Annotated in this window: 46 protein-coding genes (2 of these 46 only partly in view); 39 read left to right on the forward strand and 7 right to left on the reverse strand. The window is 67.8% G+C overall.

Annotated elements, in window-relative coordinates:
* The 8 genes from HW466_RS00795 to HW466_RS00830 form a co-directional block, all read left to right on the forward strand.
* On the forward strand, positions 1 to 81 hold the final stretch of the coding sequence (locus tag HW466_RS00795; protein WP_059451659.1) for an alpha-ketoglutarate-dependent dioxygenase AlkB family protein. Its footprint begins 525 nt before the window's first position; 81 of the gene's 606 nt are visible here — the last part of the coding sequence; the start codon falls outside the window, past its left edge; the stop codon is at positions 79 to 81.
* 318 nt (positions 82 to 399) lie between these two features.
* Positions 400 to 606 carry a hypothetical protein gene (locus HW466_RS00800; protein WP_040140242.1) on the forward strand — a complete coding sequence of 69 codons (207 nt, stop codon included), beginning with the start codon at positions 400 to 402 and terminating at the stop codon, positions 604 to 606.
* Between the two features lie 293 nt (positions 607 to 899).
* Positions 900 to 1310: a type II secretion system minor pseudopilin GspI gene (gspI, locus tag HW466_RS00805; protein WP_059451658.1), complete on the forward strand. Its 411-nt coding sequence runs from the start codon at positions 900 to 902 to the stop codon at positions 1308 to 1310.
* On the forward strand, positions 1294 to 1956 hold the full coding sequence (locus tag HW466_RS00810) for a PulJ/GspJ family protein (RefSeq protein WP_060347238.1): 663 nt from the start codon (positions 1294 to 1296) through the stop codon (positions 1954 to 1956). Before gspI ends, HW466_RS00810 begins: the two co-directional genes overlap by 17 nt.
* A gap of 129 nt (positions 1957 to 2085) precedes the next feature.
* On the forward strand, positions 2086 to 4374 hold the full coding sequence (locus HW466_RS00815; protein ID WP_151005123.1) for a tetratricopeptide repeat protein: 2289 nt from the start codon (positions 2086 to 2088) through the stop codon (positions 4372 to 4374).
* A 42-nt stretch (positions 4375 to 4416) separates the two neighbouring features.
* Complete coding sequence (locus tag HW466_RS00820) at positions 4417 to 6669, forward strand: tetratricopeptide repeat protein (RefSeq protein ID WP_174905468.1); 2253 nt, start codon at positions 4417 to 4419, stop codon at positions 6667 to 6669.
* Positions 6666 to 8885, forward strand: coding sequence for a tetratricopeptide repeat protein (locus tag HW466_RS00825; protein WP_174905469.1), 2220 nt, complete (start codon positions 6666 to 6668; stop codon positions 8883 to 8885). Before HW466_RS00820 ends, HW466_RS00825 begins: the two co-directional genes overlap by 4 nt.
* A 311-nt stretch (positions 8886 to 9196) precedes the next feature.
* Entirely contained in the window at positions 9197 to 22006 is a 12810-nt protein-coding gene (locus HW466_RS00830; protein ID WP_239005864.1) for a filamentous haemagglutinin family protein, read from the forward strand.
* Positions 22007 to 22647: 641 nt separating this feature from the next.
* On the opposite strand, the gene HW466_RS00835 is transcribed toward HW466_RS00830, so the two are convergent.
* The gene (locus HW466_RS00835; protein ID WP_060347240.1) at positions 22648 to 23976 is read right to left on the reverse strand and encodes a substrate-binding domain-containing protein; all 1329 of its coding nucleotides are present in this window, start codon (positions 23974 to 23976) and stop codon (positions 22648 to 22650) included.
* A 647-nt stretch (positions 23977 to 24623) separates the two neighbouring features.
* On the opposite strand from HW466_RS00835, the gene gspF reads away from it, so the two are divergent.
* The gene (gene gspF, locus HW466_RS00840; RefSeq protein ID WP_059451050.1) at positions 24624 to 25841 is read left to right on the forward strand and encodes a type II secretion system inner membrane protein GspF; all 1218 of its coding nucleotides are present in this window, start codon (positions 24624 to 24626) and stop codon (positions 25839 to 25841) included.
* Between the two features lie 8 nt (positions 25842 to 25849).
* Here the strand turns inward: gspF and HW466_RS00845 are convergent, their stop codons facing one another.
* Positions 25850 to 26293: a type II secretion system protein N gene (locus HW466_RS00845; protein ID WP_174905470.1), complete on the reverse strand. Its 444-nt coding sequence runs from the start codon at positions 26291 to 26293 to the stop codon at positions 25850 to 25852.
* A 61-nt stretch (positions 26294 to 26354) separates the two neighbouring features.
* On the opposite strand from HW466_RS00845, the gene gspH reads away from it, so the two are divergent.
* The 5 genes from gspH (at position 26355) to HW466_RS00870 (ending at position 29852) form a co-directional block, all read left to right on the forward strand.
* A complete protein-coding gene (gene gspH, locus HW466_RS00850; protein ID WP_151007173.1) occupies positions 26355 to 26882 on the forward strand; it encodes a type II secretion system minor pseudopilin GspH in 528 nt (175 codons plus the stop codon).
* Positions 26883 to 27042: 160 nt separating this feature from the next.
* Complete coding sequence (locus HW466_RS00855; protein ID WP_059507673.1) at positions 27043 to 27783, forward strand: TonB C-terminal domain-containing protein; 741 nt, start codon at positions 27043 to 27045, stop codon at positions 27781 to 27783.
* A 6-nt stretch (positions 27784 to 27789) separates the two neighbouring features.
* Complete coding sequence (locus tag HW466_RS00860) at positions 27790 to 28338, forward strand: RNA polymerase sigma factor (RefSeq protein ID WP_059451052.1); 549 nt, start codon at positions 27790 to 27792, stop codon at positions 28336 to 28338.
* 11 nt (positions 28339 to 28349) lie between these two features.
* Positions 28350 to 29345 carry a FecR family protein gene (locus HW466_RS00865; RefSeq protein ID WP_059805725.1) on the forward strand — a complete coding sequence of 332 codons (996 nt, stop codon included), beginning with the start codon at positions 28350 to 28352 and terminating at the stop codon, positions 29343 to 29345.
* A gap of 255 nt (positions 29346 to 29600) precedes the next feature.
* A complete protein-coding gene (locus HW466_RS00870) occupies positions 29601 to 29852 on the forward strand; it encodes a FecR/PupR family sigma factor regulator (protein ID WP_059507670.1) in 252 nt (83 codons plus the stop codon).
* A 196-nt stretch (positions 29853 to 30048) separates the two neighbouring features.
* Here the strand turns inward: HW466_RS00870 and HW466_RS00875 are convergent, their stop codons facing one another.
* The gene (locus tag HW466_RS00875) at positions 30049 to 30873 is read right to left on the reverse strand and encodes a hypothetical protein (RefSeq protein WP_059545696.1); all 825 of its coding nucleotides are present in this window, start codon (positions 30871 to 30873) and stop codon (positions 30049 to 30051) included.
* 140 nt (positions 30874 to 31013) lie between these two features.
* Here HW466_RS00875 and HW466_RS00880 point away from each other — a divergent pair, with 140 nt between their 5' ends.
* Positions 31014 to 32693: a type II toxin-antitoxin system Phd/YefM family antitoxin gene (locus tag HW466_RS00880; protein ID WP_239005845.1), complete on the forward strand. Its 1680-nt coding sequence runs from the start codon at positions 31014 to 31016 to the stop codon at positions 32691 to 32693.
* Between the two features lie 58 nt (positions 32694 to 32751).
* Here the strand turns inward: HW466_RS00880 and gspK are convergent, their stop codons facing one another.
* The 3 genes from gspK to HW466_RS31770 form a co-directional block, all read right to left on the reverse strand.
* On the reverse strand, positions 32752 to 33747 hold the full coding sequence (gene gspK / locus HW466_RS00885) for a type II secretion system minor pseudopilin GspK (RefSeq protein WP_060262053.1): 996 nt from the start codon (positions 33745 to 33747) through the stop codon (positions 32752 to 32754).
* 33 nt (positions 33748 to 33780) lie between these two features.
* The gene (locus tag HW466_RS00890; RefSeq protein ID WP_059451058.1) at positions 33781 to 34350 is read right to left on the reverse strand and encodes a hypothetical protein; all 570 of its coding nucleotides are present in this window, start codon (positions 34348 to 34350) and stop codon (positions 33781 to 33783) included.
* Between the two features lie 603 nt (positions 34351 to 34953).
* Positions 34954 to 35394, reverse strand: a complete 441-nt coding sequence (locus tag HW466_RS31770) for a hypothetical protein (RefSeq protein ID WP_239005846.1) — start codon at positions 35392 to 35394, stop codon at positions 34954 to 34956.
* Between HW466_RS31770 and HW466_RS00895 the strand changes: the two genes are divergently transcribed.
* From HW466_RS00895 to HW466_RS00965, 15 genes are all read left to right on the forward strand, one after another.
* Positions 35366 to 36850, forward strand: coding sequence for a ShlB/FhaC/HecB family hemolysin secretion/activation protein (locus HW466_RS00895; RefSeq protein ID WP_244138211.1), 1485 nt, complete (start codon positions 35366 to 35368; stop codon positions 36848 to 36850). The genes HW466_RS31770 and HW466_RS00895 overlap by 29 nt on opposite strands.
* A 67-nt stretch (positions 36851 to 36917) precedes the next feature.
* Positions 36918 to 38723, forward strand: a complete 1806-nt coding sequence (locus HW466_RS00900; RefSeq protein WP_174905471.1) for a DUF2341 domain-containing protein — start codon at positions 36918 to 36920, stop codon at positions 38721 to 38723.
* Positions 38724 to 38742: 19 nt separating this feature from the next.
* Positions 38743 to 39153: an ExbD/TolR family protein gene (locus HW466_RS00905; RefSeq protein ID WP_059451059.1), complete on the forward strand. Its 411-nt coding sequence runs from the start codon at positions 38743 to 38745 to the stop codon at positions 39151 to 39153.
* 4 nt (positions 39154 to 39157) lie between these two features.
* Positions 39158 to 39856 (forward strand): energy transducer TonB family protein, encoded by a 699-nt coding sequence (locus tag HW466_RS00910; protein ID WP_059507665.1) that lies wholly within the window; start codon positions 39158 to 39160, stop codon positions 39854 to 39856.
* Between the two features lie 92 nt (positions 39857 to 39948).
* A complete protein-coding gene (locus tag HW466_RS00915; protein WP_174905472.1) occupies positions 39949 to 41763 on the forward strand; it encodes a putative porin in 1815 nt (604 codons plus the stop codon).
* Between the two features lie 12 nt (positions 41764 to 41775).
* The gene (locus HW466_RS00920; RefSeq protein WP_151006656.1) at positions 41776 to 42456 is read left to right on the forward strand and encodes a hypothetical protein; all 681 of its coding nucleotides are present in this window, start codon (positions 41776 to 41778) and stop codon (positions 42454 to 42456) included.
* A 56-nt stretch (positions 42457 to 42512) separates the two neighbouring features.
* Positions 42513 to 43091: a YbjN domain-containing protein gene (locus HW466_RS00925; protein WP_151006657.1), complete on the forward strand. Its 579-nt coding sequence runs from the start codon at positions 42513 to 42515 to the stop codon at positions 43089 to 43091.
* A complete protein-coding gene (locus HW466_RS00930; RefSeq protein ID WP_174905473.1) occupies positions 43088 to 43528 on the forward strand; it encodes a hypothetical protein in 441 nt (146 codons plus the stop codon). Before HW466_RS00925 ends, HW466_RS00930 begins: the two co-directional genes overlap by 4 nt.
* Before the next feature lie 86 nt (positions 43529 to 43614).
* Entirely contained in the window at positions 43615 to 44505 is an 891-nt protein-coding gene (locus tag HW466_RS00935; RefSeq protein ID WP_151007186.1) for a peptidylprolyl isomerase, read from the forward strand.
* 6 nt (positions 44506 to 44511) lie between these two features.
* On the forward strand, positions 44512 to 45357 hold the full coding sequence (locus HW466_RS00940) for a hypothetical protein (RefSeq protein ID WP_174905474.1): 846 nt from the start codon (positions 44512 to 44514) through the stop codon (positions 45355 to 45357).
* 49 nt (positions 45358 to 45406) lie between these two features.
* Entirely contained in the window at positions 45407 to 45775 is a 369-nt protein-coding gene (locus HW466_RS00945; RefSeq protein ID WP_174905475.1) for a hypothetical protein, read from the forward strand.
* 85 nt (positions 45776 to 45860) lie between these two features.
* Complete coding sequence (locus tag HW466_RS00950) at positions 45861 to 47255, forward strand: Do family serine endopeptidase (protein WP_239005847.1); 1395 nt, start codon at positions 45861 to 45863, stop codon at positions 47253 to 47255.
* Between the two features lie 148 nt (positions 47256 to 47403).
* On the forward strand, positions 47404 to 47799 hold the full coding sequence (locus tag HW466_RS00955) for a YbaB/EbfC family DNA-binding protein (protein ID WP_414133038.1): 396 nt from the start codon (positions 47404 to 47406) through the stop codon (positions 47797 to 47799).
* A 22-nt stretch (positions 47800 to 47821) separates the two neighbouring features.
* Positions 47822 to 47998, forward strand: coding sequence for a hypothetical protein (locus HW466_RS00960; RefSeq protein WP_170296721.1), 177 nt, complete (start codon positions 47822 to 47824; stop codon positions 47996 to 47998).
* Positions 47999 to 48267: 269 nt separating this feature from the next.
* A complete protein-coding gene (locus HW466_RS00965; protein ID WP_059507656.1) occupies positions 48268 to 49209 on the forward strand; it encodes an IclR family transcriptional regulator in 942 nt (313 codons plus the stop codon).
* A gap of 116 nt (positions 49210 to 49325) precedes the next feature.
* Here HW466_RS00965 and HW466_RS00970 read toward each other — a convergent pair whose 3' ends face one another.
* Positions 49326 to 50405, reverse strand: coding sequence for a porin (locus HW466_RS00970; RefSeq protein ID WP_059451069.1), 1080 nt, complete (start codon positions 50403 to 50405; stop codon positions 49326 to 49328).
* A 451-nt stretch (positions 50406 to 50856) separates the two neighbouring features.
* Here HW466_RS00970 and HW466_RS00975 point away from each other — a divergent pair, with 451 nt between their 5' ends.
* The 9 genes from HW466_RS00975 to HW466_RS01015 form a co-directional block, all read left to right on the forward strand.
* The gene (locus HW466_RS00975; RefSeq protein WP_006758060.1) at positions 50857 to 51174 is read left to right on the forward strand and encodes a non-heme iron oxygenase ferredoxin subunit; all 318 of its coding nucleotides are present in this window, start codon (positions 50857 to 50859) and stop codon (positions 51172 to 51174) included.
* A 1-nt stretch (position 51175) separates the two neighbouring features.
* Positions 51176 to 51487, forward strand: a complete 312-nt coding sequence (locus HW466_RS00980) for a recombinase-like helix-turn-helix domain-containing protein (RefSeq protein ID WP_059509035.1) — start codon at positions 51176 to 51178, stop codon at positions 51485 to 51487.
* Positions 51488 to 51541: 54 nt separating this feature from the next.
* On the forward strand, positions 51542 to 52612 hold the full coding sequence (locus HW466_RS00985) for an aromatic ring-hydroxylating dioxygenase subunit alpha (RefSeq protein WP_059451070.1): 1071 nt from the start codon (positions 51542 to 51544) through the stop codon (positions 52610 to 52612).
* A complete protein-coding gene (locus HW466_RS00990; protein ID WP_174905476.1) occupies positions 52605 to 53375 on the forward strand; it encodes an SDR family oxidoreductase in 771 nt (256 codons plus the stop codon). The genes HW466_RS00985 and HW466_RS00990 overlap by 8 nt, the downstream gene beginning before the upstream one ends.
* Before the next feature lie 34 nt (positions 53376 to 53409).
* Positions 53410 to 53937, forward strand: a complete 528-nt coding sequence (locus tag HW466_RS00995; protein ID WP_009692519.1) for a cupin domain-containing protein — start codon at positions 53410 to 53412, stop codon at positions 53935 to 53937.
* Positions 53938 to 53955: 18 nt separating this feature from the next.
* Positions 53956 to 54852, forward strand: coding sequence for an alpha/beta fold hydrolase (locus tag HW466_RS01000; protein WP_174905477.1), 897 nt, complete (start codon positions 53956 to 53958; stop codon positions 54850 to 54852).
* Positions 54849 to 55709: an IclR family transcriptional regulator gene (locus HW466_RS01005; protein WP_151004344.1), complete on the forward strand. Its 861-nt coding sequence runs from the start codon at positions 54849 to 54851 to the stop codon at positions 55707 to 55709. Before HW466_RS01000 ends, HW466_RS01005 begins: the two co-directional genes overlap by 4 nt.
* Positions 55710 to 55788: 79 nt before the next feature.
* Positions 55789 to 56586, forward strand: a complete 798-nt coding sequence (locus tag HW466_RS01010) for an SDR family oxidoreductase (RefSeq protein ID WP_059507652.1) — start codon at positions 55789 to 55791, stop codon at positions 56584 to 56586.
* Positions 56579 to 57671: the 5' portion of a thiamine pyrophosphate-binding protein gene (locus tag HW466_RS01015; protein WP_151004342.1), read on the forward strand. It continues 578 nt past the right edge of the window; 1093 of the gene's 1671 nt are visible here — the first part of the coding sequence; its start codon is at positions 56579 to 56581; its stop codon lies off the right edge, out of view. The genes HW466_RS01010 and HW466_RS01015 overlap by 8 nt, the downstream gene beginning before the upstream one ends.

The raw sequence follows: 57671 nt of genomic DNA on the forward strand, positions 1-57671 counted from the left end.
GTGCCCAAGGCGCCGGCGGTGCAGGGCGAGCGGATCAACCTGACTTTTCGGCGAGTAATGACGGGGGAGGCGGCACGCTAGCCGCGCCTGCCGGAGGGCTTGCATCGCCCAGGGTCGCGACCCGTTTTTCAACCGATCCACTGAAGCGCTCGTCCATGCGGCACGTTGACGCACAGGTGCTGCGCGCGCCGGGGGAATCGGCGGCGAGGCCCGCGCCACAAGGGTTTCAGTTGGATTTCATCGACCACCCGGTTCTGATAGGCAGGTGTAAGCCCTGATGGTGCGTCGCAACAATCATTGACTAAACTGTCGAATGGCTGAAACGCGCCGCGAACCGGCGCATCTTTTCGACATGCACGACGCGTTGCCGATGCGACGCGTAGCGCAGGAGCATAATTCTTGACCGTACTGGACTCATCCCTCGAACCCTCGCTGCACGTCTTCGAACAAGACGGCGCATGGCAATGGGCGCTGACGGTGAAGCGGGTGTCCGGCGTCGGTGTGAAAGTCGTCGCATTCAGCACGGACGGCTTCCCCGCCGAAGCCGACGCGCATGCCGCCGGCCAGCTTGCCCGTGCCGAGTATGACGACGCCGTGACGGCCTGACGTCGCGCCGCGCCGACCCGTGCGCGGATCGGCGTGATCGTCCGTTCCCGGCCGTTTTTCTTTTCCGTTCCGTTTTCCTCGCTTTCCCTCCGTTTTCCTCGCCTCGCCGTCGCGCATCGCGTGACGCACGGGCGTGGCCGCGCCATGCGTCGATCGCGACAAATGGTCCGTAGCTTTCGACACGCACCTGCCATACGCGCCACTTAACGTGCATGCGCGGCATCCGCCGTGCCGGCGATGCGCGACGCGTCGCACGGCCGGCGCGCGACGACTCATCGACAACAACGCAGGTCATGTGCGACGACAGAACCGACTTTCACCGCGCCGCACGGGCGCCGCTACGGGGATTCACGCTGATCGAGGTGCTGATCGCGCTGGCGATCGTCGCGGTGGCGCTCGGCGCCGTGATGCGCGCGATCGGCGCGCTCGCGTCGGACACCGATACGGCGCGCATGCGGTTGCTCGCGCTCTGGAGCGCCGACAACGCGCTCGGCGAGATCCGCATCGCGTCGAGCTGGCCGGACGCGGGCACGCAGACGTTCGCGTGCCCGCAGGGTCGTTACCGGTTCGTGTGCCGGCAGTCCGTGGCCGCGCTGCCGAGCCCGCTCGTGCGGCGCGTGACGGTCAGCGTCTATCCGTCCGCATCGAGCCGCAACGTGCTCGCCGAAGTCGTGACGGTGATCCAGAATGAAGCGCGGCGCTGACCGGCGCGCGCCGGCGCGCGCGCGGGGCTTCACGCTGATCGAGATGCTGGTCGCGATCGCGCTGCTGGCCGTGATCGCGCTGCTGTCGTGGCGCGGCCTCGATGCGACGATCCGCGGCCGCGACGATATCGCGTCGAATCTGGCGCAAACGCGTCTGCTCGGCCGCTATTTTTCCCAGCTGCAGTTCGACCTGATGAACCTGGTGACGGCCGACGAAGTGTTCGGGCCGCCGCTGCGGATCCGGCCGAACGATCTCGTGATGGTGCGGCATCTGGGCGTCGGCGCCGGCCCGGCGCACGTGCAGGTCGTGCGGTACCGGCTCAAGGGGCGCGAGCTCGAGCGCAGCGCGTCGCAGCCGCTCGCGTCGCTCGCCGAGGTCGAGGCGGCGCTGCAGCAGATGGACGCGTTTCCGCGCGTGGTCGTCAGCAACGATGCGCGCTCGATGCAGCTGGCCGTATGGATTGCGCCGGGCGGCTGGACGACCAGCCAGACGGCGATCGAGCAGGCCTATGCGCAGTTTCTCGCGCAGCACGGGATCAGCAATTCGACGTCGCTCGGGATGCCGCTGCCGCGCGGGGTGCGGTTCGCGGTGACGCTTGGCGCGCCGCCGGTCGAATACGTGCGGACGATCCCGATCGGCCAGTGACGGCGGCCGGGCGGGCATCGGGGCGCGAGGTCGGTCTCGCCGAGACAGGCGTTTCGCCGCCCGGCACAAAATGGTCCGTAACTTTCGTCATACGTCTGTTATTGGGCGTCCGTTAGTCTCGTGCCGAGCATGATTGCCGCGACGGGCCGCTCCGGCCCGTTCAGCGGCGCATCGGCAAACGGGAAGGGGGCGAACGTGACGGTCGAGCACCGGCATGATGCACACGCGGGCGCATCGGGGAACGGCGCGCCCGCGCAATGGCAATCGGCGGCGATCCTCGGCCGCGCGCAGCAATCGCACGGCGCCGGGCGCTTCGACGACGCGGCGCGCGACTATCTCGCCGTGCTCGCGAACGAGCCCGATCATCCGCAGGCGTTGCATCTGTACGGCGTGCTGCAGTTCCAGCGCGGCGCGGCCGGCGAGGCGGAGGCGCTGCTGCGCCGCTCGATCTCGATCGACGCGAGCGCGCGGGCATTGTCGGATCTCGGTGCGATCGTCGGCGAGAGCGGGCGTGTCGACGAGGCGCTGGACCATTTCGCGGCGGCGCTGCGTGCGGCGCCCGACGACGTGCAGACGCTCGTGCGTCGCGGTAACACGCTGATCGCGCTGCATCGCTACGACGACGCGCTCGCGGCGTTCGACCGCGCGCTCGCGGTGTCGCCGCTCGTGCTCGATGCGCTGTGCAATCGCGGCGCTGCGCTGCGGGCGCTCGGCCGCCTCGACGACGCGCTCGACACCTACGATCGCGCGCTGATGGTCGATCCGCGCTCGTGCGAGTCGTGGTTCAACCGCGGTCTCGTGCTGCGCGCGCTTCAGCGGCCGGCCGATGCGCTGCACTGCTTCGACCGCGCGAATGCCCTTCGGCCCGGCGTGGCCACGATCCAGGCCGAACGCGGCCGCGCGCTCGTCGATCTCGACCGCGTGAACGAAGCGCTCGCGGCCTTCAACGACGCGATCGCGGCCGATCCCGCACGGCTCGACGTGCTTCACGACAGCGCGGTCGCGCTCGAACGGCTCGGTCGCGCGGACGAAGCGCTGCTTCGCTGCGAGCGCGTGCTGGCGCTCGACGCGAACCACGTGCCCGCGCTGGCGAGCCGCGGCAACGCATTGCTGCAAATGCGCCGCTACGACGACGCGCTCGACAGCTATGCGCGTGCGCTCGCCATCGAGCCTCGGTCCGCCGATCTCCTGTGCAATCGCGGCACCGCGCTGCGCCACCTGAAGCGCTTCGACGAAGCGCTGTCCTGCTACGACGCGGCGCTCGCGATCGACCCGCATTTCGCCGAAGCGTGGACCAACCGCGCCAGCGTGCTGCAGGACCTGCACCGCCGCGACGAAGCGGCCGCCTCGCTCGATCGCGCGCTCGCGCTGCGTCCGGAGCATGCGACGAACTGGCTCAACCGCGGCAACCTGCATGCCGACCACGCGCAGGCGGACGACGCGCTTGCCGCTTACGAACGTGCGCTTGCGTTGCGTCCCGACTATGTCGACGCTCATGTCGCCCGCGCATCGCTGCATCTGATGGAGGGCGATTTCGAACGCGGTTGGCCAGCGTACGAATGGCGGCTGCGCGACGCGCAGCTCGCGCGGCAGGTGCGTCCGTTCACGCAGCCGGCCTGGCGCGGCGACGAACCGCTCGACGGCAGGACGATCCTGATTCACGCGGAGCAGGGCTACGGCGACACGCTGCAGTTCTGCCGCTACGTGCCGCTCGTCGCCGCGCGCGGCGCCCGCGTCGTGCTGGAGGTTCAGCCGCCGTTGCGCGCGTTGATGGCATCGCTCGACGGCACCGCCGCGGTGGTCTCGCGCGGCGAGCCGCTACCCGCGTTCGACTGCCACGTGCCGCTGCCGAGCCTGCCGTATGCGTTTCGCACCGACGTGCGGACGATTCCATCGGCTGCCGCCTATCTGCATGCGGCCCCGCACCGCGTGCGCGAATGGGAAGCGCTGCTCGGCGCACGACGCCGGCCGCGCATCGGGCTCGCGTGGGCCGGCAATCCGGAACACCGCAACGACCACCATCGGTCGATCGATCTGGCGCGGTTCGCGCCGCTGTTCGATCTCGACGTCGACTGGGTCAGCCTGCAGAAGCCGGTTCGTGAGCGCGACCTCGGCGAGCTTGCGGATTCGCCGCTGCGCCGCGTGGACGACGCGCTCGGCGATTTCGCGGATACGGCCGCGTTGATCGGCGCACTGGATGTCGTGATCGCGGTCGATTCCGCCGTTGCGCATCTGGCGGGCGCGCTCGGCCGCCCGGTGTGGATATTGCTGCCCGACCCGCCGGAATGGCGCTGGATGCGGGCACGCGGCGACAGCCCCTGGTATCCGTCCGCGCGGCTGTTTCGCCAGTCGTCGCCGGGACTCTGGCGCGCCGTGATCGACGCGGTACGCGATGCGATCGCGGCGATGACGCGTTAGACGCGACGAAACGAACCAGAACGATCAACCAGGGGCCACACGATGACATTGAACGGGGAAGGGACGACACTCGCGAGTGCGCCGGCCGCGTCACGATCGCCGGATCGCCATTCGCCCGATGCCGCGCAGCTCGAGCGGCTGCTCGCACGCGCGCGCATCGCGCACCGCGACGGCGCGCTGCAACAGGCGGAGCACGCGTACGCGGAATTGCTCGCACTCGATCCCGACCATCCGGAAGCGCTGCATCTGCTCGGCGCATTGCGATTCCAGCAGGGCCGTCTCGACGATGCCGAGCCGCTGATGCGGCGCTCGATCGAGCGCCAGCCGGTGCCGCTCGCGCTGGCGAACTACTCGGCGGTGCTCGCCGGACTCGGCCGCACGCACGACGCGCTCGCTCGCCTCGACGATGCGCTCGCGATCAATCCCGCGCATCAGCGCGCGCTGTTCCAGCGTGCCGGCCTGCTCGCGCAACTCGGGCGTCACGACGAAGCGTGCGCATCCTACGACCGGCTGCTCGAACTGACGCCCGGTTTCGCCGACGGCTACGTGAAGCGCAGCGACACGCAGCGCGCGCTCGGCCGCCACGACGCGGCACTTGCCGACTGCGACCGGGCGGTCGCGCTCGCGGGCCGCTCGTTCGATGCGATGCGCGCACGCGGTCTCGCGCTGCGTGAGCTCGGCCGCTTCCGCGATGCGGCGCTCAGCTACGACCATGCGCTCGCGCTCGCACCCGGCAGTGCCGAAGTGCTGTTCCTGCGCGGCGTCGCGTATCTGGATCTGCACGAGCCCGAGCGCGCGCTCGCGGATTTCAATGCGGCGATCGCCGCAAGCCCGACGTTCGTCGATGCGATCGTCAACAGTTCGATTGCGCTCGAGCAGCTCGGGCGGCACGAAGAAGCGCTGGTGCGCTGCGATCACGCGATCGCGCTCGATCCGCGTCATGCGCGCGCGCTCGCGAATCGCGGCAACGCGGCGAGCCACGTCGGGCGCTACGCGGAGGCGGTGGACAGCTATGCGCGCGCGCTCGACGTCGAGCCGGACAACACCGCCGTGCTGTGCAACTTCGCAAGCGCGCTGATGCACGTCGGTCGCCACGACGACGCGCACGCGATGTGCGACCGCGCGCTTGCGGTCGATGCGCACTGCACCGCGGCGTCGTTCACGCGCGCCGTTGTCAGGCTCGAAACGCATCGTTACGACGACGCGCTCGCCGATCTCGCGCGCGTGATCGACACAACGCCCCACGACAAGCTCGCGCACTTTCATCGGGGAAACGCGTTGCGTGCGCTGCGCCGCCACGACGACGCGCTGGATGCCTATGCACGCGTGCTCGACATCGATCCGGACGACGCGCCCGCGCACTGCATGCGCGCCTTCCTGTGCCTGTCGACCGGCGATTTCGAAGCCGGCTGGGCCGAGTACGAATGGCGCTGGCGCGACCGCCAGCTCGACGGCAGCCGGCGCGATTTCGCGCAGCCGCGCTGGACGCACGGCACGCCGCTCGACGGCCGCACGATCCTGCTGTACCCGGAACAGGGGCTTGGCGACACGCTGCAGTTCTGCCGCTATGTGCCGCTGGTCAAGGCGCTCGGCGCACGCGTCGTGCTGGAGGCGCCCGTCGAATTGAAGTCGCTGTTCGCGACGCTCGACGGCGTGGATGTGCTCGTCGCGCGCGGCGATCCTCTGCCGCCGTTCGATCTGCATTGCCCGCTGCTGAGCCTGCCGCTGGAGTTCCGCACGGACCTGTCGTCGATTCCGGCGGACACGCCGTACCTGCGTGCTGATCCCGAGCGGGTCGAACGCTGGCGCGCGCGTCTCGGCGCGACGGGCCGGCCGCGCATCGGCCTCGTCTGGACGGGCAATCCGCTGCACCTGAACGACCGCAACCGCTCGATGACGCTGACCGACCTGTTGCCGCTGCTCGACGATCGCTACGAGTGGATCAGCGTGCAGAAGGTGATCCGCGACGACGATCGTGCGGCGCTGCAGGCGAGCCCGATCCGCTTCGTCGGCGACGACCTGACCGATTTCGCGGAGACGGCCGCGTTGATCGGCGCACTGGACGCGGTGATCAGCGTCGATACGTCGGTCGCGCACCTGGCCGGTGCGCTCGGTTGTCCGCTCGCGGTGCTGCTGCCGCACACGCCGGATTTCCGCTGGTTGCTCGATCGCGACGACAGCCCGTGGTATCCGGGTGCGACGCTGTTCCGCCAGCCGCAGGGCGGCCAGTGGGCGCCGGTGGTCGAGCGCGTGCGCGGCGCGCTGCCGGCGCTCGTGGCGAGCGCGACGCGATGAGCACGGTGCATGCGCTGCCGCTGCGGGCGGCCGTCGACGATGCGCTGCGCCAGGCGCGCGCGAAGCTCGAGCAGCGCGATTTTGCCGGCGCGGCGCGGCTCTACGAAGGCGTGCTGGCGATGATGCCCGATCACGTCGAAGCACTGCACCTGCTCGGCGTCGTGCATCTGGCGCGCGGCGACGCGTCGCGCGCGGAGCCGCTGATCGCGCGCTCGATGCGGTTCGGACTCGACCAGCCGTGGAATTTCGCCAACCATGCGGCGGCGCTGACCGGCACGGGCCGCCATCGCGAGGCGCTCGACGCGGCGGCGCAGGCGCTCGCACGCGATTCCGGGCATGCGCCCGCGCATGCGGCACGCGGCGACGCGCTACGTGCGCTCGGCCGGCACGGCGAAGCGGTCGGCGCGTACGATCTCGCGCTCGCGCGCGAGCCCGGGCGCGCCGCGACTTGGGTGCGTCGCGGCGAGGCGCTGCGCGCGATGGGCCGGCCAGCCGACGCGTTGATCAGCATCGAGCGCGCGCTGCGGATCGATTCGAACGATGCGCTCGCGCTCGCGGAACGCGGCCATGCGCTGCGTGCGCTCGGGCGCGGCGACGAGGCCGTGCATTGTTTCCGGCTCGCGATGGTGGTGCGCGGCAAGACTCCCGAGCTCGTCTACGCGTGCGGCTATGCGTTGATCGAACTGGGCCGCCCGGCCGAAGCGCTCGCGTGCGTCGACGAAGCGCTGGCGCGCACGCCGGACGATGCGCAACTGTTGTTCGTCAGTTGCGTCGCGCTCGACCTGCTGCATCTGCGCGACGAATTGCTGAAGCGCGCCGACCGCCTGCTCGCGCTAGACCGCGACAACGTCGGCGCATGGATCGGTCGCGGCAACGCGCTGCTGGGACTGAGGCGTCACGAGGAAGCCGTGCGCGCCTACGGTGAAGCGCTCGCGCGCGCGCCTGCCGATTTCGATGCGCTGCGCAATCGCGCCGGAGCGTTGCGGGCGCTCGGCGCCTGCGACGACGCCGTTGCGGATTACGACCGGGCACTTGCCGCGCGCGGCCCGCATGCGGAAGTGCTGTGCAATCGCGCGATCGCGCAGCAACTGCTCGGCCGCTACGACGACGCGCTCGCGAGCTACGCGGCCGCCACCGCCGCGCCCTGCGGTACCGCGCAGGAGTTCTACGCGCGTGCGGTCGCGCGCCAGCAGGTCGGCGATTACGCGGGCGCGCTCGCCGATTTCGCGCTGGCCTGCCGGCACGATGCGAATCACGGCATCGCGCGCCGCTCCGAGGCGTTCTGCCGCCTGTTGACGGGCGACTTCGACACGGGCTGGCGGCAGCACGAAGCGCGCTGGGATGCCGCCGACGTGATGCTGCACCGCCGTCACGCGGACCGCCCGCAATGGACCGGCGACGAACCGCTGGTTGGACGCACGCTGCTGCTGCATGCGGAGCAGGGTTTCGGCGACACGCTGCAGTTCTGCCGCTACGCGAGCCTCGCGCACGATCGCGGCGCGATCGTGACGATCGATGCGCCTGCTGCGCTGGCCGACCTGCTCGGCACGTTGCGCGGTGTGAGCCGCGTCGTCGCCGACGGCCAGGCGTTGCCGGCGTTCGATCTGCATTGCCCGATGATGAGCCTGCCGTTCGCGTTTCGCACGACGCTCGATACGGTGCCGGCCGACGTGCCGTACCTGCATGCCGACCCGCGGCGACGCGCGGCATGGCTCGAGCGGCTCGATGCGGCTGCGCCGCCGGGGCGCCTGCGTGTGGGCGTCGTGTGGTCCGGCAACCCGCATCACGCCAACGACGAGAACCGGTCGATGACGTTTGCCGCGCTCGCGCCGCTCGTCGCGCTCGACGCGACGTTCGTCAGCCTGCAAGTCGGCGTGCGCGCGCGCGACGCCGACGCGTTCGCGGCCAGCGGCGTGCTGTCGTTCGAGGCGGCGTTGACGGATTTCGCGGAGACGGCCGCGCTCGTCGACACGCTGGATCTGGTGATCGCCGTCGATACGTCGGTCGTGCACCTGGCCGGCGCGCTCGGCCGGCCGGTGTGGGTGCTGCTGCCGCGCGTGCCGGACTGGCGCTGGCTGGTCGAGCGCGACGACAGCCCGTGGTATCCGACCGCGACGCTGTTCCGGCAAGGGCGGCCGGGCGACTGGCCGGCATTGGTCGAACGCGTCGCGCAGGCGCTCGCGGCTTGCATCCGCGCGCACCGCGAGACGGCGTGAGCCGCCGACTGTGACAAAAGCTACGGACCATTCGCGCGCGCCCGGAATGGTCCGTAACACCCGCCACGCGGCTGCCATCGGGCATTCGTATGTTCTCGAGATTCCGGTGGCCGGGTGTCGGCCCACGCGCAACGATCAGGCGCGGCAACGGATCGGCGTCGCTTGCGGCGCGGTCGTCGCCGAGCGCCATTTCATAGGATTCGGGGTGAAGAATGGCAGCACGCGCACGCATCGCACGACAACCTGACGCGACGGGGTCGCGCTCCGTCCTCAAATCGGAACTGCGGCCGCTGGTGCGTGCCGTCGCACTGATGTTGCTCGCGGCAGCGTCCGCTCATGCGCATGCGGCCGGCATCATGAACCTCGGCGCGGCCACCGCGCGCGCGTCCGGCGGTGGCGCGGGCGGTGCCGGTGTGCCGGGCATGCCGAATCTCGGCGTGTCGCCGCAGCAGGCGGCACAGGCGAGCCAGCCGTCGATTCGCAACCTCGGCTACGCCGCCCATGCGATTGCCGCGCAGATCGCCGCGCAGCAGAACGCGGCCGCGGCGGCGGCGAAGCTGCCTTCGACCGTGCCGAACGGGCTCGCGCCGGGCGGGCTGGAGGTGGCGCCGGGCATCACGTTCGCGAAGGACGGCAACGGTAATCTCGTCAGCCAGAATACCGACACGGGCAATCCGCTGCTGTGGGTCAACGCGAATGCGCCGCAGCAGACGGTCGACAACAGCGGCCGCGTGAACGTCGACGTCAAGCAGACCGGCCAGAACGCGGTGCTCACGTGGCAGACGATGAACGTCGGCCGGCAGACGACGCTGAACTTCGATCAGTCGGCCGGCACGCAGACGAACGGCGCGAACAACTGGGCCGTGCTGAACCGGATCAACGATCCGAGCGGGCGGCCGAGCCAGATACTCGGCAACGTCACCGCGCAGGGCGCGGTGTACGTGATCAACCGCAACGGCGTGCTGTTCGGCGCGGGGTCGCAGGTCAACGTGCATTCGCTGGTCGCGTCGTCGCTGAACCTGCTCGACATGAAGAACCAGCTCGTGCCGACGGCCGCGGGTATCGTCGCGAGCAACCAGCAGTTCCTGAGCCTGCCGGCGGGGACGACAGGCGGGCTGGCTTATCCGGAGTCGGGGAGTTCGGGCGGCGTGGCGGGCGCGGTCGGTCGCCCGAACGAGGTGCTCGGGCTAGGGAGCCCGGCGCTGCTGACCGGTTCGTACCAGGCGCCGGGCGACGTCACGATAGAGCAGGGTGCCTCGATCACGACGCACACGAACGGCACGGCGAGCGACGGCGGATTCGTGCTGGTCGCGGCGCCGAACGTGACGAACGCGGGCAGCATTTCGGCCACGGCGGGGCAGGTAGTGCTTGCGGCGGGCGTGGGCGTGAGCCTGCGACCCAACGGAAACGGGGCGACGGGCAATCCGCAGGTGCTGTTGCCCGAGTTGAGCGGGCAGATCGTGACCACGGATCTGCAGACCGGCAAAACGATCGACGTCACGCCGGCCGGCACCTTGACCAATACCGGCATCGTGCAGGCTGCGCGCGGCAACGTGAACCTGCTCGGCAGCCGCGTCGCGCAGAACGGCGTGGTGGGTGTCACGACGAGCGTGAACACGCCGGGCACGATCACGATTTCGACGGCCGACGAGTATGCGTCGAACAATCCGCTGGGCAATCCGTATACCGGCTCGACGCCGGTCACGGGCAACGGCGGCGGAGGCGACAACGTCAATCGTGCCGGCCTGCTGAGCTTCGGCCCGGGATCGGTCACGACGGTGCTGCCCGACAACAACGGCCAGACCGCGACGTCCACGCCCGGTACGACCTTCACGCCGGGCGGCATCACGATGACGGCCGGCTCCGTCTGGTTCCAGGGCGGCTCGCTGATCGAGGCGCCGGGCTCGAACGTGTCGGTGACGGCCTACGTGCCGTCGGTGGTGACGAACCAGGCAGCCGGCCAGACAGCGGTGCCGGGCCGGATCTACGTGGATGACGGCGCGACGATCGACGTGTCGGGGCTCGCGGATGTCCAGGCGCCGATCTCGCAGACGCTCGTGACGATCGACCGGATCGGCCAGAACGAACTGGCCGATTCGCCGCTGCTGCGCAACAGTTTCCTGTTCGGGCTGAAGGGCGTCGTCGTCGACAGCACGCTGACGGGCACGCGCAGCGACGGCGTGCAGTGGGTCGGCAGCCCGATCCTGAACCTGTCGGGCTACGTGAACCTGATCCCGCGCACCGTCGACCAGTTGCTGACCAACGGCGGCACGATCACGCTGTCGGGCAACGAGGTGATGACCGCGGCCGGTTCGTCGATGAACCTGAACGGCGGGTACGTGCATTACAACGGCGGGATGGTCAACACGACACGGCTCGTCGATGCCAACGGCGCGATCGTGCCGATCTGGCAGGCGAGCCCGTACGACAACTATGTCGGCATCGCCGGCCAGTTCGTCGAGAGCCATCCGCGCTGGAACGTGACGAAGTCCTGGTACAACCCGCTGCAAACGGGCGGCACCTACCAGTCCGATTACATCGTCGGCGGCAATGCGGGCACGCTCGACCTGTTCGCGTCGCAGGCGCTGGTGCTCGATGGCGATATCAGTGCGCAGGCGTTCGGCGGCGCGAAGCAGATGCAGGGCAACAGCCTGCCGTCGGGCGGCGCGTTCAACCTGGGCGCGGACCCGAAGCTGGCCGGCGGCACGCTGGCCGGGATGGCCTGGAATGCCGCCGCCAATCCGCTGCTTCCGATCAGCGCGATCTCGGGACTGACGATTCTGCAGGACGACGCACCGCAGCTAGGCGCGTTGATGCCGGGCTTCTCGATCGATACGCCGCTGGACAAGAACGCTGCGGCGACGCTTGCCGCCAACGATCCGAACAATCTGCCGACGACGCGGGTCGTGCCGGTCGCGACGCTGAACAACGGCGGATTCGCAAAGCTGAACGTGACCGAGGACAAGAACGCGGGCAAGGGCATCGTGGTCGCGCAGGGCACGCAGCTGAACCTTCAGCCGGGCGGTGCGATCTCGCTGAACAGCCCGGCCGTCGGCGCGGACGTGAATGTCGCGGGGCGGTTGTCCGCACCGTCGGGTTCGATTTCGATCACGAGCGGCGGCAATGTCGTCGTCGGGCCGCAGGGCGCGCTGAGCGCGGCCGGCCAGTGGGTGAACAACGACGTGCAGGCCGCGCCGGGCACGGCGCCCGGCAACAGCCAGTTCATCAACGGCGGCAGCATTTCGCTGTCGGCGACGCAGGGATCGACGTTCGTCGACGGCAACGCCGTGGACGCGACGGGTTCGATCCTGCTGCAACCGGGAAGCGTGCTCGATGTATCGAGCGGCGGCGAAATGCTCGCGAACGGCCAGTTGCTGATGCAGAACGGCGTGCCGGCAGGGCGCGGAGGCAACGTGGCGTTGCAGACCTATGCGGTACCTGCGGGCGGTGCGCAATTCGGTCATACGACCGACGGTGGTGCGAACCTGCCCGGCACTCAGCCGACCGCCGGCACGATTGCCATGGGCGGCACGATCCTGAGCGAAGGCTTCTCCGGCGGCGGCACGCTGACGCTGAATGCGCTCGGCTTCCGGATCGGCGGAGATCGCGCGGCGGCGGCACCGTGGGATGTGTATCTGCCTGAAAGCTTCTTCTCGCAGCAGGGCTTCGGCAAATACGTGTTGAACGCGTACTACGATTCGACCATTGCGCCGGGCGCAACGGTTGCGCTCACGCAGAAGAACCTGCTTCCCGATGTGCTGGCACTTCAGCGGACGAGCTCGGGTTCGAACCTGTCTGCCGGCGGTCTGACGACGGTTGGTCAGCTTGACGCATATCACCGGCAACCCGCAGGGCTTGAGCTGACCGGCGGTAACGCCGTATCGTGGCTGACGGCGGCGAGTAACGGCGTGATTCCGTCGTATCCGGGCGTGACCGGCGCGGTCACGCTTTCGGCCGGTGCGTCGATCGATGCGGACGCCGGTGCGAGTATCGTGCTCGCGTCGCCGAAACAGGTGACCGTGCTCGGCTCGGTGGTCGCGCCGGGCGGGTCGATCGTGCTGAGTGCGGATACCGGAGCCACGACCGCCCAGCCGGGGCAACTCAATGTGTTCACGCCGAGCAACAGCCGCTCGGTATGGCTCGGGGCCGACGCGACGCTCGACGTATCGGGCGTCGCGCTTGCCAACCCGCTTGCCGCACCGGTGAAGCTCGGCGCAACGACCGTGATGCCGAATACCGGCAAGGTGCTGCCGGGCGGTTCGGTGACGCTGTCGAGCGATACGGGCTACGTGGTCGCGCAAGCCGGCTCGAAGATCGCCGTATCGGGCGCATCGGCGAACTTCGATCAATTGCAGGCGAACGGCACGTATGCATCGCACCCGGTATGGAGCGACGCCGGTTCGATCACGCTGTCGGCCGCGTACGGGCTTTTCGCGGACGGGACGCTCAGCGGCCATGGCGGTGCATCGCAGGCGCGCGGCGGCACGCTGACGGTTCTGCCGCATCAGAACGGCAGTGCGTCCGGCGCGACCGCGCTCATCGTCCGGCAGAGCGGTCCGCTCGTGCCCGCCGGCCTTGCGCCGGGCGAGGATTTCCCGACGCCGGTGGATCCGGCCACCGGGTTGCCGAGCGGCCAGCCGACCGGCGTGATGCAGTTCTCCGCCGATCGCCTGAATGGTTCGGGGATCGCGAATCTCGTGCTCGGCGACAGCACGCCATCCCCGATTCCGGCGCCGGTACCGACGATCGCATTCGCCGGTAACGTGAACCTCGCGCTGCCCGAGTCGGTAACGCTGAATACCGGACGCATCGCCGCGATCGGCATGGACCAGTTGGCGACGCTCCTGTCGACCCCCGCCCAGCCGAGCGGCGGCCCTTCCGCGCTCGACATCCTTCTGTCGCAGCCGCCGGCCCATCCGCTCGGCACGAAGGTGACGATCAACGCACCGTATGTCGCGCTGGCGGGACCGGTGGCAACGTCGTCGACGCCCGCGTTCGCGCCGGTCGCGACGCGCTCCGATGCGACGCTGAACGTGAATGCGTCGTTCCTCGATCTGCGCAATCAGTTCCAGCTCAACAACTTCGGTCAGGCAAACCTGAGCAGCCGAGGCGATATCCGCCTGAGTTCGACGAGTGTGTCGCCGACGAGCAATGCGCTGCTGCCGGGCGTGCTGTACACGCCCGGCAACGTCACGTTCAACGCGGCCAGCTTGTACCCTGCCACCGGCAGCACGTTCATCATCGACGCGGTCGGCCCCGCCGATCCGGTGACGGGCACACTCGCTCCGACCACCGTCACGTTCGGTTCGACCGGATCGTCCGGCACGCCGCTGTCGGCCGGCGGCACGCTGCTCGTCGATGCGACGAACATCGTGCAGGGCGGCAACGTGCGTGCGCCGTCCGGCGCGCTCGTGTTCGGCGTCGGCGATCCGACGAACGGCACGACGCAGAAGCAGTTCGGCAACCTGCCGCTCGTCGCGACGGATTCGGTGACGTTCGCGAACGGCAGCGTGACGTCGGTTTCGAACGGCGGCTCGATCATTCCATACGGCACGACGGTCGACGGCGTCCAATGGCAGTTCAATCCGCTCGCGGGCGCGACGGCTTCCAACCTCAATGCGCCGCCGGCGAAATACATTGGCGTGAACGGCACGCGCGTCGCGCTGAACCCGGGCGCGACGATCGACCTGTCCGGCGGCGGCGACCTGCAGGCGGCCGAATGGGTGCCGGGCACGGGCGGCACGCGCGACGTGCTGTCGCAATACAACGTGAGCTACGCGAACGGCAAGGGTGCGACGGCGGTGCCGGTCAATGCGGGGGCCGGCAGCGTCTACGCGATCGTGCCGGGAAAGCAATCGCCGGTCGCCGCTTACGACCCGTCTTTCGCGCAGACGGTGCAGCCGGCCGTCGCGGGCAACGGCACGGCAACCACCACGACCGCGACGCTCGGCGTCGGCCAGGCCGGGATGAACGATGCGATCGGCAAGGCCGTGTACCTGTCCGGCGTGCCGGGTCTTGCGGCCGGCTACTACACGCTACTGCCGGGCAAATACGCGACGCTGCCGGGCGCGTATCGCGTGACGGTGTCGAGCACGGGCGGCAACGTCGTGCCGGGCGCATCGCAGGTGCTGCCGGACGGCACCGTGATGACGGCCGGCTACTTCGCCGATGCGGTGACGGGCGGCCGCAGCGCGACGCCGACGCTCTTCAACGTGCAGTCGGGCAAGGTGTGGCAGCAATACTCGCAATACACGCTGAAGGGCGCGAACGACTTCTTCACCGCGCAGGCCGCGAAGCAGGGCAATGTGACGCCGCCGCTGCCGGTGGACGGCGGTCAGCTCGTGCTGGCCGCGACGAGGGCGCTCACGCTGGGCGCGACGCTGAACGCGGCGGCGGGTGCGGGCGGCGCGCCGGCCGAAGTCGACGTCGCGTCGCAGGACATCCAGATCACCGGCAACGGCAGCGCGGCGCTGCCCGGCTATCTGCAGATCGGCGGCGATGCGCTCGATTCGCTGAACGCGGGCAGCCTGCTGATCGGCGGCACGCGCGCGGCGACGACGAAGGGCGTGACGATCACGCCGATCGCGAACAGCGTGGTGGTGTCGAACGACGCGAACACGTCGCTGAAGGGCCCCGAGATCCTGCTCGTGACGAAGACCGATGCAACGGGCACCGATCCGAACGCGGTGAACGGCCTGCGTGTGGACGCAGGCGCGTCGATCGCGGCGGCGGGCGATTATCCGGCGGCGAAAGATCAGCCGATCGCGATCGCCGGCGACGGTGCGCTGCTGCGCGTGTCGAACGGCACGATGGCGCCGCTCACGCGCACGGGCGGCACCGGTGCCGGGTTGCTGACGGTTGGTGCCGGAGCGACGCTCACGGGCGGGCAGGCGCTGATGCTCGATTCGTCCGGAGACCTGAAGGTCGACCCGAGCGCGGTGCTGTCCGCGAAGGCGATCACGGCCGACGGTTCGGCGATCACGTTCACCAATGCGAGCGGCGCCGCCGCGGCGAACCTGCCGGGCTTCGTGATCGATCCTGCCGGCCTCGCGCAGTTCGCGAATGCGGATCTCGTCACGCTGCGCAGCTACGGTGCGATCGGCTTCGTCGGCGACGTGACCGCGACGTTCGGCAAGCGCGTCGATCTGAGCGCGGGCACGTTCACGAGCGACGGCGGCCACGTGACGCTGAACGGTCAGCAGATCGCGTTCACGAACGAGACGGGCGCGCCCAGCGGCGCGTCCGCGTCGGGCAACGGCACGTTGACGGTCAACGCGAAAGAGATCGACCTCGGCACGGGCACGAAGGCGCTGAACGGCTTCTCGTCGGCGAACCTGACCGCGAGCGGCGGCATCGTCGGGCAGGGCACGGGGACATTCGATTTCGGCTCGCAGCCGGTGACGCTGAGTGCGCCCGTGTATCTCGCCGATACGAGTTCCGCATCGACCGTGAAGACGACCGGCGCGCTGACGCTGAACGGCGCGGCGGGCACCGCATTGACGAAAACGGCGGTCGGCGGCGCGTGGAAATTCGTCGGCGGCACGCTGGCCGACAACGGCGCGACGATCGCCGCACCGGCCGGCAACGTGAGCCTCGACGCGACGGCAGGCAACCTGACGATCGGCAGCGGCTCGACGGTCAGCTCGGCGGGCGTGTCGAAGCAGTTCTTCGATGTGACGCAGTACGCGCCGGCCGGCTCGATCACGCTGACCGCCGATGCGGGGACCGTCGATGTGCAAGCGGGCACGACGCTCGACTTCTCGGGCGCGAACGGTGGCGGCGCGGCAGGCAGCCTGACGCTGTCCGCGCCGAAGCAGGTCGTGAATCTGAACGGCACGATCAAGGGCGGTGCGGCGAACGGCTACGCGGGCGGTTCGCTGTCGCTCGACACGGCCGGCGCGGCCGATCTGGATTCGCTCGCGAAAACGCTCGCATCGAGCGGCGTCAACCAGTCGATTTCGGTGCATACGAAGTCGGGCAACCTGACGCTGTCGGCCGGCAATGCGCTGACTGCGCGCTCGGTATCGCTGACCGCCGACGGCGGCGCGGGCAATGCGCGGGATACGGCAAACGGCAACGTGAACGTGCTGGGGACGATCGATGCGTCGGGCAAGGCGGGCGGCGAGATCGACCTGTATGGCCGCAGCGGCGTCGACGTGGAGGGCACGCTGCTCGCGCGCGGCTCCGATCCGACGCAGCGCGGCGGCAAGGTCAACATCGGCACGAGCGCGGTGTTCGACCCGACCGTCGCGAATCCGTACAACGCGACCTACGGCTACGAGAACATCGATCCGTCGCGTTCGGGCGCGATCCGGGTCGGCGCGAATGCGCTGATCGACGTATCGGGCGGCACGGCAGGCGGATTGTCGGGCGGCACGGTGAATTTCCGCGCGCCGCTGCTCGCGGACGGCAGCGTCGACGTCCAGTTCCCGACTGCATTCAACAGCGGCAAGGGCATCGTCGGTTCGCGCGCGACGACGCTCGAAGCGTATGCGGTGTGGAGCACGACCGACGCGTCGCCGGGAGGGCAGCATTTCGACGGCATCGTCGATCCGGCGGGCTGGTACGACGGCAACGGGCATTTGCTGGCCGGCACGTTCACCGCGCAAGGCACCAATCCGCCGACCTTCACGTTCGCGCCGGATGCGAACGGCGACGGCGGCGGCACGCTGACGAACAACGCGACCGGCGCGCAGGTGACGCTGACCGGCAGTCAGAGCGATCTTGCTTCGTTGTACACGGGGATCTCGTCGATCGGCTTCCCGGGCATGGACAGCGCGTACTTCGTGCCGACCACGGCGAACGCCGATCACCAGACGTTCTACGGCGGCCAGATCGTAAAGGCGAGCGACGGCACGCTGTCGATGACGCCAGGCACGCTGATGGGATTCATCCAGAGCGGCCTCGGCGCAAACGGGCCGACGCTGCAGGGATCGACGGCAAACATCGCGAATTTCCGCGTCGCGCCCGGTGTCGAATTCGACAACCCGAGCACGGCGATCAACGGCGGCAATATCTCGATCCTGTCGAACTGGAATCTCGGCGCGGGGCTGCCGAACAACAGCGGGACGATCGTGCCTTCGTATCGGTACAACGGCACGGTCGCGCCGATGCTGACGTTCAGGGCGACGAACAATTTCGATGCGCAAGCGAGTATTACCGACGGATTTTTCCAGAATCAGGTCGCGACGATTCTGGGGGCGGCGGGGAGTGCGACGGCTACGGGGACGTATGAGGCGGCGATGACGTTGTATAGCAGCCTGATGTCGCTGGATGACCCGGCGTCGATTACCGTGCAATTGACCGATGGTTCGACGCACTCTTTGTCTTCATTTGGCAATGGCTCGGGAAATTCTCTATACGATCCGAATATCACGCTAAGTGCGCCGCTAATCAAGCAGGCTGCCGATTATTATTCTGATTATCTTGAATATGCGAATGCGTGGAGTGCGTACTATGGAACATGGGCTAACGGGACATTTCAGGGAAATTATTCGCTTCATGTGATGCCCCATGTTCCGCTCTTGACTTCTGCTCCGGATATCGGGAATTATTTGTCGTATCAGGATTATTCCGATGTTTATCGGAATTGGCTTAATGGCTACACCGTGGCCACCATTACTGGTCTTGTTAAAAACGGCGTGGTTTTGTTCAAGCAGTTTGGTACGCCTACCCCTCCGGCATTGCCATTGAAGTCGACGGATTATGATGCATATATTTCCTTGTACGATGTTTATTCTTCGAAAATTGTTGTAACCAAGTCAAACTCGAATCCTTTGTTGGTAAGCCCGAATAACGCGTACAGTTTTCTATATGCGCCGACTGCGCCTTTGTCTATCCCGGATACTGGAATTGTCAATATCGGAGATTTGCCGGGTAATTTGCCGGCAAATGTTGCGACCTCCAATAATCCGTTGCCTGTCAGCTTTGCTGCACTCCTCGGAGGACAAAGCTCGTCGTATCGTCTGGTCGGCGGAGCCGAGCTGACGAGCGCCAATCCGCTTGCCGTGCAGCCGGTCGCTGCATTCGCCGCCGGCAGTGCGCCGGCCGGCAACGTGACGTTGAACCAGCACACCGCTTACGTCGATTCGAACGGGTTGACGTTGTTGCAGCCGACAACGATTCGCACCGGTACCGGATCCATCGACATTGCGGCCGGCAATGATTTCACGCTGGCGGATACGACCGCACCGGGCGTCGTGTATACGGCGGGTGCGCCCACGCAGGGAAATCCGGTGTTGGGTCTTGCCTCGGCGGTCGCTCATGGCAGCCAGCCAGGTCTTCAAGACATACTGGTCACACCCACCGTGAATCCTGATTCGGCCGGCGACATTTCGCTCCACGTGCAGGGCGACATCAACGGTGTTCAGAGTGTGACCGACGCGACGGGCGTCGTGACGGGAGCGGCAGGCAACAGCATCAGCCAGTATTGGTGGCAGTGGATGCAGGTCACACCGGGAAAGACCATCGACGGCACTACCATCATTGCTCCGTTGACCCGGTCGTCGATTGATTTTGGCGCGTTTGACCAAGGCGTGATGAGCGTCGGCGGCAACGTGTCGATCAGTGCCGGCGGCAATATCTCGGATCTGGCCGTGTCGTTGCCGACCACGTGGTATCTGGATGGAAACAACAAACCCGTCACCGTCGGCGGCGGAAATCTGACGGTGCACGCCGCCGGCGATATTCTGAGCGGCGACTACTTCGTCGCGAAGGGAGCGGCAACGATATCGGCTTGCGGAAGCATCGGGTCGGATATTGCTGCGACGTCGTGGACGCCCGGGGGAGCACCGATCGCGGTGTCGACGGTACTCGCGACTCAGGACGGGATCTTCGACGTCGTCGCGCGCCAGGGGGTGGATATTGCTGCGGTACTGAACCCGTCGTATTCGAACAGCTATACGCAGAGCGCGGGGCTGCCGAATGGTGTCGTCAATCTTTCCAGTTACGGCCAGTATGCTGACAGCCAGGGTTACGGGCAGAGCTCCGCGGTCAACGTCTTGTCCACGACCGGCGATGTCCGACTCGGCACGCTCGGCGGCATGTTGACCGGCGCGAACGGCGTGCTTCCCGCCAGCATCAATTTGACCGCGTTCAACGGCGCCATTGATGTTCCATCGGGAGGCGTTCTCTATCCGTCGGCCGTCGGCCAGTTGAATCTGGTTGCGGATCAGTCGGTGTCCCTTTCCAATGTATCGTCCAACGCGACCGGTGTCGCATTGCCAAATACATTTGGCCTGTCCGACGCCGATCCGTCGCAGATGCCTTCGCCGACGAATCCGCAAGCCACGATTCCGGCATTGACGGATACGACGCTCGCTGCACATGCGCTGACTGCGCTCCATGATGGTGACTTGCAGCCCGCGCGCATCTACAGCCTGAACGGAAGCATCGTGAACGGCACCGTCGATACGTCCGATGATGGTGACGGCTTTTATCGGAACCTCGTCACGCTGTCGATCGACAAGCCGGCGTTCATGCAAGCCGGGCAGGATATCGTCAACCTGGCGTTCTGGGGGCAGAACCTGCGCAGCTCGGACACAACGCGTATCGTGGCGGGGCGAGACATTTACGACACGCCGATTCCCCACAACGGTGGTGGTGCAGTGCCGGTGTTGTCGGTCGGCGGCCCAGGCTGGTTCGACGTGCAGGCGGGACGCAACATCGGCCCGCTGACGAGCCAGGCCGAGTTGTACAACCAGCAAGCCAATACCGGCGGTATCGCACACGTTTTCACGGGCATCGACGCAGTCGGCAACGCAAACAATCCGAACCTGCCGCACGAGAGCGCGAACGTCAATGTGCTGTTCGGTGTCGGGCCGGGCGTCGATCTGCCGGGATTCATCGCGACTTATGTCGCGCCGGGCAGTGCGGTTGCCGGCGTGCCGAGCGCGACGCCTGCATTGATCGCGTTCATGGAGCAGTACGACGCGGGGCTTGGCGTCGATACTGGATTGCAAGTGGACAAGGACAACGCACTGGCGAAGGTCGGCTCGTTGACGGCCGATGAAGCATGGAAGCAATTCCAGGCGTTGCCGTCCTACGTCCAGCAAATCTTTGCGGAAAAGGTGCTGTTCGGCGTGCTGGCGCAAGTGGGCGCGGACTTCAACGATGCATCGAGCCCGTACCACGGCCAGTACGCAAGAGGCTATCAGGCAATCAATACGCTGTTCCCCGCGTCCTATGGCTATACCGCGAACAATCTCGGTGGCGGTTCAAACGGCGCGAACAAGTCGGTCAGCACGGGCGATCTCGACATCCGAAGCACGACGATTCAGACGCAGCAGGGCGGCGATGTCACGATCCTCGGGCCGGGCGGGCAGGCGCTCGTGGGCAGCACGACGGCGCCGCCGCAGATCGTGGACAGCAGCGGCAATGTTGTAGCAGGCCCGGGCACGATGGGGATTCTGACGCTCGAGAAAGGCAATGTCGACCTGTTCACGGATCAAAGCGTGCTGCTCGCGCAAAGCCGGATCTTTACCGAGCAGGGCGGCGACATGACGATCTGGAGTTCGAACGGCGACATCAACGCGGGTAAGGGCGCAAAGACGTCGGCGGATACGCCGGCGCCGCAGTATGTTTGCGATGCTAACCATTACTGTACGGTCGATTCGCGTGGTCAAGTGACGGGGGCGGGCATCGCGACGCTGCAGAGCATACCGGGCGCGCCGAAAGGCACGGTCAATTTGATCGCGCCGCGCGGGACCATCGATGCGGGCGACGCCGGCATTCGTGCCGGCAACCTCAACGTTGCCGCGTTGCGCGTGGTGAATGCGGACAACATCCAGGTGACGGGCAAGGCAACCGGCATTCCGCTTGTGCAGGCAGTGAACACCGGCGCGCTGACGGCCGCGAGCTCGGCGGCATCGGCGGCGAGCCAGGTCGCGCAGGATATCGCGAAGAACAACGCATCGGGTGTCGCGCCACGTCGCTGGACGATCAGCGTGCAGGTGGAGGGCTTCGGGGATAACGGCCCGGATGGCGGCGCGAAGCGGCACAAGTCCACACAGGTCGGCTACGATTCGTCGAATTCGGTGTCGCTGCTCGGGTTCGGTGCGGCCGGGCCGACCCAGCGGACGTTGCTCAGCAAGGAGGAACTGGCGAAGTTGAACCGGTTCTGAACGTGGTCGACGGATGCGGGGCGACCGGCGCAATGCCGGATTTCGGGCGTCAGGAACGAACGATTCCCCGCCTCGCATCTTCTAAGCGACGGTCTATTTGCCTGTTCGGCTCCACACGTTTGAGGATGCCCTTCGATGATGGATCGCGCTTACCGTATCGCTTGGCTCGCGAAAGGTCGGGTCGGCGCACTCTGAATGGTCTGATGAGGCGACTATCCGGAGGCTGGCACCCGGTAGATCGGCCAAGGTCATCCAAGCCGAACCGGAGACCGTTGCCACTTCGTGCGAATCCGGGTCCGTGGTCACAATCCATCGTGTGGCAGTGGTGCGAGTGCCCTCCTGGCATGCGTGTATGTCGGCGCGTCGCCCCTCATGTTCGTCGTCTCGTAGAGGCCGGCGACCGCCAGTTTCAGCGTGCCCGACGTTGTACGAAGTGACCTGCGCGGCCGTGAGCGCTGCATTGCTGTTCGCGAAGTGGGCCGCGCCCATTGGCGGCGCCGCCACCGAAGCACGACTTGATGCGATACGCACTGAATCCAGTGACGCATGGCTAATCGCGGGGTCTACATTGAAAAAAAACCGACCCCGATTGCTCGAGGTCGGTGCGCTGCATTGCCGTGTGTTGCGATATCTGCCGTCGATTACCGGCCGGTGACGAAAGCGCAGGCCGATGCGTCGCCGATGTCCAGGTTGTTCCCGCTCGTGTTGCTCAGGAAGTTCGCGGAGATGGCGGTCTTGAAGCTCGACGGCACAGTGTCGAAGCCGTTGCCGTGGACTACCGATGCGTAGCTGGCGTTCGTGTAGTGGTTGTTCAGGAAGCTCTGAACATTCGACGTCACAGCCGCGTTGGCGTAGCACTGGCTCAGGATGATCTGGCTCGTGCCCGAAACCGGATAACCGGCAGACGGATTGGCCAGAGCGGTATAGGCCGTACCCGAGACCGGCACCCACCGTGTCGGATCGCTGGCGGCGGCACCCGACGGCGCGGCAATCGTACCGAGTGCCGTCGTGGCGTTCGTGTACGTCGGCGCGTAGTACTTCTTGTCCGTCGTGTTGTACAGGCTGGCGAGCGGAAGCTGCAGCGCGCCCGACGACGTCACGACCGCGCTTTGCGATGCGATGTACGTGTTCGTGTAATCCGGGCTCAGGTACGCGACAGCGGCCGTGCCGGCCGACGACAGCGAAGCGAGCGAGCCGCGCACGCCGCCGCTACCCGACGCCGCGACGAAGTTCGCCGGCACACCCGACGGGAATGCGGTCGTGTTCGCGAACGTCAGCGAATCGACGAACGTCACGCCGGCCTTCGTGTTGGCCGTCGTGCAAACGGCATGCAGGTGGCGCGTCAGCAGTTCGGTCGTGCCGCTGCCATCCGCGCGGTAGACGACGGAGATCGCCTTGTTGAGCGGATAGACCGAGCCGGTTTCCGGGTTGGTGACCTGGTTCCAGTTCGTCAGCTTGCCCGAGAAGATGCCGCACAGATCGTCGTCGTTCAGCGCGATGCTGTGGGCCTGACCCGGCGTCGTTTGCGGCGTGGTCGTGCTCGTCACGGTCGGGCCGTTGACGACCGGCACCGTGATCGCGGTCACGATGTACGGGATCTGGATCAGCGGGCCGCTGTTCGAGCCGACCGTGCTTGCGTTATACGACGTGACTTGCGCGGTCGTGAGCGCGGCATCGCTGTTCGCGAAGTGGACCGTGCCCGTGACACCCGAGCCGAAGTACGTCGGCTGGTTGTTCAGGAACGCGTTCTGGCCGGCGCCCGAGCCGACCGAGTAGTACGTGAACGTGCCGTTCGCGGTGCCGTACAGGCCGATTTCGCCGGAAGCCGGCGACGCGGCGCCGATCGTCGGCGCGACGAGCGACGAACCGCCACCTTGAATCACCGGGCCTGCGGCCATCGCGAGCGATGCGCCCATGCCCGAAACGACGAGAGCCAGGACCTGACAGATCTTGCGCTTGCTGGATTTCATGAGAAATTTCCTTGGACGAAGATAAACGGGAACCCCTGCTACTGCGGTTGGAATACGTGTGGACCGCCGGGTAAATGTAGGTGGAATTCCGAATGACGCGTGTGAATTTTTCATAACGAATGGTGCGTAACATTTCGATCGAACGAGGCATTGCGTTATTGGAATTGGCAAATCCGATATTCGGAGGATATTCAATGCTCATCGGGCATCCCGGATATTGGGATGGTGCTTGAGTGCAGCGGGAGCCGTGGGCGGCGCCTGGAGAAGGGCGGCCGTACAAGTCGAATCGCCCTAGCCCAACTCCAAGTCAGTTTCGTGGCGGATGCTACGGAACATTTCGCACGTTATCCATTGGATGATGGTTTTGTCGCCTTGTTGAAATGGGTCGTGTATTCGTATCGGATAATCAAAGAAATGCTTATCGAACGGTTAATGTTTGAACGGATTTAAATGCCATAAACGATGAAATCGTTTCTGCGTCATGTGAGAAATATCCGTGAGTAATAAAGCCCGCTCGAAAAGGTAGCCCAACATCCGTCATAAATTTGCGCCGGTTCGATCCTTAGTCTTTCCCGGGCGACTCCCTCCGCCATGCCGCGCGCAGTCATCGAAGGACGCAGTCGCGCACGTGACAGGAGAGCTCCGGCATGTCGGCATTCCGCTACGAAGCGATCGATCCCACCGGCCGCACGCTGAAAGGCGTGCTCGAAGCCGACAGCGCGCGCTCAGGCCGCAGTCAGTTGCGTACGCAAGGACTCACGCCGCTCGTCGTCGAGCTGGCCGCGCAGCGGCTGCACGGCGAGCGCCATCAGCGCCTGTCGCTCGGCCGCAAGCTGTCGCAGCGCGAGCAGGCGATCATCACGCGCCAGCTCGCGAGCCTGCTCGTCGCGGGGCTGCCGCTCGACGAATCGCTGTCGGTATTGAGCGAACAGGCGGAACGCGAATACGTGCGCGAACTGATGGCGTCGATCCGTGCGGAAGTCGTCGGCGGCCATTCGTTCGCGAACGCGCTGACCCAGCATCCGCGCGATTTCCCCGACATCTATCGCGCGCTCGTCGCGGCCGGCGAGCACACGGGCAAGCTCGGCGTCGTGCTGTCGCGCCTCGCCGATTACATCGAGCAGAGCAACGCGCTGAAGCAGAAGATCCTGCTCGCGTTCACGTACCCCGGCATCGTCACGCTGATCGCATTCGGCATCGTCACGTTCCTGCTGAGCTACGTGGTGCCGCAGGTGGCAAACGTGTTCACCAGCACGAAGCAGCAGTTGCCGACGCTGACGGTCGTGATGATGGCGCTGTCGGATTTCGTGCGTCACTGGTGGTGGGCGTCGCTCGCGGCGACGATCGCGATCGGCTATGCGATCGGCAAGGTGCTGTCGCGCGACGGGCCGCGCATGCGCTTCGACCAATGGCTGCTGGGCGCGCCGCTCGCGGGCAAGCTGGTGCGCGGCTACAACACGGTGCGCTTCGCGAGCACGCTCGGCATTCTCACTGCCGCCGGCGTGCCGATCCTGCGCGCGTTGCAGGCGGCCGGCGAAACGCTGTCGAACCGCGCGATGCGCGCGAACGTCGACGACGCGATCGTGCGCGTGCGGGAAGGCTCCGCGCTGTCCCGCGCGCTGGCCCATACGAAGACGTTCCCGCCGGTGCTCGTGCACCTGATCCGCTCTGGCGAGGCGACCGGCGACGTGACGACGATGCTCGATCGTGCATCGGAAGGCGAGTCGCGCGAGCTGGAGCGGCGCACGATGTTTCTGACGAGCCTGCTCGAACCGCTGCTGATCCTCGCGATGGGCGGCGTGGTGCTCGTGATCGTGCTGGCCGTGATGATGCCGATCATCGAGCTGAACAACATGGTGCAGTGATGCGCGCGTCAGCGCACGAACGCGTTGGCCTTCTCGGTGGCGGGCAGCGCGACTTCGCGTTGCAGGCCGTTGCGGTCGACGACGATCGAGCGCGCGCGCACCTCGGCGAGCTTCGCGGCTTCGCCGATCGCGGCGCCGAGCGACACCACGCGCGACCCATCGCCGCCGACGCTGACGATCGCGGCCGCGCGACGCGCGTCGAACGCGAGCACGCCGAGCAGCTGGATCGCGTCGTGGCCGTTGTCGGGTTTCGCGCCGAAAAGTCGTGCGCCGGCGGTGACGTCGATCGGCACGGGCGGTGCGGGCGCCGCAACGGGCGTATCGGCCACGGTCAGCACGTGCACGGCCCACAGCGACACGGCAACGAGCGCGCCCGCGGCGGCGAGCGTCGCGGCAAGCGGCACGAGACCGGCGCGGGACGCCACGGTGCGGAGCTGGGCGAGCGGTTTCATGACGATCGATCGGTTCGGATGACGGAAGACGCTTTCCATTCTTCGACGCTAGGGTGAATGCATGATGACGGGGCACGACGAAACGCGAACATCGGATGCGGCACGCGTGCGGGAAAACGTGCATCGTCGCCCGCAACGCGGCTTCACGCTGCTCGAGATGCTGGTCGTGCTCGTGATCGTCGGGTTGCTGGTCGCGGTCGTCACGCTCGCGTCGTCGCGCAATCGCCGCACCGATCTCGCCGAGGAAGCGCAGCGTCTCGCGAACCTGCTCGAATCGGCCGGCGACGACGCGCAGGTGCGCTCGATACCGATCGCATGGCAGCCGGTCGGTGGCGGCTACCGGTTCGTGCAGCGCACCGCGAATGGCGCGTGGGCACCGATGACCGACGACCTGTATCGCGCGCGCCGCTGGGGCACCGAAGTGACGGCCGTGTCGGTGCGCTACACCGGCGGCGGCGACGCGCCGTCGCGCGTCGTGCTCGGCAATGAGAGCATCGACGTGCCGGTGACGATCACGCTATGGTCGGGCGACGTGCGGATGGCGGTCGTCGGCACGGGCATCGGCAACTTCGTCGTGCGCCGGCCGTGAGCGATGCGATGCCTCGGCCGTGCATCGATTCGATGCGTTGCATGCTTCACCTGACTGTCACAGTGCCCGCTCACAATCTGGCGTTCGCTTGCGACCGAACCGCTCACGGGGGTGCGCGTTCCGGCACGCAGCGTGCAACTCCACTTCCGATCAGGGATTCATGACTCGTTCACGGGCGCCGACCGGTGTCCTGGCGCTCGTCGCGTGGCTCGTATTCGTCGTGCTCTGCATGCGCGACGCATACGCGCAGGAGACCGGTTCCACCGGCCGCCCGCCGGGCAGCGTCGTGCATTTCGATCTGCCCGCGCAGCCGCTCTCGAAGGCCTTGCAGGACTTCGCGCGGCTCACCGAGCTGATCGTGCTGGCGCCGGCGCCGCTGCTCGACGCGCGCACGAGCGCGCCCGTGCAGGGCGACTACGTGCCGCGCGACGCGCTCGAGCGCATGCTGGCCGGAACGGGGTTGCGTGCGGAATTCTCGCGGCCGGACGAAGCGATCATCGTCGCGCAGCCGGCCGCCGACGCGGCACCCGCCACGGCCGACACGCCGGCGGACGCCGCGCTGCCGATCGACGGGATCGGCGATTCCGGCGAGCGGCGCACGTTCGCGGGCGTGCTGCAGGCGCATCTGATCGATGCGCTGTGCGCGCAGCCGGCGGCGGTGCCGGGCAGCTATCGACTCGTCGCGCAGGTGCGCATCGACAACAGGGGGGCGGTGGTGGCGGTCAACATGGTGGCATCGAGCGGTTCGGCCGCCCGCGACGCGGCGGTGATGCGCGCGCTGCGCGCGCTGAAGCTGGACGATGCGCCGCCGGCGGACCTGCCGCAGCCGGTCACGATCCTGTTGCGACCGGCCGGCAACGGCGTGCACTTCCGCTGTCCGCCGACGGCGTCGCGAGGCTAGCCCGCCATGTCCGACACCACCCGCACCGGGCTCAGGAAGCTGCTGGCGACGCGCTATGCGTATCTGGTCAGGCGTCTCGAACGCGTGACGGGGTCGAAGGACGGCGCGGCCGATGCGCTGCACGAGACGTGGCTGCGCCTCGAGAACGCGAACGTGTCCACGCAGGTGACGAACGCGGACGCCTATATACTCGGGATGGCGAACAATGTCGCGATCGACCAGCATCGCCGCGAGCGCCGTCATCTGCACGACGACGATGTCGAGACGCTGCTCGAGACGCCCGACGAACTGGCCGATCCCGAGCGGATCGTCGCGGCGCGCCGCAAGGTCGATACGCTGAAGGACGTGCTGCGCGGCCTGCCGCCGCGGCGCCGCGCGATCCTGCTGGCCGCGCGCGTGGACGGCCTGCTGAACCGCGAGATCGCCGAGCAGTTCGGCATTTCGCTGCGGCTCGTCGAAAGCGAGCTGAGCGCGGCGATGAAGTACTGTCTGCAGCGCATGCAGGAAGATGGCGACGCGTACACGGGCTCGCGAGGCGGGCCGCGTAAATTTTGAGTACCCGGACGATGACGAAAGCCCAGGCAGAACCCGCCCACGACGCACTCGACGAAGCGAGCGCGTGGCTGCTGCGTCTGCGCTCGGGCGAGGCAAGCCAGGCCGAGGCCGACGCATTCGCGCGCTGGTGCGCCGACCGTCCGCAGGCGGCCGCGCTGTTGCGCGACACCTGGGGCTCGCTGCGCACGGCGGCAACCGAACTCGCGCACGAAGAGCGCACGGCCGCTGCCTGGGCAGACGTGGCACGGCGCGAGCGCACGATGCGCACGGGCCGCCGCGCGTTCATCGGCTTCGCGGTGGCGGCCGGCGCGTCGTGGCTCGCGGTGCGTCCGCCGCTGCAGCTGTGGCCGTCGCTCGGCGATCTGGCCGCCGATTACCACACCGGCACCGGCGAGCAGCGCAGCGTCGCGTTGTCGTCGCGCGTGACGGTGGCGATGAACACGCAGACACGCGTCGACGTACTGCCCGCAAGCGATGCGGCGCACGGCATCGAAGTCGTCGCCGGCGAGGCGGAAATCGACGCGGCGACGCCGCCGGCCGGCCGCGCGACGCCGATCCAGCCCGTGACCGTGGTCGCAGGCAAGGGCCGCATGCAGGCGACGGTTGCGCGCTTCAACGTGCGGCGTACCGGCTCGCAGGTGTGCGTGACCTGTCTGTCCGGCACGGTCGCGCTCGCCCATCCGCGCGGCGCGCGCACGCTCAAGACGGACGATCAGGTCGTCTACGACGATCGCGGCGTGCAGCCGGTGACGCGAACCGATCCCGCCGCGATCAGCGCATGGCGGCGCGGGATGCTGGTATTCAACGGCGTGCCGCTGTCGGATGTCATCGACGAAATCAACCGCTATCGTCCGGGCCGGGTCGTGCTGCGGCGTGCCGCGCTCGGCGCGAACCGGATGCAGGCGCAGTTTCCGATCACGCGGCTCGACGACGTGATCGACATGGTCGGCCGCCTGTATGGCGCGCACATCACGCGGCTGCCAGGCAATATCGTGCTGCTGAGCTGACCGGCTTTTTCCTCTCTTTCACTTTCTCGTTCTCCCGTGTCCCGCCGGCGATCCGTTCGCCCGGCCGCGGGCTGCTCGCGTACTGCGGGTTACGGCCCTCCGATACGACCTGATCAATGAGGGCCGGCAAACGCCGGGCTGCCGCTCGCGGCGCCCGGTGGAGCGTCGTCGGATCCGAGGCGTGGGTGGCAAGCGCCCCGGCCGCGCAGCGGTGCGGGGGATGGGTGTCGAAGGAGCTTCGGGCGGTGGCGTGACATGAACGAATCGCAACGGGATGCGGATTCCGGCGACGCGAACACGCGCGCCGACGCGATCCGCGAAGGCGCGGTGCGCTGGTTGTTGTGGCTGCGCGCCGGCGATACGACGGAGCGCGAACTCGCCGCGTTCCGGCGCTGGTGCGCGCAGAGCGACGAGCATGCGCGCACCGTCCGCGAGCTGATGTGGATGTGGGCGGTGCTGGAGACGGTCGGGCGCCAGGAACCGGGCGGGCCGCCGCGCACGCACTGAGCGGCCGAACGACGCGGGCATCGCGGCGCACGGCGGAATCGTTTTCATCCGCGCGCATCCGGGTGTCGCAAGAAATTCTGCGGGTTACGCGCGCCCGCTTCGACCTTGTATACGAGAGAGCGAGGGGGCCGTGGAGCGGAACCGGGGGCCGAGGCCGGCCTCCGGATTGCCGCCGGCATGCGGCGACGGCCGGCGATCAGGATGCCGCGTCGCCGTCGCGGCCCGCACGGGCGCCGCGCCAGGCGGCGTCGAGCGGGTCGTCGGTGTCGCGCAGCGGTTCACGCAGAAACGGAAAGCGTTCGTAGAACGGTGCGGATTCTTGCAAGGCCACGATATGGTTGATCATCCATTGCAGCAACTCGCCGCCGTGCCGGACCTGTTCCGGGCGCCAGTCCGGCATCGTCGCGAAGAGGGCCGCGAAGCCGCTCCAGCGCGACGGACGATCGTTGTCGCCGGGCCGGAAATACGTGTTCATCGCGACGTCGTTCGCGTCCGTGAGCGTGCCGACGAACAGCCCGCGGGGTGTCGGTACGCCGATCTGCTGCCAGTGTTCGGCGATCGCGAGCGAGCGCATCACACGCGCCGTGACGAACGCGATGCGGGTTTCGTGCTCGATGTCCGCCAGCGTCATCACGCCGTTGCGCTGCATGCAGCGCGCGACCGCATGCGGCCGGATCGCGTTCGATGCGAAGCTGCGCAGCACGAGGTCGGGTACCGTCAGCTGCAACTGGAATTCGCGCAGCCCATGCGCGGCGCTCATCGTCGAGAAGTTGACGAACAGGCCTTCGGCACGGCCAAGCACGCCGACGAACGGATCGAGGCCGAGGCGCGCGAGCCTGGGCGCGATCTGGCGCGCAAGCAGCCGCATCAGGTTGCGGCGGTTGCGTACGCCGGTGAAATCGTCGAGGGCGCGCGTGACGAGGTCGCTGATTTCCCAGCGGCGTTCGTCGGCGAGCAGGCGCGGCGAGCGGCTCAGGTCGAACCGGGCACGGCCATGCGCCACGCGTGGATCTACGTACATGCCGGGGCCTCGTGCATCGATTGCGGACGGAGCGCCGCGACGGCATGCGGCCGTGCGTGCCCGGTTGCCCACGATGCTGCGGCGTCGACGGTGGCGCGTCAAGTGCGTTCGCGCGGTGACGGCCGGTTGCGGACCGGTCGTTGCAAACGACACGGGGTGTCCCGATGATGCGCGCGGTGGTGGAACGCTTCGTCGAGCAGAGTCCGATGGCGATCATGACGCGGCTCGTGCTGCAGTGCGCGCTGCACGACGACTGGCTCGACACGGGCGCCGGCACCGACGGCGAATCCGACGACGAACCGATCCGCGAGGCGCTGTTCGCGCTCGCGGTCGATGCGATCGCGGCGATCGCGGCACGCGCGCGCGCGCCGTCCGACACGGCGGGCTTCGCGCCGACGGGCGTCGGGGCCGCCGTCGCCGCGCTGCACGACGGGATGAGCCGGCTGCGCGCCGGCTGGGGGCGTGCGCTCGTGAAGGACAGTGCGGAGCTGCTGCTGCCGATCGCGACGGCGCGTGCCGACGACCGCGGGTTCGGCGGAATGCGGCTGCGCGTGCTCGATGGCGCGGGCGGCGCATGCACGCCAGGGCTGGCGGCTTGCGATTGCGGGCGGGCTTGCGACGATCCGGTGCGCGAAGGGGGCGTCGGTGCCGTCGGTGCGGGCACTCGCGTGTTGCCGGTCTTCGATCCCGATCTCGGCTTGATCGTCGACCTGTTGCCGGTCGAGCGCGGCCGGCAGCATGCGCGCGCACTCGTTGCGGCACTGCTTGAAACCGTGCGCCCCGGCGAGCTGTGGATCGTCGACGCGCGCTTCGATGCGGATACGATGCTGTCGAGCTGGCCGCGTCGCGGCGGTGCGTTGATCCTGCGCGAGTATGCTCGCGCGAGCGTGTGCCGCCCGCTCGGTGAATGGCATCGCGCAGGCATGTTCGACGACGGGATCGTGCACGAACAACCGGTTGGCATGACCGGCGACGCTGGAACGCACGATGTGTTGCGGCGAATCGAATGGCGCCGCACGGCAGCTGACGGCGAACCGGGCGACACGGTGACGCTGCTGACCGACTTGCCGCCCGAGCAGTTCGATGCGGTGCGGATCGTGCAGCTGTCGTGCCGCCGCTGGCGCGACGCATTGCCGTTGCCGCTCGAACCGGTGCTGGAAGGCGCGCCGTTCGGCGACGCGCCGGCGCGTGCGTCGCTGCTCGCATGCGGAATCGCCGCACTCGCGTATAACGCGTTCAGCGTGATGACGCAGCTGGTCGGCACGGTGCTCGATCTCGACGTGCGCGACGCCGAGCGTCTTCCTGCGCATATCGCCGATGGCGTCGCGTCGATCTACGCCGGGATGATGATCGCGCTGCCGCCCGATTGGTGGCGCCGCTACGACCGGTTGCCCGCAACCACCCTCGGGCAGATCGTGCGACTCCTGGCCGTGCATGTCGATCCGCGCAGCGAGCGGCGCAGGCGCCGCGACAACCGGCTGTCGGCGAAATCGCAGGCATTGTTGCGCGCGGCGACGCTCGAGCGGCTGCTGCACGACGACGGCGACGATGCCGCCGCGAACGTGTTCAGCCTGCGCACGATCGCGATGGCGACGCGCGACTTCAGCAGCAATCCGTCGAAGGCGCTCCGGCATGCGGCCGAGGCGCTGGTGATGGTCACGAAATACAACCGGCCGATCGCGCTGCTCGTGTCGATCGACGACTGGAACCGGCTGCTCGGCGAAGTGCGCGAGACGAGCCTCACGCGGCTGACGTTCGATTGCGCGGTGACGTCGCAGGGCACGCGCGCGGTCGGGTTGAGCGAGTCGTCGATGGCCTAGATCGTCCATCCGCGCTGCGCTGCATCGACGTGAACGCAGGCGACGCGCGTACCAGTCTTCAACTCGTCAGCCGCCGCACCCAGATTACCGACGTCCACGTGAAGTTGCCGCTGCCGTAGCGCGCGATGAGCGTGTCGACGCGCGCGTTGATCCGAGCCGAATGCACGCGGCAATGCACGATGAAATACCCGCTGCTGACGCCTACAGCCGAGCCGTCCGGCAGCGTCGGATTGCCGCCCTGCGCGGGCAGCAGGTACTCGGCGATGTCCCCCGTGCTGACGAAATACGCGCTGCCGCGCCGATCGACGAGCCGCTTGGCCTGGCTCTTCGACAGCGTCGGAATCGCGGCGACCAGCACGGGTTCGGCCGCCGTGTTCGCGTTCACCACCGTGAGGTCGGGCAGCACCGTCACGTATGGCGCGAGTGCGTCGATCGCGCGCGTGTCGTAGCCGGGAATGCGGGCGAGATCGTCGACGGTCACGAGCTGCAGCGGCCAGCCGTCGGGGCCGTTGGTCTCGCGTAGCGAGCGCAGCATGTAGTCGGCCGTCTGTTGGGCGAGCGCCGGGTCGAGCCCGAGCTCGCCGAGCAGGCGCCGGTAGGCGAGCACGCCTTCCGCGTTCGCCTGCCAGGGCTTGCCTGGCGCGATGCGCGACACGAGGTTCATCAGGTTGAAGCGCGCTTGCGCATCCTCGACGTTTCCGGAAATCGATGCGCGTGCAAGCTCCGCGTTGACCGCGACCGCATCCGGCGGCAGCAGGTCGGACAGCGGCACGTCGGCGAACGGCGCCGACCAGGGCTGGCCCTCGAACGTGACGTTCGACGTCGCATTCTGCGCGCGCAGCGTCGCCCGCGCCCATTCGACGGCGGCGCGCTCGACCCACATCGTCTGTGTCGCGAGCCGCTGGTTCTCGACGTCGCGCGTCGCGACCTGCTGGCGCCACAGCACGCTGGCCGCAAGCGTGGCCGCCAGCGCGACGACGAGCAACACCGTCACGATCGCGATGCCGCGTGCGCGCGCCGCGCCTGTCGCGCCGGACCTTCCGTATCGATGCATTCGCGTGCCCCCGTTATATGGGCGCGGCCGCATTTACGCCTCGAACGCCAGCCACGCATGCGCGATGCTCGCATGCGCGGATGACGTGACGCCGAACATCGCGGCAAGGCCCGCGACCCAGAATGCGAGCATCGCAGGGCGTGCGTCGTCGGCTTCGACCGCGAGCGGGCCGACCAGCGCGGCGATCGAATGCGAGCGCCACAGCAGCAGCACGAACAGCGTGCAGCCGATCGCCATTGCAACGAAGAACATGAACAGCGCGACCGTCGAGCGTCGCGTGAACGGCACGCGGTGATGACGCTGGTTCGTCGCAACGATCGCCAGGCCGTTCGCGACCGGCACGATCGCGATCGCGAGCGTCCAGAACAGCGGCTGATCGCTCGACGCATTGATCAGCAGCAGCGTGCCGATCGTCCAGGTCGGCGGCGCCAGCAGCGTGAGCACGCACCACGACAGCAGCTGCCACGCGAGCCACGGTGCGCGCCAGCGCAACGGCCGGCGCGGCATGGCGTGACCGGCGGCGGCGTGCAGCGGGTTCGGCGGCGCGGCGGTGCCGGACAGCCTTCCGGCGAGCCAGCGTACGAGCATCGTGGCAAATGACATGGATCGGACCTCGTCGTCGACGTGTTTTTCTCATTAGTTAGGACGGAACGGGCCGCGCGAAACCGCAGGTTTTCGTGATGTCCGTGCGCTTGCCGCACGGCGACAGCGCCGGTCGTCCCGCGTAAACGATATCGGGCCGGTGGTCGCACCCGGTTTCGTGAATAACTTCAGCGCAATGTCACAAAAACTTCCCGGTACAAACCCGACGATTGTCGGGCCGCCCGCAGGCGCATCTCGATTCGCGCGCTACGCGTCGGGCGGCCAACACGTTTGCCGGTGACGCACGCAAGTGCAACGCCGTAGAGCCGTTACGGCCGTGCAGGCGATACGCACACGAAACGGGGGCCACGCACATTCCTGTACGGCATCCCGCGCGAGCGCGCGCGGGTTTCCGCCGTGCGCGCATTGCAGGCCGCATGCCCTTGGCGTCGCGCGGGTGGTCCGCGCAAAAAAGTTTGCGGCAATGCGTGCTTCGTTCCGTCTAGGTAGGTGAGAGCGGCAAGCAGGTGTGCCGCGCGAGATCGCCGCGTGTTTGCGTCCGACGCAGCGGTGTCGGCGATTGCGGGTTTTCCGACGACGTTTCGTCCTTTCCGGTAGACACGGTCAAGCCTGTCCGAACAGCGCTCCCGTTATCGCGGCATGGCGGCGAACACGCGAACGGCGCATCGATCGTAGCGACGGATGCCGGTGATGCAAATCGAGGAAGCGCATCACGCGGATCATGATAAGGATGGCGAATAAATCGTCATCAAAGTGAAACAGGCATTTGATAGCGGGGCGGCCGCTCGTGCAGCGCGGCCGTCCGGCGATCCGGAACAACAAAGGGGAATGGCGCATGCCGCCGAGAGTAGACCGCAAGTCACGCGAACGATGGCGGCTGAAATGCCGATGTCTGGCCTGCGCCGTGCTGGCCGGAGGGCTGTGCGTCGCATCGGGCGTCCGCGCGCAGGAAGCCGCGGCGACGCCGGCCGCAAATGCCGCGGCGTCGGGATCGTCGGCGCCGCAGACGTTCGACGTGAACGCGTTCGTCGTGCGCGGCAACACGACGCTGCCGACGCTCGAGATCGAGAAGGCCGTCTATCCGTTCGAAGGGCCGGGCCGTACGCTCGCCGACGTGAATGCGGCGCGCGACGCGCTGCAGAAGGCCTATCAGGAGCGCGGCTACCAGTCGGTCGTCGTCGAGCTGCCGCAGCAACAGGTGAAGAACGGCGTGATCCTGCTGCAGGTGACCGAGGCGAAGGTGGGCAGGCTGCGCGTCGAGGGCGCGCAATACAACTCGCCGCAAAACATCCGCGACGCGGTGCCCGCACTCGCCGAAGGCAAGGTGCCCGACTTCAACGAGGCGCAGCAGCAGCTTACCGACCTGAACCGTTCGGCGGACCGCCAGGTGATTCCGGTGCTCAAGCCGGGCGCGATGCCGCAGACGGTCGACGTCGATCTCAAGGTCGACGATCACAGCCCGTTGCACGGCACGCTCGAGCTGAACAACGACAACAGCCCCGGCACGTCGACGCTGCGCACGAGCGCAAGCCTCAGCTATGCGAACCTCTGGCAGCTCGGTCACGTGATTTCCGGCACCTACGTGATCGCCCCGCAGCACCCGAACGATGCGCGCGTGTACGCGTTCTCGTATCTCGCGCCGATCAAGGACACGCGCTGGAGCTTCCTCGCCACCGTCGTGCACTCGGACAGCAACGTCGCATCGGTCGGCGGCACCAACGTGCTCGGCAAGGGCACGACCTACGGCTTCACCGCGATCTACGCGCTGCCCGCGTCGGACACTTACGCGCACTCGGTCAGCATCGAGATCGACCGCAAGCATTACGACGAGAACGTGAGCCTGGTGGGCCAGACGTCCACCGCGCCGCTGACCTACGTGCCGGTGACGTTCTCGTACAACGGCCAGCTGAGCCTGAAGAACTCGCAGACGTCGTTCTCCGCGTCGCTGACCACCAACATCCGCGGCCTCGGCAGCGACTGGGGCGCGTGGGACAACAAGCGCTACAACGCGACGCCGGATTTCGTGTACGGCAAGTTCGACGTCAACCATACGCAGCGTTTCGCGAACGACATGCAGGCCAACGCGCATGTGAGCGCTCAGATTTCGAACTCGCCGCTGGTCTCGAGCGAGCAGTTCGCGGCCGGCGGGATGAACAGCGTGCGCGGCTACATGCAGGCGGAAGACACGGCCGACAGCGGCGTGATCGCGTCGCTGGAGCTGCGCAGCCCGTCGCTGTCGAAGTGGCTCGGCGGCGCCGTCGGCAGCCGCGTGAACGAGTGGCGGTTCCACGCGTTCTTCGATGCCGCGCATCTGTGGCTGCTCAGCCCGCTGCCGGAGCAGACGTCGCGCTTCAACTTGATGAGCGTCGGCGTCGGCACGCGACTGCAGCTGATGAAGTACGCCAGCGCGGACTTCGAGGCCGGCTGGCCGTTGAAGGCGGGCGTCTATACGCGGCAGTACAGCCCGCGCTTCGATTTCTACGTACGGCTGGGGTTCTGACGAATTTTTTTTGATCGTGCCGGGGCGATGCGGCGAGCGCTGCGCCCGCACATTCGGGGAGTGGATCGTGAAGCGAGTCTTGTTTTTCCTGTTGGCGGTGATGCTCGGCGTGTTGCCCGGCATCGCGAACGCATGGTGGCAGAACGACTGGTCGTACCGAAAGGCGATCACGATCGACGCGAGCCCGAAAGGCGCGAACCTCGCGGATTCGGCGGGCCGCGTGCCGCTGCTGATCCGCCTGCATTCGGGCAACTTCCAGTTCGACGGGCTGGCCGACAACGGCGCCGATATCCGCTTCGTCGCGGCCGACGACAAGACGCCGCTGAATTACCACGTCGAACAGTACGACCCGGTGCTCGGCGTCGCGCTGATCTGGGTCGACGTGCCGAAGATGCCGGCAAGTGCCGCGGAATCAATCTGGATGTACTACGGCAACAAGAAGGCGCCGGACGGCGGCAAGCCGGCCGAGACGTTCGATCCCGACTACACGCTCGTCTACCACTTCAACGGCGCGTCGGGCACGCCGCCGAAGGACATGACCGCGTATGCGAACAACGCGCAGAACGCGACGTTCCGCACGGTCGAGGACGGCATCGTCGGCAAGGGCGCGCGCTTCGACGGCAATGCATCGTTGACGCTGCCCGCGAGCCCGTCGCTGAACCTGCCGGCAGGCGGCAGCTTCACGTTCAGCGCGTGGGTCAAGCCGGCCGCGCTCGCGACGAATGCGCTGCTCTACAGCCGCCGTGACGGCGCCAACGCGCTGCTGATCGGCCTCGACAACGGCGTACCGTTCGCGCAAGTCGACGGCGCGGCCGGCAGCGCGGCGCCGGTGCGCACGCCGGCCGCGTCGCCGGTCGCCGCGAACCAGTGGACGTACGTCGCGGTGACGGCCGACGGCAAGAACCTGACCGTCTACGTAAACGGCAAGCAGGCCGCGCAGGTCGCGGCAGCACTGCCCGCGCTGAACGGCGTGGCGACGGTCGGCGCCGATGCAGCGGGTGCACCGGCGGGCTTCGCCGCGTACACGGGCACGCTCGACGAACTGCGGCTGTCGAAGATCGCGCGTTCGCCCGCCGCGCTCGCGGTCGATGCACTGGCCCAGGGCTCGGAATCGAAGCTGGTCGCTTACGGCGCCGACGAAAAGCAATCGGGTTTCGGCTTCGGTTACTTCGGCGTGATCGTGCAGTCGGTGACCGTCGACGCGTGGGTCGTGATCACGATCCTGCTCGGCATGGCGCTCGTGTCGTGGATCGTGATGTGGACCAAGGCGCGCTACGTCGGCACGGTCGACAAGGCGAACCAGTATTTCGTGCAGCGCTTTCGCGAAGTGGCGGGGCGCCATCTGGTCGGTCTCGCGCATGTCGACGAGGCGAGCGCCGAAGGGCGCCGGCTGTATCAGTCGTCGCTGTACCGGCTCTACAAGGCCGGCGTGCACGAGATCCACAGCCGCGTGGACGGCAACGGCCGCACCGTGATCACGAGCGAGTCGATCGAGGCGATCCGCGCGTCGATGGACGCGACGCTCGTGCGCGAGAACCAGCAGCTGTCGAAATCGATGGTTCTGCTGACCATCGCGATCTCGGGCGGCCCGTTCCTCGGCCTGCTCGGCACCGTGGTCGGCGTGATGATCACGTTCGCGGCGATCGCGGCAGCCGGCGACGTGAACGTGAACGCGATCGCCCCGGGTATCGCGGCCGCGCTGCTCGCGACCGTCACCGGCCTGTTCGTCGCGATTCCCGCGCTGTTCGGCTACAACTACCTGCTGATCCGCAACAAGAACGTGACCGCGAACATGCAGGTGTTCGTCGACGAATTCGTCACGCGCCTCGCCGAAGCGCATCGCGCGCCGGATCACGCGGTGCTGGCCGACTGAACGCACGCAGGAGACCACCATGCAGGTTCAGGACGACGACAAGCCGTACGACGACATCAACATCACGCCGATGCTCGACCTCGCGTACGTGCTGCTGATCATCTTCATCATCATGACGACCGCGTCGGTGCAGGGCATCAAGGTCGATCTGCCGAAGGCGAGCTCGTCGGCGAGCCTCGCGAAGCCGAAGACGAAGGCGATCACCGTGGCCGATTCGGGCCAGGTATTCCTCGACGCGTACCCGGTGACGATGGACGAACTCGAGAGCCGGCTGCGCACCGAGAAGGCGAGCAATCCGGAATTCCCGATCGTGCTGAAGGGCGACGCGGCCGTGCAGTACCAGAAGGTCATGGACGTGCTCGACCTGCTGCGCCGCCTCGATCTGTCGCAGGTCGGCCTCGTGACCGGCAAGGCGAAGCAGGGCGGCTAGCGCGATGGAAATGACCTACAACGGCGGCCCGCCTGACAAGGGCCCCGGCCGCTACGTGAAGCCCGTCGCGATCGCGCTCGTGCTGGCGGCGCTCGCCGCGCTGATCTGGCATTTCGCGGGCGATACGGCGGGCGTGAAGCGCGCAAGCGCGCCGCAGGTGACGACGGTGATTCCGTTGCCGCCGCCGCCTCCGCCGCCACCGAAGAAGCCGCCGCCGGAGAAGGTGAAGGAAGAGGTCAAGACGCCGGTCGAGCGGCCGACGATCGCACCGAAGCCGTCCGAGGCGCCGAAGCCGTCGGACAACCAGCCGAAGCAGATGACGATGAACGCGCCGGCTCAGGCCGGCACCGACAGCTTCAACATCGGCGCGGGCGACGGCTCGGGGATGGTCGGCAGCGGCGGAGGCGGCAAGTTCGGCAATGCGAGCTACGCGCAGTACATGGTGTACGTGCTGCAGCGCGCGATCGAGCAGGACAAGGGCGTGCAGGAAGCCGGCGGTGCGCGTTTCGCGGGCAGCCTGAACCTGTGGATGGACGCGTCCGGACGCATCACGAAGGTGACGGTTGCGCAATCGACCGGCGACGCGAAGATCGATGCGGCGGTGGTCGCGGCGGTCGAGTCGCTCGGGCGGGTCGACGAGGCGCCGCCGCCCTCGACCGCGTATCCGGTGCTCGTCAGGCTGCAGGGGCGCAAGCCGGCATGACGTACCGCGCGCGAATGGCGAATGAATCCACGGGGCAGGTCCGTCGCACGGATGCTGCCGGAAAAGAAACGGAAATTGTTTGGAGTGCTTCGATGATTCACAAGATGAACGGACGGGGTGCGGTGCCCCGCAGCGGGGCGCTGCCCGTGCGCCTGTCGCGCGTCGGCGCGGCGGTGCTGACGCTCGGGTTCGCGTGCGCGTCCGCCGCGCACGGCCAGTCGCTCGACGCGCAGGCCGCGTCGGGCAAGGCCGCGCCGACGGAGAGCGTGGTGATCAACCTGATCAACCTGCTCGTCAAGCGCGGCGTGCTTACGCAGCAGAACGCGAACGAGCTGATCGCCGAGGCGCGTACCGAAGCCGTGCAGGCGCGCGCCGCGCGTGGCTCGGGCGCGGCGGTCGTGGCCGGCACGGGCGTGGTCAACCCGCCGACGCAGCCGGGCGACGTCGCGGTGCCGTACGTGCCGCAGCTCGTGCGCGACCAGATCCGCGACCAGGTGAAGCAGGAGGTGATCGCGCAGGCGAAGGCCGAGAACTGGGCGCAGCCGAACACGTTCCCCGACTGGGTGTCGCGCATCAAGCTCGACGGCGACATGCGCGTGCGCGACGAATATCACTTCTACGGCAGCCGCAATGCGAACAACGTGACGAACTTCGCGGCGATCAACCAGGGCGGCGGATTCGACATCAATCCGAACACCAACACGACGCAGCTGCCGACGCAGAACACCACGCAGAACCGCAACAACCTGCTGCGCTATCGCGCGCGGCTGGGCGTGACGGCGACGCTGTCGGACGACATGATCGCCGGTCTCCAGCTCGCGAGCGGCAACGACAACGGCCCGGTTTCGACCACGGGAACGGCCGGCGGCGGCTGGGGCAAGAAGAACATCTGGCTGAACAAGGCATTCTTCGCGTATCGGCCGACGCCGTGGCTGAACCTGACGGCCGGCCGCTTCGACAACCCGTTCTTCAAGTCGGACCTCGTGTTCTCCGACGACCTGATGATGGACGGCCTCGCCGCGAACCTGCGTCACGCGCTGCCGTGGAATCCGGACGTCACGCTGTTCGGCACGCTCGGCGTGTTTCCGATCCAGTACACGAGCGAGAACTTCCCGTCCAACAGCACCGACAAGGCCGGCAGCGACACGAAGTGGATGTTCGGCGCGCAGTTCGGCGCCGACTGGAAGATCGACGCGAAGAACCGGTTGCGCGGCGCGGTTGCGTATTACGACTTCCAGAACATGCGCGGCACGCTGTCGTCGCCGTGCGCGCTGTACCTCGGCGCGACCAGCTGCAGCACCGACAACGAGGCACCGGCGTTCATGCAGGGCGGCAACACGCTGATCGCGCTGCGCAACATCGTGCAGAACCCGAACCTCGCCCCGGGGATGACGCCGCAGCCGCAGCTGTTCGGGCTCGCATACAACTACCGGCTGCTCGACCTGAAGGCGCAGTGGGACACCGTCGTCGCCGATCGCATCAAGCTGCGTCTGGACGGCGAATACGTGCGCAACCTCGCGTACAACGACAACAAGGCGTTCGCGGCCGCGTCGCTGCCGGTCAACAACTACGAATCGACGTCGGTGAACGCGACGCGCGCCGATTACCGCAGCGGTCCGAACGGCTTCCTCGCGAAGGCGACGATCGGCGAGCCGGAGCCGCGCGAGAAGGGCCAGTGGAATTTCTCGATCGCCTACAAGTACCTGCAGCCGGACGCCGTGCTCGACGCGTTCAACGATCCGGACTTCCACCTCGGCGGCACCAACGCGCGCGGTTACGTGATCGGCGCCGCGTATGCGGTCGCGCGCGACACGTGGGTATCGGCCCGCTACCTGAGCTCGAAGGAAGTGTACGGGCCGCCGGTTTCGATCGACGTGCTGCAGCTCGAGCTCAACGCTCGCTTCTGACCGGAGCCGCGGATGAACACGACCTATCGCACGATGCTCGCGGCCGCGCTGCTGTTCGCGGGCGGCGGCGCGAACGCGCAGAGCATCGAGGACAAGTTGCGCAGCCAGTTGCGCTCGACCGTGCAGGAGCTGCGCCAACTGCAGGACAACCAGGCGCAATTGCAGGCCGACAAGGCTGCCGCGGAGAAGCAGCGCGACGATGCGCTTGCGCAGTTGAAGACCGCGCAGGCGCAGCTTGCGTCGGCGCGCGGCGATTCCGGCGCCGAAGCGGCCGCGAAACGCGCGCTCGCGGCGGAGCGGGCGGGGCGCGAGCAGGATGCGCGCGCGCTTGCGAAGTACAAGGCGTCGTACGAGGACTTGCTCGCCGTGTCGCGTGCGCGCGATGCGCAGCATGCACAGGCGCAGAAGGACATCGCCGCGCGTGACACGCAACTGAAAACCTGCCAGGCACACAATGCGGAGCTGTATCGCGTCGGCCACGAGATTCTCGACGCATACGAGCATGTCGGAATCGGCACGTTCTTCGCGTCGCGGCAGCCGTTCGCGCAATCGGCGCGCGTGAAGTACGACGAGATCGCGCAACGCTACGGCGATGCGCTGTATGCGGGCAAGTACGATCCGGCCGCACGCGTGCCGGCCGCGGCGCCCGCATCGGCAACCGCCGCATCGTCCGCATCCGTGAGTGCGCAGTGACCCGGCCGCAGCAAGGCCTTGAACCGATCGATCCGTTGAACACCGGGAAGACAGACATGCAACACACGCAATCGAATACCGCCGCCGACCGCGCCGCACATGACGCGCCGATCGAAGCGATCAGCGCGGAACACCTCGCCGATATCCTGCGCCGCGCGGGCTACCGCGTGACCATCGCCGAACAGAACGGCGCGATGCAATTGATGAGCGCGAGCCAGGGTGTCGGCTTCGCGGTGCGCTTCGGCAATCCGGCCGTCGCACTCGCACCGCAGGACGCCGATGCCGCGGCGCTCCCGTACATCGACTACACGCTGTCGTGCGTGCTGCAGGTGCAGGGCGACTTGCCGGCGGAACTCGTCGCGAACTGGAACCGCACCAAGCGCTTCGCGCGTCTCGCGAGCCACGGCGCGTTTCTCGCGCTGGAGATGGACGTGGTGGTCGCGGGCGGTGTATCGGAGCGCCACCTGCGCTCGACGGTCGAGCTGTGGGATCGGTTGATCCAGGAATTCCTGCTGCACCTGCGCAACCGTCCGGCGATGGCCGAGCAGGAAACGGCGGCCCGCATGGCGGCGGGCGGTGACGCGGCGGCATCGCCCGCCGTCGCGGCACCGGCCGAGGTCCCGGCGCAGTCATGATCGCTGCGAGCCGGCGCGCCGGCCACTGGATCGGCGCCGCGCTGCGCACGCTGCTGCGGGCTCGCGTGCAACTCGCGGCGCGCACGACGGCAGCGACCGACGCGCCCGCCGCATGGATCGCGTATGCGGACGGTGTCGCGCGGCGGTTGCAGACGGCGATCGACGGCGACGATGCGGCTGCATGCCGGCTGCGCGCGGACGTCGGCCGCTGGGCCGACCGGCTCGCGGATACCGGCGACGACCGGCTGATGCTGCCGGTGCGCGCGTGGCTCGACCGGCGCGGTCACGTGACCCGCGTGGACAGCGCGCCGGCCGGCGATCCGGCGGTCGATGCGGCGCTGCGCGACGCGCTCGTCGGCCGCGCGATCGGCACGGCGCCGCCGCACGGGATGACCCAGCCGATCGTGCTGCGCATGGCGCTGTCGCGCCTGCGCTAGCCGATGCGGCGACGAACGTAACGACGCGTACGCCGCGCGCGCTGCGGCGTGCGCGATACGACGGCAATCGAGAGGGCAGTCGAACCATGATGACGAAGATGAAGACGCTGGCGCTGATGGCCGGCGGCCTGCTGCTGGCCGCGCCGCTCGCCGCGCACGCGCAGGACGACGTGATCGCAAACGCCGCGCAGGCGTCGGTCACGCAGTCCGATATCGCGGGCCTGTTGAAGGCGGTGAGCCCCGAAGGGCGCGAGCGGCTCGCGGCCGATCCGGCGGCGCTGGACCAGATCGTGCGCTCGACGCTCGCGCAGAAGGCGGTGCTCGCCGAGGCGAAATCGAAGGGCTGGGAGAAAGACGCGCAGGTGCAGGCGGCGCTCGAGCAGGCGCGGCGCGACATCGTCGTGCGCAGCTATCTCGCGTCGGTGAGCGCGCCGCCGGCCGACTATCCGTCGGACGCCGAGATCCAGTCGGCTTACGAGCGCAATCGCGCGGCATTCACCGTGCCGCGCGCGCTGCACGTCGCGCAGATCTACATCGCCGTGCCGCCCGATGCCGATGCCGCGACGCTCGATGCCGCGCGCAAGCAGGCGGCCGATCTCGCGAACCGCGCGCGCACCGGCGATTTCGCGGCGATTGCAAAGGCGAATTCGCAGGACAGGGCGAGCGCGGCAAACGGCGGCGATCTCGGCTTCGTGCCGGATTCGGTGATGCTGCCGGCCGTGCGGCAGGCGGCCGACGGGCTGAAACCGGGCCAGGTTTCGGCGCCTGTCCGCACGCCGTCGGGGTTCCATGTCGTGAAGCTGCTCGAGGTACGCGCGGCCGCGCCGCGCCCGCTCGCCGACGTGAAGGAACAGGTGCGCACGATGCTGCGCGCGCAGCGCACGCAACAAAACGCGCAGGCGTATCTCGCGAAGCTGACGGCGAACGCACCGATCAACGAAGACGCGCTGAAGAAAGCGCTCGCGGCTGCCCGGTAGGCGCCCATGGCACCCGTCCGTTCGACGCCGCGCGCTCTGGCGCCCGATACGCGCACGCCGGGGCGGCGGCGCGCTGCCGCCGCACCCGATCGTCCGCGTCTGCCGAAGGCGAATCCGTGGCCGGGGCGGCCCGGCGAATGGCCGACACATTGCCCGCTTTGCTTCGGCGCGCTCGAGCCGCTGCCCGGCGCGGGCGGCCATGCGCGGCACCGCAGCGCGCGCTGTTCGGCGCAATGCGTGCTGACGACGCGGCAATACCAGCCTGACGAGCTCACGATTCGCGGCTCGCGCGACGCGCAGGTGGCGGCACGTCATCGCGCCGCGTTTGTCGTGCAATGGGCACGTCATTACGCGTTGATGCGACACGTGTGGCCGTCGCTGACGATCGAGCGTTTCATCGCGGTGATCGCGTGCATGGACGTCGCGGATCTCTGGTCGTACCGGATGCTGCGCGACGCCGATCTCGCGGCCGTGCTGCTCGTGCTGGCCGGCTTCCTGCGCGTGCCCGATGCGCTTGTCGGCGACGCGCCGGCCGCTGTTGCCCCCGGCGCCGCGGCGCTCGCGCCGACGGTGCGCTGGGTGCGGTTCTGGTTCGATGCGAGCGTGCGCGACGTCGGCGACCTGTGGACGGTGAGCAGCAATGCGCCGCGACTCTTTCGCGTCGATTATCGGGAACCCGTCGTCACGCCGTATCCCACGGGCGCGCAGGTGCTGGCCTGGCAGCCGATCGACGGGATGCGCGACGCATGGGCGCGCAGCGCCGACGCGCTCGCGCCTGCGGTGGACGCGACCGGGCGCGCCGCGTTCGAGCGCTTTCTCGCCCGGCCGAGGACGCGCGGCGCGCTTGCATGAACGGACGAGTGCACGGACATCGGCGGGCCATGATCGAGGGGAAGCGCGGATGAAGATGCGACTGGAGGTTCTGGTGACGATCGCCTGCATGCTGCCGGTTGCCGGCGCGCTTGCACAGGGCGGTCACGCGGCGGCGGACGAGCCCGGTTCGGCTACGAAGCCCGTGTGCGTCGACGCGGAAGTGGACGGCAAGCGTGCGCTGTCGTACGACTGCCTGAGCCGGCAACTGAAACCGACGGCCGATGCGCAACCGGGCGGTGCGTCGCAGACGGATTCGGAGCGGTTGTCGAAGCAGCCGTCGAATCGACTCGGCACGTTCAACCTGTCGACCGAACGGAATCGCTTCGGCTCGAACTGGGGCCGCTCGGTGACGCCGCAACGGCCCGACGCACCGGTCGCGGTGCCGCCGAAGCCATGATGGCGCCCAGCATCGGGAGCCGACGAGGAGCCGCGACGTGAACACGTGCATGAACATCGGGCGCGCAGTAGCGACGCGAACGACGATGAGCGCGTTGGCCATCGCATGCGCATGCATCGCGACGACGGCCGCGACGGCCGCGACATCGGCGGCCGAGCGGCCCGCATCGGCGGCGGATCGTCCCGTAGCCTCGAGCGTCGCGCTGCCCAACTTCGCGGCGCTCGTGCGACGCGTGGGCCCGGCCGTCGTCAACATCAGCGTCACGCGCGAGGTCACGCAGATGGGTATCCAGCTGCCGCCCGGCATCGCGCCCGATCATCCGCTCGCGCCGTTTCTCGCGCGGCGCGTCATCGGCAACCGCGAGGAGGTGAGCCTCGGCTCCGGCTTCATCGTGAGCGAGGACGGCGTGATCCTGACGAACCGGAACGTGGTCGGCGATGCGGCCACCGTCGACGTGAAGCTGACCGACAAGCGGCAATTCACGGGTCGCGTGATCGGCAGCGATCCGGTGTCCGACGTCGCGGTGATCCGCATCGACGCGCGCAGCCTGCCGGTCGTCGCGACCGGCGACCCCGCGCGCACCGAGGTCGGCGACTGGGTGATGGCGATCGGTTCTCCTTACGGGTTCGCGAACACGGTCACGCAAGGCATCGTCAGCGCGAAGTCGCGTTCGTTGCCCGGCGAACGTGCGATTCCGTTCATCCAGACCGACGTGCCGATCAATCCCGGCAACTCGGGCGGGCCGCTGTTCGATCTCGACGGTCGCGTGATCGCGATCAACTCGATGATTTTCTCGAAGACGGGCGGTTATCAGGGGCTCGCGTTCGCGATTCCGATCGACATTGCGCTCGACGTGAAGGACCAGCTGCTGCGCACCGGCAAGGTCACGCGCGGCCGGCTCGGCGTCGCCGTGCAGGAAGTGAGCCAGGCGCTCGCGCGTTCGTTCGGTCTGCCGAACTCCGACGGTGCCCTGATCACGACGGTCGAACCCGACGGCCCGGCCGCGCATGCGGGGTTGCGGGCAGGCGACGTCGTGCTCGCGGTCGACGGCAAACCCGTCGCCGAATCGGCGGACCTGCTCGGCGCGATCGCGGGCATGCGCGGCGGGCGGCAGGCCGACCTGCTCGTGTGGCGCGCCGGACGGGCAATGCACGTCAACGCGACGGTCGGCGCGTTCGACAGCGGGGCGGCGCCGGCCGGCGGCGCGCAAGGGCCGGCGCGATTCGGGCTTGCTCTGCGCGCCGCGACCGAGCAGGAAAGGCAGCGGCTCGGCATGAGCCAGGCGCTCGTCGTCGAACAGGCGAGCGGCCAGGCGGCGCGCGCGGGCCTTCAGCCCGGCGACATCGTGCTGTCGGTCAACGGCACGCCGGTCGCGAACATCGGTGCGCTGATGGCCGAGATCGACGCCGCGCGCGGCAACGTCGCATTGCTCGTGCAACGCGGCGGCTCGCGGTTGTATGTACCGATCGAAATCGGATGAGCGGCGGGGCGAGCGGGTACGTTGCGCGACGGTGCGGCGCACATGGTTTGATCCGGCACGCGGGAACACACGGGAAACGGGAGGTGCGATGGGGCGATGGCGGGAAGGGGCGGTATCCGGGTGGCTGCGCACATGCGTTTGCGCATGCGTGCTCGCCGTGTGCGTGCCGGTTGCCGCACAGACCGCCGACGTGCCGCAGCCGTGGATCAACTATGCGCAGCTCGTCGGGCGGCAGTTCCAGGCATGGCTCGAAGCGGACGGCGACGCGGCCGACCGGCTGCATCGGTATCTGGAGGAGCGCGTGTTGAACGCGCGTGCCGATGCGCCGCCGCCGGCGATTGTCGTGCGCGCGTGGATCGGGGCGAACGGTGCGGTGACACGTGTCGAATTCGCGTCGCTCGGCTCGGCCGATGCGGATGCGACGCTGCGTCAGTTGCTGACCGCGAGTCCGCTCGCCGAGGCACCGCCGCCGGACATGCTGCAGCCGTTGCGGGTGCGGTTGAGGTTGATGCCGAATCCGGGCGCGGCGGCCAACGCGCCCTGACGGCACGAATCGTCCGGCTCCCGTGACGGGCGCAGATGCCGCGCACTACGTGATCGCGGTGCCGGTCGATGTCGTCACGTCCGTCCTGCGTGTCAACGGCATTCCGTATGAAGAAACGGATGCGCGGCAGCTCGAACCGCTGCAGCCGCATGCGGCGCGCGCGGCGACATTGCAGGTCGGTATCCTGTGCGGGCGGTGACGGGCGTCTTTCCGTCACACAGGCCGCCGCGCCGCTCAACCCCGTGTGTCCCACCCCACGACGTTCCGGTGGGCAGTCCTGTCTATCGCTGCTATCCTTTCGATCGCATCAAGCTATATCAACGCCGGGCGGGCCGGTCGAGCGCACCGGGCCGTCGGCCGCCCGAGCCGGATCGTGTTGATCCGGTCCGGTCGAAAATCCATAATCGAGCATTGCGGGTCTTTTGTGAACGCTTCCATTCCGTCCATGTGCAGAGGGTCAATCCAACGATGAGCGGCGCATCGAAACCACCGGCGAAGCCGGCAAGCGCGCCGCGCGCGACAGCGGACGACGCCGACCACGACGCGCCGAAGCACGGCGCGGCCGACGACGAATCGTCCGCCGGCGGGTCGTCGTATCTGGTTCCGGGCCTCGAACGCGGGCTGCGGATCCTCGCCGAATTCTCCGCGCGCGAGCCGGTGCTCGGCGCACCCGAGCTGTCGAAGCGCATCGGCATCCCGCGCACGACCACCTTCCGCCTGCTGCAGACGCTCGAGGCGCTCGGCTTTCTCGAGCGCGTGAACGGCGACCGCTATTTCCGGCTCGGCGTCGGCGTGCTGCGGCTCGGCTTCGAATACCTGAATTCGCTCGAACTGACCGATCTCGGTACGCCCGTGCTCGAACGGCTGCGCGACGCGACGGGCCTGTCGACGCACCTGCTGATCCGCGACCAGCGTGACGTCGTGTTCGTCGCGAAGGCGCAGAGCAACACGTCGATGTTCGGTTCGGTGAAGGTGCACGTCGGCACGCGGCTGCCCGCGCACGCGACCGTGCACGGGCACGTGCTGATGGGCGACCTCACGCGCGACGCGTTGCGTCAGCTCTATCCGGAAAAACGGCTCGAACAGTTCACCGAACGCACGCCGGGCACCGTCGACGAACTGTACGAGCGCGTGCGTCACTACGCGCGGCTCGGCTACGCGGTCAGCGAGGCCGCGTTCGAGAGCGGCATCTCGGCCGTGACCGCGCCCGTGCGCGATCATTCCGGCGCGATCGTCGCGGCGGTCACCGCGACGGTGCCGCGTTCCGAGATCGGCGAGGCCGGAGAGAAGGAGCGGCTCGTCGAAGCAGTGTGCGGTGCGGCGGTCGATCTGTCGCAGCGCCTGAACTACCGGCCGCTCGAAAGCGATCCGACGTTCGCGCACGCGCGTCATCGGGTCGCGATGTTCTGATCCGTCGCGCAAGCCGCATCGTGCGGCTTCATTCATTCATCCATCGCCAATGAAAAAGAGCAGCCCGCAGGCTGCTCTTGTCGTTTCGGGCCCCGAGCGGGCGCGCCCGTCGCCGCTCAGAACGAATGGTGGATGCCGGCCAGCACGACCACCTGGTTCGCGGTGCTCGACACACCGGCCGTGAAGAACGCGGCCTTCGCGCCGCCCGAACCATGCTCGTACAGCACGTTCGCGTACAGCTGCGTGCGCTTGGACAGCGCATAGATGTCGCCGAGCTCGACCTGCGTCCAGCGGCGGCCGGCCAGGGTCGTGGTCGCCGCGCCGCCCGCGATCGTGTTGAACGCGCTGCTGCGGTAGTTCACACCCGCGTCGTAGCTCTGGAACGTGTCGGAAAACCCGTTCGACTGCATCTTCACGCGCGTATAGAGGCCGTGCACGAGGAAGTCGCCGAACTGGTAGGACGCGCCCGCGCCGATGTTCTCGACCTTGTTCGCGAGGTAGCCGTTCGCGGTGTTCTGCCCCTGGAACGACGTGATGCCCGTCTGGCCGATCAGGATCGCGCGATCGTGCTCGTTCGAGTACACGGCCGACGCCTTGAACGGCCCGTTCGCATAGTTCAGCGCGACACCGACGGACTTGCCGGTCGAGAAGTTCGTCGTGTTGCCGAGCGCCATCGTGGCCGCGGCCGAGAAGCCGGCGAAGCTCGGCGAACGGTACTTGACCGCGTTGTTGTACGGCACGTTGCCGGTCGCGGCGAGCCCGTCGATGTTGCCCGGATGGAACGCATACCAGCTCATCGCGAGATACGCGGTGCTGAGCGGATCGAGATAGTCGAACGTCAGCGGCGTCTGCCGGCCGAGCGTCAGCGTGCCGTAGCGCTCGGAGCTGAGGCCGACGAACGCCGCGCGGTTCCAGATCGTGTTCGCGGTCGCGAACTGCCCGTTGTTCGTATAGAAGCCGTTTTCGAGCTGGAAGATCGCCGACAGGCCGCCGCCGAGGTCCTCCTTGCCTTTGAGGCCCCAACGGTCGGGCTGCGTGTTGCCCTGGATCATCGCCCATTTCGCGTGACCGCCGACGTTGTTCACATACGCGACGCCGGCATCCATGCTGCCGTACAGCGTCACGCTGCTCTGCGCCCAGGCGCCCGACATCGCGCCCATTCCGATGATTGCTGCTGCTACCGCGTGCTTGACCATTTGATCTCCTGACTCTCCAAACCTGATGAAAAACGTGCCGTGGCGGCGGGCACGAGGACGGCCGGCCGTCGCGCGCTTCTTCACCACCGGGCGGGGCATCTTTTATGTTCCATATAAGGAACAACGTGCCTCTGATGGAATGGAGTATAGAGGTGTCGCGGGAAGTATCAAAAATAAATTTATCGGGCCGGATGCGCTTGCAGACGATCCGCAACAGCGGGCCGGCAATCCTGAAAAGTGGACTTAAATCCCCGCCATAAAACGAGAAATCATGTTGGACGCGGATGACGGTGCCGGCCGTCGACCGGGCGGTCGGTGTTTTCCCTAGGACATGCAGCTTTTTGTTTTACTCGTGGAAAGTCGCTTCTATAATCACCATCCATAAACTGCTGTTCCGGATATGGAACAAATCCGGAGCGAACCGAGAGTCGATCAGAAGGAAGGGTGTGAGATGTCTGAACAATGGGTTTGCGCCGGGCACGCCGGCGCGCTGTCGGAAGACACGCCGATCGAGTTCAAGCGGACCGACGGCGTCGAAATCGGGATCTACCGCGTCGGCGACGAGGTGTATGCGCTCGAGAACGTGTGTCCGCATGCATACGCGCTGCTGACGCAAGGGTTCGTCGACGAGGGCACCGTCGAATGCCCGCTGCACGAGGCCGTGTTCGACATCAAGACGGGCGAATGCCTGAAGGGCCCGGGCGGGCGCGCGCTGAAGCAGTACGCGGTGCGGCTGGCCGGCGAGGAAATCCAGATCAAGGTGGAATGACATGAAAGAAGCGACCGTCAACTTCAATCCCTTCCTGAAGCCGTGGGTGGCGCCGCAGCCGAACAACGTCGCCGGCAAGGGGCAGATCGAGATCCCGGGCCAGGTCGAGAACCAGATCTGGCAGAACCGCAAGGCCGAGCCGACCCAATATGAAAACGACCTCGGCGATGCGCTCGAACGCGTGTTCGAGAGCGGCGCGACCGAGCTGGACGATGTCGTCGCGGGCCTGAACCGCATCGGCTTTCGCGCGCCGGACGGCACCGCGTGGACGGCCGAGCGCTTTCGCGCCGAAATGGCCTCGCTGGCGGAATGAACGCGCGCGCCGCGTGACCGCCGACCCGACGACAACCGCATCCGGAGCACACTGATGACGTCCCCCGCACAACACGAAGCCCAACACGACCCGGTCCGCGAGTACCTCGACCGCGGCATCAAGAACTACTGGTATCCCGTTGCCCCGAGCTGGCAGGTGTCCAACGCGCCGGTCGGCCTCACGCGCCTGTCCGAGCAGATCGTGCTGTGGCGCGATCACGAGGGCAAGGTCCACGCGCTGGAGGATCGCTGCCCGCACCGCGGCGCGCGCCTGTCGCTCGGCTGGAACCTCGGCGGCAACATCGCCTGCTGGTATCACGGCATCGAGGTCGACGGTGGCGGCACGGTTGCGCGCGTGCCGGCCGTCTCGAACTGTCCGCTCGAAGGCATGAAGTGCGTGAAGTCGTATCCGGTCGAAGAGAAGGCCGGCGCGATCTTCCTGTGGTTCGGCGATGAAGCGCATGGCGAACCGGCGCCGCTGAACCTGCCGGAAGAACTGGTCGCCGACGAATACGCCCACTTCCTGTGCGTATCGAACTGGAAGTGCAATTACCAGTACGCGATCGACAACGTGATGGACCCGATGCACGGCGCGTACCTGCACGCGACGTCGCACTCGATGGCCGAAGGCGACAAGCAGGCCGAGATGCGCGTGCGCAAGACGGAAACGGGCCTGATGTTCGAGAAGATCGGCCAGCGCGACGTGAACTTCGACTGGGTCGAGCTCGGCGAAACGGGCTGCCTGTGGATGCGTCTCGCGATTCCGTACAAGCAGAAGTTCGGCCCGGGCGGCAACTTCGGGATCATCGGCTTCGCGACGCCGGTCGACGGCGACAACTGCCAGGTCTACTTCTGGCGCACCCGCAAGGTCAGCGGCTGGCAGCGCGACGTATGGCGCTTCATGTACCGCAACCGCCTCGAAGGCCTGCACTGGGACGTGCTCGAGCAGGACCGCTACGTCCTCGAAAGCCTCGCGCCGCACGCGCGCGATCACGAATACCTGTACCAGCACGACGTCGGCATCACGCGCGTGCGCCGGATGCTGCGCCAGCGCGCGCAGGAACATCTGTCCGCGCTCGACGCGCACCGTGCGGCGCAAGCCGCGGCGGAGCCGGCGAATGGCTGAGTTCGCGCCGGTCGTTTCGCTGCCGGGGCGCCGTGTGCTCGTCACGGGCGGCGCGCGCGGTCTCGGCGCGGCGTTCGTAAAAGCGCTGGTCGCCGCGGGCGCGCAGGTCGCGTTCGGCGACGTGCTCGTCGACGAGGGCCGTGCGCTGGCCGCACAGCTCGTGCAAGCCGGCCACAGCGCGCACTTCTTCGCGCTCGACCTCGCCGATCCGGCGAGCATCGACGCATTCGTCGCGCAGGGCTCGGCGGCGCTCGGCGGCATCGATGCGCTGATCAACAACGCGGCGATCACGAACTCGGGCGGCAAGTTGTCGACGGAACTCGACGTGCCGACCTGGGATGCCGTGATGAACGTAAACGTGCGCGGCGTGTGGCTCGTCAGCAACGCGGCGCTGCCGCATCTCGCGCAATCGGGCCGCGGCGCGATCGTGAACCTCGCATCGGACACCGCGCTCTGGGGCGCGCCGAAGCTGCTCGCGTACGTCGCCAGCAAGGGCGCCGTGATCGCGATGACGCATGCGCAGGCGCGCGAGTTCGGCGCGCACGGCGTGACGGTCAACGCGATCGCGCCGGGGCTCACCGAAGTCGAGGCGACGGCCTATGTGCCGGCCGAGCGGCACGCGTTCTACATGCAGGGCCGCGCACTCACGCGCGCGCAGGTGCCCGACGACGTGACGGGCCCCGTGCTGTTCCTGCTGTCGGACGGCGCGCGCTTCGTGACGGGTCAACTGCTGCCGGTGAACGGCGGCTTCGTAATGAATTGAATCGAAGTTTTCACTCTGAATGAAGGAGAGGACGATGGCGGACGCAGATCTCGAACGCAAGTCGTGGGACCAGCCGGAAGGCGCAAGCTTCGGCGACTGGATGGAAGGGCGTGTCGCGCGCTACGCGACGCGGCGCTACGACTGGGACGCACTGAAGTTCCAGGCCGACTACGACCCGAAGTATCGCCGTGCGCAGATGCGCTACGTCGGCACGGGCGGCACGGGCGTCGCGAAGGACGTCAACACTGTGCCGGCCGGCAACTTCACGTTTTCGACGATGGTCATCCCGGCCGGCAACATCGGCCCGAGCCACATCCACATCGACGTCGAGGAAATCTTCTTCGTGTTGCGCGGCAAGATGAAGGTGATCTGCGAGCGCGACGGCGAGACCTGGGAAGCGATTCTCGGCGAGCGCGACCTGATCTCGGTGCCGCCGGGCGTGTACCGCACGGAAATCAACATCGGCGAGGAAGACGCGCTGATGTGCGTGATGCTCGGTTCGCCGAAGCCCATCACGCCGACGTATCCGCCGGATTCGCCGCTCGCGAAGATCAAGCGCTGAGACGGGGCGGAGCAAGCAATGAGTGTCATCGACAAACGTGAACGCGACCGCACCGCGGCGTTCGCCGCGCTGCTCGGGCAGTTTCCCGAACAGCGCTGCGCGGCCGGCGCGGCGGGCACGATCGGCTATCGCGAGGCCGGCGCGCAGCATGCGGGCCGCGCGTTGCCCGTCGTGCTGCTGCACGGGATCGGCTCGGGCGCCGCATCGTGGGTGCGCCAGCTCGACACGCTCGGTGCGTCGCGACGCGTGCTGGCGTGGGACGCGCCCGGCTACGGTGTGTCGACCCCCGTGCACGGCGCGTCGCCGACGGCCGCCGATTACGCGGCGTCGCTGAACGCGTGGCTCGAGGCACTCGGCATCGAATGCTGCGTGTTGGTCGGGCATTCGCTCGGTGCGATCGTCGCGGGCGGGTTGGCCCGCGCGATGCCCGCGCGGATCGCCGGCCTGCTGCTGATCTCGCCCGCGGGCGGTTACGGCAGCGCGCCCGCCGAAACGCGCGACGCGCGCCGCGATGCGCGCCTCGCGATGCTCGAGGAACTCGGCCCGGCCGGGCTCGCCGAGCAGCGCAGCGCCAACATGCTGTCCGGTTTCGCGAGCGAGGATGCGCGTGCGTGGGTGCGCTGGAACATGGCGCGCATCGTGCCGGCCGGCTATGCGCAGGCCACGCATCTGCTCGCGAATGCCGATCTCGCGTCCGATCTCGCCGGCTTCCGCGGCCGCACCGCGGTGGCGGTCGGCGCGAACGACGCGATCACGCCGCCTGCGGCGTGCGAGCGGATCGCCGCGGCCGCGCACGTCGGGCTGCAAGTGATTCCGCAGGCCGGTCACGCGGGTTACGTGGAAGCACCGGCGGTTTATTCGTCGCTGATCGACACGTTCTGCCGTCAATGCGATCGTCAACGGGGGCTGGAATGAGCGAACCGCTGCAACAGCGGCAGGACGCGGAAGCCGCGAAGCCCGACGCGAACTACGTGGTGCCGGGCCTCGAACGCGGCTTGCGCATCCTCGCGGAATTCTCGCCGCGCGAGCCGGTACTGGGCGCGCCGGAGTTGTCCAAGCGGCTCGGCATTCCGCGCACGACGGTGTTCCGTCTGCTGCAGACGCTCGAATCGCTGGGCTTTCTCGAGCGTGCGGACAAGGATCGCAACTACAAGCTCGGCATCGCCGTGCTGCGGCTCGGCTTCGAATACCTGAGCTCGCTCGAGCTGACCGATCTCGGCCTGCCGGTGATCGAAAGCCTGCGCGACGCGACCGGCTTCACGACGCACATCGTGATCCGCGACGGCCGCGACGTGGTGTTCGTCGCGAAGGCGCAGAGCCAGTCGCCGGTGTTCAGCTCGATTCGCGTGAACGTCGGCACGCGGCTGCCCGCGCATGCGACGACGCACGGCCACGTGCTGATGGGCGACCTGTCGCTGAAGGAATTGCGCGATCTGTATCCGGAAAGCACGCTGAACCGGATGACGAGCGCGACGCCGGAGACAGTCGATGCGTTGTACGAAGTAATCCGCGAGGACGCATTGCGCGGCTACGGCGTCAGCAATTCGTCGTTCGAACGCGGCATTTCGGTGGTCACGGCGCCGGTGCGCAACGACACGCAGAAGATCGTCGCGTGCATCACGGTGACGGTGCCTCGGCCGGAGATCGACGCGGCGCTGGTCGCCGACGGCCTGATCGACAAGGTGCAGCGCGCGGCGGCGGAACTGTCGCGGCGGCTCAATTACCGCTCGGACGACGAGCACACGTTTATGAAGGCTTTGGGATTGAAATGAGATCCGCACGCATGCTTCGCACGCTGCCCCACAACGGGGCGGTCAATCCTCCCGGGGCGGCCCGGCAAGGGGCGACGACATGATCAACATCGATCTGACCGGGCAGGTGGCGGTGGTGACGGGCGGTTCGTCCGGCATCGGCCTCGCGACTGCCGAAAAATTTCTGCAGGCCGGCGCGTCGGTCGCGATTTGCGGACGCGACGGTGAGCGCCTCGCACGCGCGCAAGCGTTGCTCGGCGAGCAATACCCGGGTGCGCAACTGCTCGCCGTGCGCTGCAACGTGCTCGACGAAGCCGATGTGGCCGCGTTCGCGCAGGCCGTGTCCGACCGCTTCGGCCGCGCCGACATGCTGGTCAACAACGCGGGCCAGGGCCGCGTGTCGACCTTCGCCGACACGACCGACGACGCATGGCGCGAAGAGCTCGAACTGAAGTATTTCAGCATCATCCGCCCGACGCGCGCGTTCCTGCCGCTGCTGCGCGACGCGCACGCGCCGACGATCACCTGCGTGAACTCGCTGCTCGCGCTGCAGCCGGAGCCGCACATGGTCGCGACGTCGTCGGCGCGCGCGGGCGTGCTGAGCCTCGTGAAGTCGCTCGCGACCGAACTCGCGCCGCAGCGCATCCGCGTGAACTCGATCCTGATCGGCATCGTCGAGTCGGGTCAGTGGCGCCGCCGCTACGAAGCACAGGCGCAGGCCGGCGAAAGCTGGGAAGACTGGACGGGCGCGCTCGCCCGCAAGAAGAACATTCCGCTGAACCGCTTCGGCAAGCCTGACGAGGCAGCCTGGGCACTCTTTTATCTCGCAACGCATCTGTCGTCCTACACGACGGGCAGCCATATCGACGTTTCTGGAGGCTTTGCACGCCATGTCTAAAAAAACCACGGTTGGCGAGCTGATTGCCGCCTTTCTCGAGCAGTGCGACGTCAAGACCGCATTCGGTGTCATCTCGATCCACAACATGCCGATCCTCGACGCGATCAACTCGCGCGGCAACATCCGGTATGTCGGCGCGCGCGGCGAAGCAGGCGCGGTCAACATGGCCGACGGCCTCGCCCGCGTATCGGGCGGCCTCGGTGTCGCGTTCACGAGCACGGGCACGGCGGCGGGCAACGCGGCGGGCGCGATGGTCGAGGCGCTGACGGCCGGCACGGCGCTGCTGCACATCACGGGGCAGATCGAGACGCCGTATCTCGATCAGGATCTGGCCTACATCCACGAAGCGCCCGACCAGCTCACGATGCTCGACGCGATCTCGAAGGCCGCGTTCCGCGTGCGCACGGTCGAGACGGTGCTGCCGACGATCCGCGAAGCGGTGCGCGTCGCGCGGACGGCCCCGACCGGCCCCGTGTCGGTCGAGATTCCGATCGACATTCAGGCCGCCGAAATCGAATGGCCGGAAGATCTCGCGCCGGCGCACGTCGCGGTGCGCGAGCACGACGAAGCGCGCGTCGCGAAGCTCGCCGAAGCGCTGGCGGCCAAGCGCCGTCCGCTGTTGTGGATCGGCGGCGGTGCGCGCCACGCGCGCGCGGAAGTCGAACGCCTGGTGAAGCTCGGCTTCGGCGTCGTGACGAGCGTGCAGGGCCGCGGCGTGCTGCCGGAAGATCATCCGGCGACGCTCGGCGCGTTCAACGTGCATGCCTGCGTCGAAGCGTTCTACAAGACTTGCGACGCGCTCGTCGTGGTCGGCTCGCGCCTGCGCGGCAACGAAACGCTGAAGTACAAGCTCGCGCTGCCGCAGCCGCTGTTCCGCATCGATGCCGATGCGCTCGCCGACAACCGCGGTTATCGCAACGCGCTGTTCGTGCACGGCGATTCGAAGCGCGTGCTCGCCGAGCTGGCCGATCGCCTCGAAGGCCGCCTGTCTGTCGATCCGCAGTTCGCGGCCGACCTCGCGGCGGCGCGCGAGCAGGCCGTCGCCAGCGTGGCCGAAGGGCTCGGGCCTTACAAGAAGCTGGTCG

It is taken from the genome of Burkholderia territorii (assembly GCF_902833055.1).
Classification (GTDB): domain Bacteria; phylum Pseudomonadota; class Gammaproteobacteria; order Burkholderiales; family Burkholderiaceae; genus Burkholderia; species Burkholderia territorii.

Coding starts and splice junctions, on each gene's coding strand:
- gspI (WP_059451658.1), top strand. CDS start 900: ATGTGCGACGACAGAACCGACTTTCACCGCGCCGCACGGGCGCCGCTA.
- HW466_RS00810 (WP_060347238.1), top strand. CDS start 1,294: ATGAAGCGCGGCGCTGACCGGCGCGCGCCGGCGCGCGCGCGGGGCTTC.
- HW466_RS00815 (WP_151005123.1), top strand. CDS start 2,086: ATGATTGCCGCGACGGGCCGCTCCGGCCCGTTCAGCGGCGCATCGGCA.
- HW466_RS00820 (WP_174905468.1), top strand. CDS start 4,417: ATGACATTGAACGGGGAAGGGACGACACTCGCGAGTGCGCCGGCCGCG.
- HW466_RS00825 (WP_174905469.1), top strand. CDS start 6,666: ATGAGCACGGTGCATGCGCTGCCGCTGCGGGCGGCCGTCGACGATGCG.
- HW466_RS00830 (WP_239005864.1), top strand. CDS start 9,197: ATGTTGCTCGCGGCAGCGTCCGCTCATGCGCATGCGGCCGGCATCATG.
- HW466_RS00835 (WP_060347240.1), bottom strand. CDS start 23,976: ATGAAATCCAGCAAGCGCAAGATCTGTCAGGTCCTGGCTCTCGTCGTT.
- gspF (WP_059451050.1), top strand. CDS start 24,624: ATGTCGGCATTCCGCTACGAAGCGATCGATCCCACCGGCCGCACGCTG.
- HW466_RS00845 (WP_174905470.1), bottom strand. CDS start 26,293: ATGAAACCGCTCGCCCAGCTCCGCACCGTGGCGTCCCGCGCCGGTCTC.
- gspH (WP_151007173.1), top strand. CDS start 26,355: ATGATGACGGGGCACGACGAAACGCGAACATCGGATGCGGCACGCGTG.
- HW466_RS00855 (WP_059507673.1), top strand. CDS start 27,043: ATGACTCGTTCACGGGCGCCGACCGGTGTCCTGGCGCTCGTCGCGTGG.
- HW466_RS00860 (WP_059451052.1), top strand. CDS start 27,790: ATGTCCGACACCACCCGCACCGGGCTCAGGAAGCTGCTGGCGACGCGC.
- HW466_RS00865 (WP_059805725.1), top strand. CDS start 28,350: ATGACGAAAGCCCAGGCAGAACCCGCCCACGACGCACTCGACGAAGCG.
- HW466_RS00870 (WP_059507670.1), top strand. CDS start 29,601: ATGAACGAATCGCAACGGGATGCGGATTCCGGCGACGCGAACACGCGC.
- HW466_RS00875 (WP_059545696.1), bottom strand. CDS start 30,873: ATGTACGTAGATCCACGCGTGGCGCATGGCCGTGCCCGGTTCGACCTG.
- gspK (WP_060262053.1), bottom strand. CDS start 33,747: ATGCATCGATACGGAAGGTCCGGCGCGACAGGCGCGGCGCGCGCACGC.
- HW466_RS00890 (WP_059451058.1), bottom strand. CDS start 34,350: ATGTCATTTGCCACGATGCTCGTACGCTGGCTCGCCGGAAGGCTGTCC.
- HW466_RS00905 (WP_059451059.1), top strand. CDS start 38,743: ATGCAGGTTCAGGACGACGACAAGCCGTACGACGACATCAACATCACG.
- HW466_RS00910 (WP_059507665.1), top strand. CDS start 39,158: ATGGAAATGACCTACAACGGCGGCCCGCCTGACAAGGGCCCCGGCCGC.
- HW466_RS00915 (WP_174905472.1), top strand. CDS start 39,949: ATGATTCACAAGATGAACGGACGGGGTGCGGTGCCCCGCAGCGGGGCG.
- HW466_RS00920 (WP_151006656.1), top strand. CDS start 41,776: ATGAACACGACCTATCGCACGATGCTCGCGGCCGCGCTGCTGTTCGCG.
- HW466_RS00925 (WP_151006657.1), top strand. CDS start 42,513: ATGCAACACACGCAATCGAATACCGCCGCCGACCGCGCCGCACATGAC.
- HW466_RS00930 (WP_174905473.1), top strand. CDS start 43,088: ATGATCGCTGCGAGCCGGCGCGCCGGCCACTGGATCGGCGCCGCGCTG.
- HW466_RS00935 (WP_151007186.1), top strand. CDS start 43,615: ATGATGACGAAGATGAAGACGCTGGCGCTGATGGCCGGCGGCCTGCTG.
- HW466_RS00940 (WP_174905474.1), top strand. CDS start 44,512: ATGGCACCCGTCCGTTCGACGCCGCGCGCTCTGGCGCCCGATACGCGC.
- HW466_RS00945 (WP_174905475.1), top strand. CDS start 45,407: ATGAAGATGCGACTGGAGGTTCTGGTGACGATCGCCTGCATGCTGCCG.
- HW466_RS00950 (WP_239005847.1), top strand. CDS start 45,861: ATGAGCGCGTTGGCCATCGCATGCGCATGCATCGCGACGACGGCCGCG.
- HW466_RS00965 (WP_059507656.1), top strand. CDS start 48,268: ATGAGCGGCGCATCGAAACCACCGGCGAAGCCGGCAAGCGCGCCGCGC.
- HW466_RS00970 (WP_059451069.1), bottom strand. CDS start 50,405: ATGGTCAAGCACGCGGTAGCAGCAGCAATCATCGGAATGGGCGCGATG.
- HW466_RS00975 (WP_006758060.1), top strand. CDS start 50,857: ATGTCTGAACAATGGGTTTGCGCCGGGCACGCCGGCGCGCTGTCGGAA.
- HW466_RS00980 (WP_059509035.1), top strand. CDS start 51,176: ATGAAAGAAGCGACCGTCAACTTCAATCCCTTCCTGAAGCCGTGGGTG.
- HW466_RS00985 (WP_059451070.1), top strand. CDS start 51,542: ATGACGTCCCCCGCACAACACGAAGCCCAACACGACCCGGTCCGCGAG.
- HW466_RS00990 (WP_174905476.1), top strand. CDS start 52,605: ATGGCTGAGTTCGCGCCGGTCGTTTCGCTGCCGGGGCGCCGTGTGCTC.
- HW466_RS00995 (WP_009692519.1), top strand. CDS start 53,410: ATGGCGGACGCAGATCTCGAACGCAAGTCGTGGGACCAGCCGGAAGGC.
- HW466_RS01000 (WP_174905477.1), top strand. CDS start 53,956: ATGAGTGTCATCGACAAACGTGAACGCGACCGCACCGCGGCGTTCGCC.
- HW466_RS01005 (WP_151004344.1), top strand. CDS start 54,849: ATGAGCGAACCGCTGCAACAGCGGCAGGACGCGGAAGCCGCGAAGCCC.
- HW466_RS01010 (WP_059507652.1), top strand. CDS start 55,789: ATGATCAACATCGATCTGACCGGGCAGGTGGCGGTGGTGACGGGCGGT.